This is a genomic window from Catellatospora sp. NPDC049133 (assembly GCF_040648455.1).
GTDB classification, from domain to species: domain Bacteria; phylum Actinomycetota; class Actinomycetes; order Mycobacteriales; family Micromonosporaceae; genus Catellatospora; species Catellatospora aurea.
In genome coordinates this window covers 128663-183630 of sequence record NZ_JBEZDT010000001.1, presented here as the reverse complement: position 1 = coordinate 183630, position 54968 = coordinate 128663, and the positions used below count along the sequence as shown (strand labels likewise).

Sequence of the window (54968 nt, the reverse complement as noted above, 5' to 3'; positions counted from 1 at the left end):
AGCGACAGCGCCAGCAGCAGGCCGCCCGCGGCCAGCAGCGGGAAGAGCAGGTCGTCCAGCCAGTTCACCTCGATCGACCAGGCGGCGTGCAGCAGCTTCCAGGTGGACTTCGCCGCGCCGCCCGCGCCCATGAGCACGGCGCCGATCCTGCCCAGGGCGGACGGGGCCAGCAGCAGGAACCCGGCGAACGCCAGCAGGGTGGGCGCGAAGTCCTCCACCGCGAGCGCCACGCTGAGCGCGGGCGGCTGCTCCTCCGCAGCCACCGCCAGGATCGCCAACGCATTCATGGACATGCGCGCGAGCGTAACCGTGAGCAGTGATTGCGTTCCAGTCTGCGAAACGGACAACAACTCACGGTCTACTTTGGAGGTATCCACCTTGCATGCGACACGTCCGTGCGCAGTCAGTTGATCACAGGTGGTGATCAACTGACTCGGTGTATCGAAAACCGTCGGTGTTCGACCGTTCCCGTTCATAGCCTGGCGGCGCCATCCCGCTCCCCGGGACACCGCCCGCACGGAAGGTCCACCACTGTGTTTCGACTTCCCGGTGAACTCGACCTGGTTCGTGGACGGGCGGCTGTCGCGATACACCGGTGCGAAGAACGCCTTCTGCGCCGGGCCGGTCGACCGGGCCCTCACCACGACCTGCGGCGGCGCGGGCACGACCGAGCGCACGTTCGTCAACGTGGGCTCGAACCGCTGCCTGGACGTGTCGGGCGGGCGTACCGCCGACGGCATGCAGGTGCAGCTGTGGACCTGCCTGGGCAACGGCGCGCAGCGCTGGACGGTCAACGCCAACGGCACCGTCGTCAACCCCGCGTCCGGCAGGTGCCTCGACGCCGACGGGTGGGGCACGGCCAACGGCACCCAGATGATCATCTGGACCTGCGGCAACCCGGTCCAGTCCAACCAGAACTGGCGCTGATCCGTGAAGAAGGGCCGCCCTCCCACCTGAAGGAGGGCGGCCCTTCGCCGGTGCCGGGAGCCGCGTGGAACGAACCCGGCCCGGCGGCTACAGCTCGGCGAACGGCTTCAGCACGCCGAGTGCGGCGGCGGCCAGCACGCTGCCCCAGATGCCCCACACGTACGGCAGGCAGCCGTCGATGGAGCGCTTCAAGGTGCTCTCGACCTCGGGGGTCGATCCCGTGGTCATCAGCGCGCCGAACGCCGGGCCGAACGGGCGCAGGGTCAGTCGGATGCCCAGCCCGCAGCCGATCGCCACGGTGTAGAGCAGCAGCTTCGCGCCCAGCCAGCGCGGATTCGTGTCGACGCCGAAGGGCTGGTCCGCGACCAGGGTGTACACCGCCGTGAGGCCGAGCGCCGTGATCAGGGTCAGCCGGATCGTCCAGTCGGCGCGGCGCACCCAGGGCCGCCGGCCGGGATGGTGGTGGTCGGTGATGGTCGCGGCGAGCCAGGCGGCGGCGAACAGCCATACCGTCACGACCACCGGCCAGCCGAACGGGTTGACCCCGAACACCTGCGCGCCATGCGGTTCCAGGGCCATCAGCGTGACGCCGCTGGGCAGGAACAGGACGAGGCAGATCTTCGGGCCTAGGTCGAGCCCGCCCATGATCTTCAGGGCGGTGGCGCGGGCGGCGGGGGTGAGGTCGGGCCGGAGGACGAACCGGCTCGACCAGAACACGCCCAGGTCGCCACCGAGCCAGAAGACGAAGAGGATGATGTGGAGCAGAATCCACCAGCCGTGCGTATGCGGTCCCACCGCGTAATGGAAACACTGATCCGCTGTGAGAAACAAGCCCTTGACGGGCTGGTCAACGCATGGCTAGCGTCGCTGCATGGTCGGCAATGATTCTGCGGACATCGCCGCGGGTGACGTCAAGCAGGTGACCGGATGAGGTCCTTCCTGTACGTGCCCGGCGACAGCCCGGCGAAGCTGGCCAAGGCGCTGACCGTCGGCGCGGACGCCCTCATCGTCGACCTGGAGGACGCCGTACCCCCGGCCGGCAAGGACGCCGCGCGTGCCGCCGTGACCGCGTTCGTGGGCATGATCGCTGCTTCCGGTCAGAATCTGCGGTCGGACCCCGGCTTTGGACCCGAAACAGCGATCTCCGCGGCGGTGGCGACCGTCCGTGCGGACGCGGGCGGGAGCTCGGCCGGGGATCGGCCGAGGGTGTGGGTACGGGTCAACCCGGGGGAGCCGGGACACGTCGACGCGGCGGCGGTGGTGGGGCCGGGGCTGGCCGGATTGTGTGTCGCCAAGACGGAGACGGTGGAGCAGCTGTCCGCGCTGGACGAGGTGCTGGCCGGGCTGGAACGGGCGGCAGGGCTGGCCGTCGGCTCGACGAAGGTCGTGCCGCTGCTGGAGTCGGCGGCGGCGGTGCTGGCCGCGCCGGCGATCGCCCGTGGGCCGAGGGTGGCGCGGTTGCAGCTGGGCGAGGCCGATCTGGCCGCCGACCTGGGCGTCACCCTGGGGCCGGACGAGCGCGAACTGCTCTGGGCCCGCTCGCAGGTCGTGCTGGCCTGCGCCGCGGCGGGCATCGCCCCGCCGGTCGCGCCGGTGTCGGTGAACTTCCGCGACCCCGACGCCCTGCGCACCTCGACCCTGGCCCTGAAACGCCTCGGCTTCCGCGGCCGGGCCTGCATCCACCCGGCACAGCTCCCGGTCGTCCACGAGGTCTTCACGCCGACCGAAGCGGAGCTGGCCGCGGCCCGTGACCTGGTCGCCCGGCACGAGCAAGCCCGACGGGACGGCTCCGGCGTATACCTCGACGCCCACGGCCGCCTGGTCGACGAGGCTGTCGTCCGCTCCGCCCGCCGCCTGCTCGCCCTGGACTGATCCGAGTCCCCGCGCCCGCCCGCCACCCTGCGCCGGCCGGCGCGCCGTTCCGCGCCGTTCCGCGCTCAAGATCGCTCGACTTGCCTGGCACCTGTGCGAATCACTGCTCAAGATACGCACGGGTGCCAGGCAAGTCCGACGATCAAGGCCCGCGCCGCGCGGCGCGGGCCGGCGGTCACGGGGCGACGGCCGTGGTGGCGTCGTCGTGCAGGCCCTTGAAGGTGTCGGTCTGGATGTCGTCGTCGGGGACGCCGGCGTTGTGCAGGTGCTCGACCGCGCCGGAGATGAACGCGTCCGAGCCGGCCACCAGGTACGCCGCGGGCGGTTCGACGTCGCCGACCGCGGCCAGGGTGTCGGCCAGCTCGGCCCGGCCGACCCGGTGGTACGCGATCGGCATGGCCGCGAACTCCTCGCCGTACAGGTAGTCGCCGCGCGCCGCGTGGACCAGCGCGACCGGGGTCTGCGGCTGGTGCACGCGCAGGTGCCGCAGGATCGAGCGGAACGGGGTCACCCCGATGCCGCCGCCGACGAGCACCAGCGGCCGGGCCGGGTCCTCGGGCAGCTTCAGGTGGCCCCCGATGCCGAAGACCTGCATCGCCGCGCCGGGCGCCAGCGACCGGAAGTGCTCCTGGAACGGTGACCCGGAGCTGTGGTCCAGGGTGAACCACACCTCGTCGTCGCCGGGCGCGGAGGCGAACGAGATCTCCCGCACCGGCTTGGCGAAGCGGCGCAGCAGCTGCGGGAAGAACAGGTGCCCGTACTCGCCGGGCTGGAAGGACAGCGTGCCCTGCGGGCGGAAGCGGTACGTGAACACGTCGCCGTACTCGTGGGTGCTTCCGGTCAGGTGCAGTCGTGCCATCGGTGGTCCTCCTCGTGGGGCGCTGCCGCACATCCTCGCCCGTCCGGCCGGTCCGGTCCAGCACCGCCTACGAGTATCGAAAACTGTCGACTCCATACCCGGGCGGTGGACAGCTTGCGGGCTCCATCCACTCCCGAGCAGAGCCACGCCCATGGCTCTGTCCCATCCCGGCGGTCGTGCCATGTCCATCGCCGGGGCGACCCTGCTCCTGCTGGCCGGCGTGCTGACCGGCTCGGCCACCGCCCGCCCCGCCGACCCGGCCCCGGGGTTCCGCGCGTTCGGCGCGGACGCCAAGCCGAGCCAGGTCTGGTTCTGGCGCTGAAAGTGAAAGGAAGGGCACCTTCTACAACACATAGCGATAAGAAGGTGCCCTTCCTTCGTCAGCAGGTGAGGGGGAGCAGGTGGGAGGCGGGCCGCTGGGCGCGGGTGGCGGAGGCGATCGCCGCGGCGCGGGCGGGGGTCAGGGCTGAGGCGTTGAGGCGGAACTTGAGGTCGAGGTCGGCTGAGGTCAGCGGGTGGGACTCGCTGCCGCGAGAGGCGTCGACGCGGTGTTCCAGCAGGCGGCCGTCGAGGGTGCGCACCCGGAGCACGGCGGCGAAGGCGTTCGGGAACAGGTCGGTGGCGCGCTCGTCGGGCACGCATCTGACCCGTGCGGCCAGCGCCAGCACGGCTTCGTCGAGGTCGCGGAAGTCGGCCGAACCCACGCCCAGGCCGCCGCCGCCGAGCAGCGCCGTCGCGACGGTGTACGGCCCGGAGAACTTCCCGTGGTACGCCGTCTGCGGCCGGGCCTTGTCGGCGGGCGGCTCGGCGATGGTGCGCAGCACCGGGGCGGCCACGCCCAGCTCGATCGACACGACGTCGGCGGCGCGCAGCCCGGCGGCCCGCAGCGCGAGCGCGCAGTCGATGCCGGGGTGCGTGAAGTGGTTGGTCGGGTAGGGCTTGTAGACCGTGCGCGACAGCTCCCACCGCTCGCCGAGGCCGCCGAGCAGGGCGTCGGCGTCGAAGACCCCCGAGGTGTACGCGGCGAAGAAGCCGAACCGCCCCTCCAGCACCGTCGGCGGGCCGGTGAGCCCGTCGGCGGCGAACACGGCGGCGCTGACCCCGGCGTGGGCCGCCCAGCCGCAGTGCGTCTTCTTGACCGTGCCCCCGGTGCGGTTGGCCTCCAGCAGCCCCGCACCCATCGACGCGGCGATGCCCATCGCGTGCCCGATCCCGGCCGCGTCCAGCCCGTACAGCAGTCCCGCCGCGGCGGCCCCGCCGATCGTGCCGCAGATCGAGGTGGCGTGCAGGCCCCGTTCGAAGAACACGGAGTTGCGCAGCTCGCGGTCGTACGCGGCCATGCCGAGCCGGTTGCAGATCTCGATCCCGGCCGTGACGGCGCGGACCAGCGACGGCCCGTCCGCGCCGGTGGCCTCGGCGGCCGCCAGCGCGGCGGGCACGATGCTCGCGCTCGGGTGCAGCACCGACGGCAGGTGCGTGTCGTCGAAGTCGAGCGCGTGCGCCATGACCCCGTTGACCAGCGCCGCGGCGGGCGCGGGCAGCCGGTCGCCCGCACCGACCACGGTCGCCTCGGGCGTGCCGCCCCAGCGGCGCACCGACGCGAGCACCGCCCGCACCGCGGGATCGTCCTGCGCGGCCAGCGCCAACCCGAGGATGTCGAGGATCCGGTCCGGCACCCCGGCCGGGACCGCGCCCTCCCGGCAGCCCACGGCGAACTCGGCGAGCCGCGCCACCGCGTGCTCCGGGGAGAGCTGCGGGACGGCACCGGACCCGGTGGTCCAGGGGTCGGCGGTGTCGCCGCTCGGGCGGGGTGCGGCAGCGGGCCCAGGGGCGCCGTCGATGGCCTGCTCGGTGGTCATGCCAGCACCGCCAGCGGGCGGACCGGGGCTCCGGTCGCGCCGACCAGGGGCAGCGGGTTGAGCACGAGCAGAATCTCGCGGGCGCCGGTGGCCAGCAGCGGGTCCAGGTTCATCGTCTCGATGATGTGCACGCCGTGCTCGACCAGCAGCACCCGGTGCGCGGGCAGCACGGCGTGGCCGCGCCCGGCGGGGATGTGCTCGAAGGCGATGGTCTCCGCGCCGACGGCGGCCGGGCGGTGCGCGGCCAGCCAGCTCGCGGCCGCCTCGTCCGGGCCGGGGGTGCCGCCGCGGACGCCGATGAAGGCGTCGTGTTCGGACCAGCGCCGCGACCAGCCGGTGCCGATCAGGATGACCTCGCCGGGGGCCAGGGTCAGGCCCGCCGCGGCGCGATCGAGGTCCTCGGGCGTGATCGCGTACCCGGCGGGCAGCACGTCCACGCCGTGCGCGCGGGCCACGTCGAGCACCACGGCCCGGCCCAGGTACGGCGGGAACGTGTCGATGCCCAGGTCGCTGAAGCCCAGGTGGGACTGCAGCGGTCCGGCGGGGCGGCCGCCGTGCAGCAGGCCGTCCTGCGACACGTGCGACAGCGCGTCGACGTGCGTGCCGACGTGGCCGCCGGTGACGATCAGCTCGTTGGCGGCCGAACCGCCGTCGGGCCGGGTCATGTCGCCGTGCCGCCGTTCCAGCGCCATCCGGAACGGCGGATGGTTGGGCGACTGGGGCATGCCGCGCCGCATCGGTTGTGCGAGGTCGATCACCTGCCGCCCACGGACCGCCTCCCATGGCTTGATCGCGCCGTTCAGCGCGGGTCGGCCGCTGGGGGCGGGTAGCAGTGCGTGCCGGTCCTGGTCGAGGCCCTGCATCAGATCACTCCCGTGTCGCGCAGCGCGGCCAGCTCGTCCGGGGTGAGGCCGAGCCGGTCGCGGTAGACGGTGTCGTTGTCGGCCCCGCGGGGCCGCCCGGTCCAGCCGATGCGGCCGGGGGTCTGGGACATGCGGTAGAGCACGTTCGGCATGCGCAGCGGGCCGAGCGCCGGGTCCTCGACCGTGGTGATCGAGTCGAGGGCGGCGAACTGCGGATCGGCGAAGACGTCGGTGATGTCGTAGATCGGGGCGACCGCGGCCTGCGCCTCGTCGAACGCCTGCGCCACCTCGGCCAGGTCGCGCTGCGCGATCCACGCGCCGACGTGGGCGTCCAGCTCGTCGGCGTGCGCGGCGCGGCCGGCCCCGGTCGCGAACCACGGTTCGGCGATCACCTCGGGGTGCCCGACCAGGTGCATGACCCGTTCGGCGATGGCCTGGGCGCTGGTGGACACGGCGACCCAGCGCTCGTCGCGGGTGCGGTACGTGTTGCGCGGCGCGTTGTTGACCGAGCGGTTGCCGGTGCGCTGCTGCACGAGCCCGAGCTGGTCGTACGCCATGGCCTGCATGCCCAGCACGGTGAGCATCGGCTCGACGATGGCCAGGTCGATCACCTGCCCGGTCCCGCCGCGCGCGTCGCGGTGGTAGAGCGCGGTCATGACGGCCTGCGCGCAGGTCAGCGCGGAGATGCCGTCGGCGAGCCCGAACGGCGGCAGGGTGGGCGGTCCGTCGGGCGCCCCGGTGATCGCGGCGAAGCCGCTCATCGCCTCGGCGAGCGTGCCGAACCCGGGCCGGTGCGCGTACGGGCCGTGCTGGCCGAACGCGGTGACCCGGGCGACGATCAGGCGCGGGTTGACCTCGTGCAGCACCTCGGGGGACAGGCCCCAGCGCTCCAGCGTGCCGGGCCGGAAGTTCTCGATGAGCACGTCGGCTCCGGCGAGCAGCCGTTTGGCCAGCTCGGCTCCCTCGGCACGGCCGAGGTCGAGGGTGACGGCCTGCTTGTTGCGGCCCAGCATGGTCCACCACAGCGGCACGCCGTCGCGGGACGGGCCGTGGCCGCGGGACGGGTCGCCCTTCGCCGGGTGCTCGATCTTGATCACGTCCGCGCCGTAGTCGCCGAGGATCGTGGCGGCCAGGGGGCCGGCGAAGAGGGTCGCGGCGTCGACGACGGTGACGCCGGACAGGGCGGCGGGCGGCATGGGGGAACGGTACACGCCCTACCCTCAAAAAGGAAACCTCGTTACAGTGTGCGAAACGCACCCCTGGGAGGACCGCCATGGCTCGATACGATCTGCTGGTCAAGGACGGCACGCTGGTGCTGCCGTATGTCGGCACGGTACGCGCAGATCTCGCCGTACGCGAGGGGAAGATCACGGCGATCGGCGACGACCTCGACGCGGCGCAGGCCGAGCAGATGCTGGACGCGAGCGGCCGGCTGGTCTTCCCCGGGGCCGTCGACGCCCACTACCACCTGGGCATCTACCGCGACCTGGCGCTCGACGCGGCCGAGGAGACCAGGTCCTCGCTGGTCGGCGGCGTTACCACGGTGCTGTCCTACTTCCGCACCGGCCAGCACTACCTCAACCGCACCGGCCCGTACGGCGAGATCTTCCCGCAGGTGCTCGACGCGGTCGCCGGGCACGCCTGGACCGACTACGGCTTCCACCTCGCGCCGATGGACACCGCCCAGGTCGGTGAGGTGCCGTCGCTGATCGACGAGCACGGCGTCAGCTCGTTCAAGTACTACATGTTCTACAAGGGCTTCAACCTGTCCGCCGACTCCCGCGACGCCAAGTCGTTCACCATGAGCGACGAGTACGACCTCGGCCACCTTTACCAGATCATGGAGGCGGTCGCGGCCAACCAGCGCGAGGGCCGCCGGGTGTCGCTGTCGCTGCACTGCGAGCAGGCCGAGCTGATGCGGCTGTTCATCGACCGGGTCCGGGCCGCGGGCGACCCGCAGACCCTGAAGGCGTACTCCGACGCGCGCCCGCCGCTGACCGAGCAGGTCGCCATCGGCGAGGCGACGACCCTGGCCGGCGCGACCGGCTGCCCCGTCAACCTGCTGCACCTGTCGTCGGCCGAGGCGATCGCCGCCGCGGCCGCCGCGAAGGCCACCAAGCGGCTCGACCTGCGCTGCGAGGTGACGCTGCACCACCTGTGCCTGGACCACGAGAGCCTGGACCGCCGCGGCGGCCTCGGCGCGAAGGTCAACCCGCCGATCCGGTCCGTATCGGACACCGAGGCGCTGTGGGCCGCGGTGCTCGACGGCACCGTGGACTGGGTTGCCTCCGACCACGCCTGCTGCCTGGAGGAGAACAAGGGCGACGCGCTGTGGCCCGCGCTGCCCGGCTTCGGCGGCACCGCGCTGCTGTACCCGATCCTGCTGAGCGAGGGCATGCACAAGCGCGGCCTGTCCCCGCAGCGGGTCGCCGAGCTGGCCGCGGGCAACCCGGCCCGCGCGTACGGCCTGGCCGGGCGCAAGGGCAGCCTGATGGTGGGCATGGACGCCGACCTGACCGTCGTGGACCCGGAGCTGGAGCAGGAGGTCACCACCGACCTGCTGCTCTCCGGCCAGGACCACTGCCCCTTCGAGGGCCACAAGGTCAAGGGCTGGCCCGTCGCCACCGTCGTCGGCGGCCACCTCGCCTACCGCGACGGCGCCGTCCTCGGCACCCCCACGGGCCGCTTCGTCGCCCGCTGACCCCGCCCGCCCATCCCCCGCAACTCTGAAAAAGTTGCGGTCTCCAGGGGGTCTGGAGACCGCAACTTTCTAAAGCTGCGACAGGCGGGGTGGCGGCGGGGGGTCAGGCGGGCGGGAAGGGGCCGGCGCGGCCGAGCATGGCGGGGGCGGTGACGTCGAGCTGGTTCGCGATCCAGGTCCCGGTGTCGGCCAGGCGATCCAGGCGCACGCCGGTGTCGATGTCGGAGCGCGCCAGCAGGTAGGCGAGGTCCTCGGTGGCGATGTTGCCGGTGGCGGCCGGGGCGAACGGGCAGCCGCCGATGCCGCCGGTGCTGGCGTCCAGCGCGGACACCCCGTAGTCCAGGGCGGCCAGCGCGTTGGCGTACCCCGTGTTGCGGGTGTTGTGGAAGTGCGCGCGCAGCGCGACGCCGGGCGCGACCGCGCGCACGGCCGGGACCAGCTCGGCGACCTGGCGCGGCACGCCGACGCCGATGGTGTCGGCGAGGCAGATCTCGTCGGGCCGGGTCCGCACGGCGGCGACCAGCCCGGCCACGTGCTCGGCGGACACCTCGCCGGTGAACGGGCAGCCGAACGCGGCGGCGACGGTCAGCGTGGCGCGCAGCCCGGCGGCGCGGGCCCCGGCGGCGACCTCGTCCCATTGCGCGAGTGACGCGGCGGTGCTCATGCCCTGGTTGCGCTGAGAGAACTCGTCGGTGGCGACCAGCACGTAGTTGACCTCGTCCACGCCCGCCGAGGCGAGCGCGCGGTCGAGGCCGCGCCGGTTGAGCACCAGGCCGATGTAGGACACGCCGGCGGGGCGGGGGACGGCGGCGAGCACCTCCTCGGCGTCGGCCATCTGCGGCACCCGGGCCGGGTGGGCGAACGCGACCGCCTCGATGCGGCGCACTCCCGCGGCGATCGAGCGCGTGATGTACTCGACCTTCACCTCGGTGGACAGCAGCGTCTTCTCGTTCTGCAGCCCGTCACGCGGGCCGACCTCGACGATCTCCACGACACCCTCGGTTCCTCTAGCGAAACAGCGTTTCCAAAGCATAGGATGCCGCCGTGACAGGCGCACTATCCGACATCAGGGTCATCGAGACGGGCACGCTGCTGGCGGGCCCGTTCTGCGGACAGCTCCTCGGCGATTTCGGTGCCGAGGTCATCAAACTGGAAGACCCGGGCAAGGGCGATCCGATGCGCCAGTGGGGCCGGGAGAAGCCGCACGGGCAGTCGCTGTGGTGGCCGGTGGTCGCCCGCAACAAGAAGTCCGTGACCTGCAACCTTCGCGTCAAGGAGGGCCAGGACCTGGTGCGGCGGCTGGTCGCCGACGCTGACGTGCTGCTGGAGAACTTCCGCCCCGGCACCCTCGAACGCTGGGGGCTCGGCTGGGACGAGCTGTCCGCGATCAACCCGCGGCTGATCCTGGTCCGGGTCACCGGCTACGGCCAGACCGGCCCGTACGCGCCGCGCGCCGGGTTCGGTTCGATCGGCGAGGCGATGGGCGGCATCCGGTACGTGACCGGCGAGGCCGACCGGCCGCCGTCGCGCTCGGGCATCTCGCTCGGCGACTCGCTGGCGGCCACGTACGCCGCGTACGGCACCCTCGCCGCGCTGCACGCCCGCGAGCGCACCGGCCGCGGCCAGGTCGTCGACTCGGCGATCTACGAGGCAGTGCTGGCGATGATGGAGTCGCTGCTGCCCGAGTGGGCCGTGGCCGGCTACCAGCGCGAGCGCACCGGCGCGGTGCTGCCCAACGTGGCTCCGAGCAACGCCTACCTGACGGTGGACGGCACCGAGGTGCTGGTCGCGGCCAATCAGGACACCGTGTTCGGGCGGCTGTGCGAGGTCATGGGGATGCCGGAGCTGGCCGCCGACCCGCGCTACGCCACGCACGGCGCGCGCGGCGCACACCAGACCGAGCTGGACGACCTGATCGCGGCGTGGACCCGCACCCAGCCGTCCGACAAGCTGCTCGCGGCGCTGCACGAGGCCGGGGTCCCGGCCGGTGGCGTCTACACGGCCAAGGACATCCTGGCCGACCCGCACGTCGCCGCCCGGGAGGCGGTCGTGCGCGTGCCGCATCCCGACTTCGGCGAGCTGCCCATGCAGAACGTCGCCCCGCGCCTGTCGGCCGACCCCGGCTCGGTGCGCTGGGCCGGGCCGGCGCTGGGCCAGCACAACGACGAGGTGTACGGCAACCTGCTGGGCCTGTCCGAGACCGAGCGGGCCGAGCTGCGGGAGCGGGGCGTCATCTGATGGCGCTGGACGCCGACTACGCGCAGGCCGGGTTCGCCCGGCGGCTCGGCTGGGGCGAGCGCCCCGCGGTGCTGCTGGTCGACCCGGTGGCCGCGTACACGGTGGACGGCTCGCCGCTGCGGCTCGACACCGGGCAGGCGGCCCTGGAGGCGATGGCCGCGCTGCTGGCGGCCGCGCGGGCGGCGGGGCTGCCGGTGGTGCTGACCGGCGTGCGGTACGCCGACGCCAGTTGCGCCGAGGCCCCGCTGTTCGCGGCGAAGGTGCCAGCGCTGGCGGCGTTCGCGGCGGGCAGCCCGCTGGGCGAGTTCCCGGCCGAGGTCGCCCCCGCGCCGGGGGAGCACGTCGTGCTCAAGCATTACGCGAGCGCGTTCGCCGGCACCTCGCTGCCGGCCTGGCTGACCGCCCACCGGGTGGACACGCTGGTCATCGGCGGCTTCTCGACCAGCGGCTGCGTACGCGCCTCAGCCGTGGACGCGCTGCAGCACGGCTTCCGGCCGATGGTGGTGCGCGAGGCCTGCGCCGACCGCGACCCCGGCCCGCACGAGGCCAACCTGTTCGACCTCGACGCCAAGTACGCCGACGTGGTGAGCCTGGCCGAGGCGCTGACCCGGCTCGGCTGACCACGGGTACTCCCCGGCCCGGAACGCGGGCCGGGGAGCGGTCGTTCGGTTCAGGACGGCGGCATCAGCACGGAGTCGACGATGTACACCGTGCCGTTGCTGGTCTGCACGTTGCCGCAGACCACCTTCGCGCTGTCGTTGACCTTGAAGTCCGTGCCGCCGCCGGACACGGTCAGGTCCTGCCCCTCCAGGGTCTTGTGGGTGCCCGCGAGCTGCTCGGGCGCGGTCTTCCCGGCCACCACGTGGTAGGTCAGGATCTTCGTGAGCAGTGCCTTGTCGGCCAGCACCTTGTCCAGATCGGCCTTCGGGATCTTCGCGAAGGCGTCGTTGGTCGGCGCGAAGACGGTGACCGCCTCGGCGTTGTTGAGCGTGTCCACCAGGCCGGCCTGCTTCACCGCGGTGACCAGCGTGGACAGCAGCGGGTTGCCCGAGGCCGCGGTGGCCACGGGCTGCTGGGCCATCGCCTCGAAGCTGCCCGGGTTGTTCGGGTCCTTCGGTACGGCCGCGCAGCCGGGCCCGAACTCCTCCGCGGCCATCGCGGCGGTGCCCGTGCCCGTGGCCTGGGTGGCCATCGTGTCGGTGCCGCAGGCCGTCAGGGCCAGCGGAAACGCGAACAGACCGGCTGCCGCGAGCGCGGTCAGCCTCCTCTTGCCGAGCATGTCGGTGTCCTTCCTCCGGTGTGACTTCAGGAGGGGATTCGACGCCGGGCCCGGCATGGTTTGGTCGGATGGCCGGATTTCTTAATTTTCTGATTTCTGAGCGTTATGGGAATATCTTTCGGGTGACGCGTAGAGCGCGTCGATCACCGAGGCGTACTTGCGCACGATCGCCGCGCGGCGCAGTTTCAGCGTCGGCGTCAGCTCGTCCCCGCCTGGTGCCCACACCGCGTCCAGCACCTCGTACCGCTTGATCTGCTCCACCCGGGACAGCTCGGCGTTGCCCGCCGCGACCCCCGCCGCGATCGCGTCCGGCACCGCCGCCGCACCGTGCCGCGCGGTGAACGACGCGACCGCCTCCGGATCGGCCACGATCAGGGCCACGTTGTACGGCCGCCCGTCGCCGACCACGACCAGCGCGCCGATCAGCGGGCACGCCGACTTGACCACGCCCTCGATGTTCGCCGGAGACATGTTCTTGCCCGCCGCGTTGATGATCAGTTCCTTCTTGCGATCCACGATGGACACGTAGCCGTCGGCATCGATCGTGGCCACGTCGCCGGTGCGCAGCCAGCCGTCGGCGTCGAACGCCTCGGCGGTGCGGGCCGGGTCGCGGTGGTAGCCGCGCGTCACCAGCGGCCCTCGGATCAGCAGCTCGCCGTCGTCGGCCAGGCGCACCCGCACCCCCGGCGCGGGGATGCCCACGGTGCCGGGGCGGATCGCCCCGGGCGGGTTGAGGGTGCTCGCTCCGCAGGTCTCCGACATGCCCCAGATCTCGCACACCGGCAGTCCGAGGTCGAGGAAGAACTCCAGCACGGGCACCGGCAGCGCGGCCGCCCCGCACATCGCCCAGCGCATCCGGTCCATGCCCAGCCTGGCCAGCACCTGCCCGAGCACCAGCCGGTCCGCGACCCGGGCCAGCGCCCGCGCGGCCGGGCCGCCCCGCCTGCCCCGGCCCCAGCGCAGCGCCAGCCGGAACGCCCACCGCCGCGGCGCGGGCGCGTCGAGCAGGGCGTCCTCGATCCGCGCGCGCATCTTCTCGAACACCCGCGGCACCGCCGCCCAGTACGTCGGGCGCACCTGAGCCAGGGCGGGGCCGAGCTGGGTCAGGTCGGCCAGGCAGGTGATCCGGGCGCCGTAGAGCAGTTGCAGGTAGTGGCTGGCCAGGCGGTCGGCGACGTGCGCGGCGGGCAGGTAGGACAGCCCGTGGTCGGCGCGCTTCAGCGGGAACAGCGCGGTCACCGCGTCCGCCTCGGCGAGCAGGTTGGCGTGGGTCAGTTCGACGCCCTTGGGCGGGCCGGTGGTGCCCGAGGTGTAGATGAGGGTCAGCAGGTCGTCGGGCTGCACGGCCCGCCACGCGGCGTCGAAGTCGAAGCCCGGCTCGGCCAGCGCGCACAGCTCGTCGAGGGTGACCGTGCCGTCGGGGCGGCCGTCCACGCACACCAGGTGCTCGTAGCCGGCCCCGCTGGCGACGATGCGCGCCGCGTACTGCGCCTCGCAGATCACGACCCGCGCCCGCGCGTTGTCCAGCACGTAGGCGATCTGCTGCGGCGATGAGGTGTTGTAGACCGAGAACGGCACCGCGCCCAGGTGGATCGCCGCCGTGTCGGCGAGGTGGAACTCGGGCCGGTTGGCCAGCATCAGCGCGACCGTATGCCCCCGGCGCACGCCCGCACCCGCCAGCCCGGCCGCGATGGCCTGCACCCGATCGGCGTACTCGCGCCAGGTCAGCACGGCGTCGGATCCGTACGCGCCGAGCGCGACGGTGTCGGGCGCGACAGCGGCGGTGGTCTGGAACGCCGCACACAGGGTCGCGGCACGTGCCGGCGCGTCGGGGGAGGTGGCGGGGGGCATCGGGTCCTCTCCGGAACGGGTCAGCGCAGGTGTAGCAGCTGCATGGCGCGCACGGCGGCGGTCAGCGCGCGGGCGTAGCGGGCCTGGCCGGGGCCGGCCGGCGGGGTGAGGTTCAGGCGCTGGTGGGCGATGGTCTGCGCAGCCGTGTAGGCGAGCAGCCCGGCGGTGCCGTGGCGGCGGCCGAGCCCGGACGACTTCATGCCGCCCATGGGCGCGTCGTGCGAGGCGTACGCGGCCGCGTAGCCCTCGTTGATGTTCACGGTCCCGGCCCGCAGCCGCCGGGCCAGCGCCCGCGCGGCACCCGTGTCCCGGCTGAACACGGCCGCGTTGAGGCCGTACTCGGTGTCGTTGGCCAGCTCGACGGCGGCGTCGTCGCCGGGCACCGCGAACACGGCCACCACCGGCCCGAACGTCTCCTCGCGGTACACGGCCATGTCCGGGGTGACCCCGGCCAGCACGGTCGGCTCGTGGAACAGCGGGCCCAGGTCGGGGCGGGCCGCGCCGCCGGCCAGCACCACCGCGCCGCGCACGGTCGCGTCCTCGATGTGCCGGCGCACGGTGGCCAGCACCCGGGGCAGGCTGAGCGAGCCCATCTGCGGGCCGTAGTCCAGGTCGGCGGCCAGCCGCAGCCCGCGCACCAGGGGCAGGAAGCGCTCCAGGAACGCGGCGTGCACGCTCTCGTGCACGATGATGCGCTCGGCGGACAGGCACAGCTGCCCGGCGCTGGCGAAGCAGGCCCGCACGGCGGCCTGGGCGGCCTGGTCGAGGTCGGCGTCGGCGCGTACCAGCAGCGGGTTCTTGCCGCCGAGCTCCAGCGAGCAGCCGATCAGCCGCCGCCCGGCCCCTGTCGCCACCGCCCGGCCCGCGGCCGTGGAACCGGTCAGGCACAGGTGGTCCGCGCCGTCGAGCAGCGCGTCGCCGAGGTCCGCCGGTTCGCCGGTGACCTGCTGCCACACCCCGTCCGGCAGCCCGGCCTCGGTCATCAGGTCCCGTGCCCAGGCGGCGGTCCGCGCGGTCTGGGTGTCCGGCTTGTGCACCACTGCGTTGCCGGCCAGCAGCGCGGGCACGATGTCGGTGACGGCCAACGCCAGCGGATAGTTCCACGGCGTGATCACCCCGACCACGCCGAGCGGATGGCGCACCTCGACCGCGTACGTCAGCAGCGGCAGCGCGCCACCCCGGCGGCGCGGTCGCAGCAGCCGCGGCGCGCGGCGGGCGTAATACGTGCTGACCAGCGCCGCGTCCAGCACCTCCTCGTGCGCGTGCAGCCGGGCCTTGCCCGTCTCGCGCTGCACCAGGTCGAGGATCTCGTCCTGGCGGCGCAGCAGCAGCGCGGCGAAGCGCCGCACCGGCCGGGCCCGCTCGCGCGCGGGCAGGGCGGCCCAGCCCGACTGGGCCGCGCGGGCTCTGTCGTAGGCCAGCGCGACGTCGTCGGCAGTGGACTGCCGCACGGGTGGGAGGGGCTCGCCGGTGAGCGGCGCCAGCGGGGTGGCGTCGGCTGCCCGGCGTCGAGGGGTGCCCATGCGTGCACGGTAGCCCTTCGAGCCGCAAACGCAAGAGTCTGTCGTATCAACGCTGGTCAGCGCCGTATAAATCAAGCGCGCTTGACTTTTATTGCCGACCTGATGAGGGTTGACGCCGTGCCGAACCTCGTGACCTCGACCGTGGAGCGCGGCGTCGCGACGCTGACGCTGGACTCCCCGCACAACCGCAACGCCCTGTCCGCGGCGCTCGTCGCGCAGCTCGGCGAGGCGCTGGCCGCCGCGGCGGCCGACCCCGGCGTACGCGCCGTGGTGCTGACCCACACCGGCCGCGTCTTCTGCGCCGGCGCGGACCTGGCCGAGGCCGCCGGCGGCGGGATCGCCGAGGGCACCGCGCGCTTGCTGGGACTGCTGCGGACCATCGTCGAGCTGCCGAAACCGGTGGTGGCGCGGGTGGACGGCCAGGTGCGCGCGGGTGGCCTGGGCCTGCTCGGCGCGTGTGACATCGCGCTCGCCGGGCCCGCGTCCGGCTTCGCGTTCACCGAGGCCAGGCTCGGTGTCGCCCCCGCGGTGATCTCGCTGACCACGCTCACCCGCATGCCGGAGCGCGCCGCCGCGCGCTATTTCCTGACCGGCGAGGTGTTCGACGCCGAGGCGGCCGTCGCCTGCGGGCTGGTCACCCGGGCCGGGGACGATGTGGACGCGCTGCTGGCCGAGGTGCTGGACGGGCTGCGCGCCGCCTCGCCGCAGGGCCTGGCCGCGTCGAAGCTGCTGACCACCGCCGCGGTGCGCCAGGCCCTGGACGGGCGCGGGGAGCGCCTGGCCGAGGAGTCGGCGCGGCTGTTCGCCACGGACGAGGCGGTCGAGGGCATGACGGCGTTCCTGCAGCGGCGCAAGCCGTCCTGGGCGGCGTGACCTGCATATCGATATGTTGGCATAAATCACGCTTGTCTCGTCAATGGAAACGGTGTTCCACTGTGCGAACCAGATTCCCTCGACGAGAGGAACAGTGATGATCAGACGAGCGATCCTCGTGCTGGCCATGATCACCGCCGCGGTGGCGGGCTTCGGTTCGCCCGCCGCGGCCGACAGCTCCACTCCCGGTGCGTACGCCATCGGCTATGTCGACGCCTCGGTCAGCGCCTCCGGCCGCTCCTTCAGCGCCCGGATCTACTACCCGGCGGCGACGGCGGGGCAGAACGCGGCCGTGGCCGCCGGACGCTTCCCGGCCATCGCGTTCGGGCACGGCTTCCTGCAGGGCGTCAGCAAGTACTACAGCACCATGCAGCACCTGGCCTCGTGGGGCTTCGTGGTGGCCGCGCCGACCTCGCAGGGCAGCCTGTTCCCGAGCCACAGCGCCTTCGCCGACGACCTCAACGCGCAGCTCACCTGGCTGGTCGCGCAGGACACCACGGCGGGCTCGCGCTTCAACGCGCACATCAACACCGCCAAGCTGGGCCTGTCCGGACACTCGATGGGTGGTGGCGCGAGCGTGCTGGCAGCCTCCCGCAACCCCGCGGTCACCACGGTCGCCAACCTCGCGGCCGCCGAGACCAACCCGTCGGCCGCGGCCGCCGCCGCCTCGGTGACCGTGCCGATGATGCTGGTCGCCGGGCAGAAGGACGGCACCGCGCCGATCGCGAGCCACCAGCGCCCGATCTACAACGGCAAGCCCGCGCCCAAGCAGCTGCGCACCATCGTCGGCGGCTTCCACTGCGGCTTCATCGACACCTCGTCGGCCTTCTGCGACAGCGGCACCATCACCCGGGCCGTCCAGCTGCAGATCACCCGGCGGGTGCTGACCGACTGGTTCCGCTACTACCTGGCGGGCGACACGACGGCGTACAACGCCGTGTGGGGCCCCGGCGCGACGGGCGACCCACAGGTCCTGTTCGAGGGCGTCGCCTAGGTGGGACGATGCCGGGCGCGTCCGCCGATCGCGGCACGCGCCCGGCACCATCGGGACTCAGACCCGGCCCGCCGCGTAGACGCGTGCGCCGAGGTCGGCCAGCACCGCGTTCGCCGCGCGGCGGCCGGAGACCAGGGCGCCCTGGACCGAGCTGGTGTCGCGGTGGTCGCCGCAGACGTAACGGCCGTAGCCGTGGCGCACGGGGCGGCGCATCCGGTGCGGTGCGGGCATCGCGGGCAGCGCGTGCGGGATGCGGTACGCGTCGAGGAACTGCCAGCCGGCGGTGGGCACGTCGTACAGCACGGCCAGCCGGGCGCGGACCGAGCGCTCCAGCGCGTCGATCGGCGTGCTCATGTCCAGGGTGGACGTGGCGATCAGCGCCCGCCCGTCGGTGGCGTACCCGGCCGCGGCGGTCGTGAGCACCACCGTGTTGGTCACCAGGCCGCCGCCCCCGGGGTCCACGGTCAGCATCGGGTGCACGGACGGCGCCCCGAAACAGGCGTGGTAGAACGTGGTCACCCCGTGCCAGGCGGGCGTCCGCAGGCCGGGTAGCAGCGTCGCGGCGGTGGCGCCGTCGGTGGCCACCACGACGGCCCGCGCGGTGATCTCGTCGTCGCCCGCCACCGCCACACCGTGCGCGGTGAGCCGCTCGACCCGCGCGTGGCAGCGCACCGTTCCCACGGGCAGCCGTGCCGCGAGCAGCCGGGGCAGCGCCTGCATGCCCTGGGCGGGCACGGCCGCTCCACCGCGCAGGAACATGCGCCACATGAGATGGAAGAAGCGGCCCGAGGTGTCGAGCCGGTCCTCCAGGAACACCCCGGCCAGGAACGGGCGCAGCACCCGGTCCACCGTCGCGGGGGCGAGGTCGGCCAGCCTCAGCTCGTCGAGGGTGCTCACGTCCGGCCGGCGCAGCACCGCGGCGGTCGAGCCGAGCGTGTCCCGGGCGGCCAGCTCGACCAGCGTCAGCGCGTCGGCGGCCGGCACCAGCCCGGAGGCCAGCGCGAACGCGGCCGTCGGGCCGGGTCGCAGGTGGTGGGTGCGCCCGGCCCAGTGCACCGCCACGCCGCGCGCGAACGGCCGCAGGTGCAGGTCGGTGAGGTCGCACTCCTCCTGGAGGGCGGGGTAGGCCGGGCACAGCGTCTGGAAGCCCCGGTCCAGCAGGAAACCGTCGACGGTGTCGGTGCGCACCCGCCCGCCGATGTCGTCGGACGCCTCCAGCACGGTCACCCGCAGCCCCGCCTCGGTGATCCGCCGGGCGGCGACCAGGCCGGCCAGGCCCGCGCCGACGACGGCCACGTCGCAGTGTTCCGCCATGTTTTCAGGCTAGGCCGCCGCACCTGCGGCGCAGCGCTTTTCGCGGGAGTGCGTCGGTTGATCGCAACCTGGTTCCTCTAGCGAAACGCCGTTTCCCATACATAGGATGCACGGCACCGGGCCGGACCGCCCGGTCCCAGCCCTGGAGGTAGGCGCATGGCCGTCCCCGCCGTCGACGAGCAGGTCCGCGAGATCGCCGCGTATCCGGGGCGGCCGCCGGTGCGGGTCAGGCGCGGGCGCGCCGCCCCGTTCGGCTGGTGGCCCGCGATCTGCGTGGCGCTGGTCGCGCTGATCGACCGGATCGAGTACAACCTGCTGGCCGGGGCGCTGCCGGCGATCCAGCGCGAGTTCGGGTTCGACGACGGCGCGGCCGGGGCCATCGCCACCGCCGGGGCGATCGCCGCGGTGCTCCTGCTGCTGCCCGCCGGGCGGCTGGCCGACACCGGGCGGCGCACCTGGACCGTGGCCGCCGTGGTCGCCGTGTGGGCGCTGCTCACCCTCGGCACCGGCCTGGCCGGCTCCTACGCGATGCTGTTCGGGGTGCGGGTGCTGCTCGGCGCGGCCGGTCAGCTCTACAACCCGCCCGCGTCCAGCCTGCTCGGCGACCTCTACCCGGGCCCCAGCCGGGCCCGCGCCTACGGGCTCGAACGCGCCGCCTACTTCGCGGGCCTGCCGATCGGCGTGATCGCCGGCGGGGCGCTGGCCAAGGCGTACGACTGGCGCACCGGCTTCTTCCTCGTCGCCATCCCCGGCGCGGTCATCGCGCTGCTCATGCTCACGGTCCGCGAGCCGGTCCGCGGCATCGGCGACCGCCTCAGCTCCTGGTACGCCGACCCGGCCACGGACACGCCCGCCGCGCCGCGACCCGCGGCGGCCGACCCCGCCGACACGCCGCCCCCGGCCGCCGCGGCGCGGGCCGGTGCGGGCATGTCGGGGCTGGTGGCGCAGGTGCGCGAGCTGTGGCGGATCCGCACGCTGCGCTCCGTGGTCAGCGGGCTCAGCATCCTGTTCTTCGGGCTGGGCGGGCTGTTCTTCTGGATGCCGTCGTTCTACCAGCGCGAGTTCGGGCTCGACGAGGCCGCCTCGGCGGCGGTCGGCGGCGGCGCGGGCCTGGTCGGCATCCTCGCCGGCATCGGCCTGGGTAGCTGGCTCGGCGACCGCGGCCACGGCCGCCGTCCGGGCTGGCGGGTGCGGCTCGGTGGCTGGTCGCTGCTGTTCGGCACGGTCGCGCTGGCCGGGGCCGTGGCGGTGGGGCCGATCGTGGCGCAGGTGCTCTGCTTCGGACTCGCCAACGTGGGCTTCGCCGGGGCCATCGCGAACCTGACCGCGGCCAACGCCGACGTGGTCGAAGCGTCCCGGCGCGGCCTGGGCTTCGCGGTGCTCCAGTCGGTGATCACCCTGGGCGGCGCGCTCGGCCCGTGGCTGATCGGCGAGGCCTCCGACGCCACCGGCTCGCTGCGCCTGGCGTACGCCGTGGTCATCGCACCACTGGTGGTGGGCAGCCTGATCGTGCTGCGGGCCTGGCGCGGCTACGACGCCGACGCCGCCGCGGCTCTGTCGCCGCCCACCGCATGATCGTCCGACTTGCCAGGCAACCGGGCGTATCGGCGTCCAAGATACGCACACCTGCCGGGCAAGTCGGACGATCAAGGACAGGGGACCTGGTGAGATCCCTAGGTCCGGTGGCCGGGGAGTGTCAGTGACCTTGCAGAACGCCGGGTCGACGGCCCGGCGGCTGACAGCATCCGGGCCATGACACCCCCAACCCACCCCCTCGCCCGCAGGCTGCTCGGCGTGGCGGGCGCGCTGACGCTCGCCGCCGCCGGTCTGTCCGCGCCCGCCGCCGCGGCGGAGGAGAAGGAACCACCGCGCCGCCCCTACAAGCAGGTGAAGATCTGCGATCTGAGCATGTGCTATATCGCCTGGCGGGTGATCGACTCCGACGGCGACGGCTGGTGCGACGCCGACGAGCTGGCCGCCCGCACGGACCCGTTCGACCCGGCCAGCTTCCCGTCCCCGGCGCTGGTCGCCGAGCTGGCGATCGGCCGGCAGCTGCCGTCGTTCGAGTACGGCCAGGGCGTCTTCGTGCTGCTCCCGCTGGAGACGGTCAAGCTGCGCGAGCAGGTCGACCGGGGCTGGCTGGAGTCGTTCCCGCTGCCGACCCGCAAGGACTCGCTGGCGCGCATGGGCGTCGACGCCAAACTGCTCGACGCGTTCGGCCTCGACCCGAGCAGCGACGGCATGACCCTCGGCCTCGACCTGCCCGGCGGCGGCGGCGACGGGCTGCCCGCGGGCATCAAGCTGGGTGGCCTCGACATCTCGCTGATCAGTGCGGGCGGCGGCGCCTCGTACGCCGCGGACCGGGGCGGGGTGAAGAACAACACCCGCGACGAGGACGGGTTCGGCGACGTCACCGAGTACTACGACGGCTCCTCGGCGCACACCAGGGTGGACCGGGACACCGGCCGCACCGAGATCGCCTACACCGATGAGAACGGCGACAACAGCGCGATGGTGACCATCGACCGCGATTTCGGCTACGACGGCGAGACGCGGGTCGAGACGGAGACCACCACCGTCACGGACGCGGGCGGCAGGGTGCAGTCGGAATCGACCACCACCACCCGCACCGGCAAGGACGGCAGCACGGAGAGCCAGACCGACAAGACCACGTACAAGCGGGACAAGGACGGCAACGTCACCGGCACCACGGTCACCCACAGCGAGTCGTCGAAGCCGGCGAACGGCTCCACCACCAGCGGTTCGGTCACCTACCGCTGCGACGCGAACGGCGAGAACTGCACGCAGGTGTCCTCGACCGGCGGCTACTACGACGAGAGCCAGCAGCCGGTCGTCATCACGGAGGAGGTCGTCCAGGGCGTGCTGCGGGTACGCGGCGCGGCGATCAACGTGGTCCAGGGCTGGACGCCGCCGGGTGACGGCGAGCCGGAGACCCCGGACCCGAGCGTGATCGTCAACATCGACCCGGACTACGTCGGCGAGTTCGTCCTGGTCGAGCCGAAACTGACCACGCATGCCCAGCCGAGGTACGCCAACGACCTGCCCCACCCGATGGACGGCGCGGTGCCGCCGTCCGGCGGTGGATGCGGCGGCCTCTGCTGACCTGACGCCGCCGGGCTCGGCCCCGACCTTCCCCGGTCGGGCCCGGCGGCGTCAGCCGCGTTCGAGGACCAGCAGCTTCTGCGCCGTGACCACGGCGACCGCCAGGGTCTTGTAGCCGACCGAGTCGAACAGCACCGTCATCCGGTCCTTCTCGTAGCCGAGCACCATACCCGTGCCCCAGTCGGCGTGGCGCACCGTGCTGTGCAGCGGGTACGGCACGTCGTCGTCGATCACTTCCGAGGTGCCCTCGTGGCAGCTGTCGCAGTGCCCGCAGACGTCGTTGAGCTGCTCGCCGAAGTAGCCCAGCAGCGCCTGCACCCGGCAGCCGCGCATCTCGGCGAAGCGGCGCATCATGTCGGTGCGTGAGCGCTGGCCCGCCTGGTATCGCCCGTGCTCGGCGAGCGCGTCGCGCGCCGCTTGGTCGGGCAGCGGCGCGAACCGCGGCACGCTCAGCTCGCCCTTGGTCCCGGTCGCCACCGCGCCGACCTGCTCCAGCAGGCTCAGGTGCGCGGCGAGCTTGCGGGCGTTGTAGCCGGTGGTCTTGGCCAGCGCGGTCTTGGTGACCGGGCCGCTGTGCAGGGCCGCCGCCACGGTGCGCAGCTCGGCCAGGTCGGGCGCGCCGCCGTTGAAGAAACGTTGCAGGGTCACGTCCTCGGCGCGGTGCAGCAGCAGCGCGTGCGCGGGCTCGCCGTCGCGGCCGGCCCGGCCGATCTCCTGCAGGTAGCTGTCGGGGGAGTCCGGCAGCGCCATGTGCACGACGAAGCGGATGTTCGGCTTGTCGATGCCCATGCCGAACGCCGACGTGGCGACCATGATCGGCACCCGGTCGGCGAGGAACGCCTCGTGCGCGCGGGCGCGCACGCCCGCCGCCATGCCCCCGTGGTATGCCGTGGCCTCGTAACCGGCCTCGTTGAGCCGCTGGGCCAGGTCTTCGGCAGCGCGCCGGGTCGCCACGTACACGATGCCCGGCGGGGTGGCCTCCTCCAGCAGCTTGAGCAGCCGCCGCCAGCGGTAGTCCTCGCTGGGGCAGTGCGTGGCCTCCAGGAACAGGTTGGGCCGGTCCAGCCCGGTCTGCACCACCTTGGGCTTGCGCAGCCCGAGCCGGGCGATGATGTCCTCGCGCATCGGCGGCGACGCGGTGGCGGTCAGCGCCACCACCGGCGGGCGGCCCAGGCCCCGGATCAGGTGCCCGATGGTGAGGTAGTCGGGCCGGAAGTCGTGGCCCCAGGACGAGATGCAGTGCGCCTCGTCGACCGCGACCAGCCTCGGGCGCAGCGCCTTCACCTCGGCCATCCGCTCCGGCGAGCTGAGCTGCTCCGGGGTGATGAACAGGAACCGGGCGGTGCCCTCACGCAGCTCCTTGAGTGCCGCGGCCTGCTTGGCCGGGGTCTCCGCGGAGCTGATGCGCACCGCCCGCAGGGCCGGGTTTCCCCGGTCGTTGAGGTTGGCGATCTGGTCGTGCTGCAGGGCCAGCAGCGGTGAGATCACCACCGTCGGTCCCTTCAGGAGGGACGCGGTGACCTGGTAGACGGCCGACTTTCCGCCACCGGTGGGCAGCACCACCATCGCGTCGCGCCCGCGCAGCAGGGCGCGCATGGCGTCCAGCTGCGCGGGCCGCAACCGGTTCCAGCCGAAGTGGTCACGGGCGGCGCGGCGCAGGCGCAGGGAGCGGAATAAGAACATCATCGCCGCGACTCTAACCAGTTCCGCCGACACACAAACGTCACCGGGATGCCATCCGTCGACGCGTATGGATGAAGATCAGATGCGAGTAGCGTTGCCGACCAGGGCTGTTATCGCGGCGGCGGTCTCTGGCAGATTTTCGTCACCCGGGCAGTCGGTGTACATGACGGTGACCGTGCCGGCGCCGCCCATCCGATGGACGGTGACGGTGTACTGGAAGGCGTCGGCGCACTTGGTCGGGGCGGTGGGGCGGGCGGCCTCGGTGTCCAGCCGCGGATCGGCGGCCAGCGCCTGGAGTTCCTCGCGCTCCGAAGTGGTCAGTTTGCCCGATTTAGTGTTTCTGGCACGGTCCGTGATGGTCCAGGCTCCGGCCGGGTCGACCGTGATCCGGTCGTCCACACCGGCGAAGCCGCCGGTCCGGTACACGGCTACCGAAGCGGGGGCGGATGAGGCCGTGCCGACCGGGCTGGGCGAGGCCGTGCGGACCGGGCTGGGCGAGGCTCCGGGATCGACCGGGCCCGGCACGCAGGCCGTGGTGAGCGACAGCAGTGCCACGAGGGCGGCGATACGCGGTCCGGTCATGCCCCTGGGGACGGCCCGGGCCGCGGACCGGTTGCCTGCCGGCAGTGTCTGTTCCATGTGCTTTAGTCTATGCTTCCTGCCGCGCGATCCACTCAACCGGGCAGGCCCGCGCGCGCCCGTAACGCGGCAAGATCCAGCACCGTCACCGACATGCGGCTGGTGCGGATCCAGCCCGCGCTCCGCAGCACGCCCAGCGCCTTGCTGACCGCCTCCCGGGACGCGCCCACCCACCCCGCCAGCTCGTCCTGCGACAGCGGCAGCGCGATCGCGATCGCTTCGCCGTCCGGGCGGCCGAACCGTTCGGCCAGCTCGACCAGGCGCGCGGCGACCCGGCCGGTGCTGTCCTGCGCGCCGAACTCGACGCGCTTGCGGTCGGCGTCGCGCAGCCGCTCGGTCAGCAGCCGCATCAGCAGGAACGCCACCCGCCCGTGGGCCTGCAGGTACGCCTCGAACTCCGACAGCGGCATGACCAGCGCCGTCACCGGCTCCAGCGCGGTGAGCGTGGCCGAGCGCGGCGCGCGGTCCACCGCGGACAGCTCGCCGAGCAGCGCGCCGGGTCCGCGTACGGCGAGCACGACCTCGCCGCCCGCGGCGGTGTGCGAGGACGCCTTGACCCGCCCGGCGCGCAGCATGGCGACCCAGTCCGACCGGTCGGCCTCCCGGCACAGCACCTCGCCGCGGCTCCACCGGCGCAGGGCGCTGCGCCGGGTGAACTGCTCCTGCTCGGCGGGGGTGAGCAGGCTCCAGAAGTCACCGCTCACGCCTTCTCCCCGCTGCGCTCCACGGCTGCCTGAGCCGGGATGTTCATCGACCGCATCCCGGTGACGGCGTACGCGCGTACGGTGGCGATCCGGCCCTTGACCGGCAGGTCGCCCAGCGGCGTGGCGGTGATCGCGTCCCCGGCGGCCAGGCGGGTCGCCTCGCCGATGACGACCTGGCCGGGTTCGGCCAGCGTCTGCAGGCGGGCGGCGACGTTCACGGCGTCGCCCATGGCGTTGAAGCCGCGCAGCTGCTCGCTGCCGATGTTGCCGACCAGCGCCGGGCCGGTGTTCGCGCCGACCCGGAACCGGGGCCAGTCGGGGTGCCCGGCGGCGATCCGGTCGACGCCCTGCTGCATCGCCAGCGCGGCGCGCACCGCCCGAAGCGCGTGGTCGGGCTGCCGGGCCGGGGCGTTGAACAGCGCCAGCAGGGCGTCGCCGACGAACTGCACCACGGTGCCGCCGTTGTCGAGAATGGCCGGCACGGCGACGCCGTGGTAGCGGTTGAGCATCCGCACGATCTCGGCCGGCTCGACGCCTTCCGAGAACGTGGTGAAGCCGCGCAGGTCGGCGAAGAGCGCGGTCACCTCGACCACCTCGCCGCCGAGCGCGGCCTGGTCGGGATCGGCGAGCAGCGCGGCGGCCACGTCCGGCGACAGGTAGTGCCGGAACAGGGTGCCCAGCGTGCGCGACAGCTCCCGCTCGGCGGACAGGGCCGCGGCGGCCCGGTCGAGCACCGCGGTCTGGCCTTCGGTGAGCCCGAAGCGCTCGGCCAGCCGGGCGGCGACCGGCCCGGTGGCGGCCCCGGTGCGCTCGCGTTCCTGCAGCGCGGTGACCAGTTCCTCCAGCGCGGCGCCGTACTCGGCGCGGATCGCGCGGGCGGTCTGGTCCAGGGTGATCGCGTCGAACAGGCCGGCGCTGCCGCCCTCGCGGCCGTACTGCACGTAGGCGCTGTACGCGACGAAGCCGAACGCGAACGCCAGCAGCAGGTGCCACTCCCACCAGGACAGCTGCCACTTGTACGCCAGCAGCACCGCCACGCTCGACTCGGCCAGCAGCGTGAACGCGGTGACGATGCTGATCAGCATGGCGGCGGGCTTGCGGCGGTGCATGGCGAAGTAGCGCAGCGCGGCGACCAGGTAGAGCACGACGGTGGCGGCGGTGACCCAGGCCATCGCGCCCTGCACGTCGCGCGGGCCGGGCCGGGCGCTCAGCGGCGGCAGGTCCAGCAGCTCGACCACGCCCCAGGCCAGGATCAGGGCCCACAGCCCGCCCTGGAGCCAGGGCCGGGCCCGCAGCACCGCGGCACCCCGCGCGCCCTCCAGCGGCAGTGACGAGACCAGCGCGAACACCGCCGCGACCGCCAGGCCCACCGGCTGGGACAGGTCGAACCCGACGGACGGGTGGTGCACCAGCACCCCGGGTGTGGCCAGCGCGTGCAGCAGCAGGAATCCGGCGCTGGCCAGGAACGCCAGCGACACCAGCAGCAGGCGCGCGTCGGCCCGTTTGCGCGCCACGGCCGAGATCCGGATGCCCAGCACCACGTTCACCGCGGCGACCACCAGCACCAGCCAGAAGTGGCTGTGCGAGTCGTGCCAGGCGATGTCCGTGCTCGGGACGGCCAGCAGCAGCCACAACCCCGCCATCGGCAGCGCCAGGTGCAGCAGCCAGACCAGGGCGCGCACCGGCTGGACGGCAGGCGGGAGGAAGGGGCGCGACACGCCGACACCCTACGCCCCGGCGCCCCACCGCAGCACTGTCGCGAATCCGCTCTGTGGACTTGTACGCAGACGCACCGCCCGCATCGGGGGTTGGCTGGACCCGTCGCCGGTGCTGTGTCCGGCGGCGTTAGGAGCTGACGATGAAGCGCAACGGGCCCCTCATCACGTTGCTGGCCGGCCTCGCGCTCGCGGCCGTGCTGATCACGGTGAACCTGTCGCTCACCAAGGGCGGCGGCGAGCCGGACCCGGCCGGGCTGGGCGCGGCGGTGGCCTCGGCCGCGCCCGCGGCATCCACGCCGCCGTCGCCGACCGTGGCCGCCTCCGCCGCCGCGCCCGACGCGCCCGCCGAGAAGGTGAACGCCACCTGGGCGGGCACCGTGGACGGCGGCGGGGCGACGATCGCGATCGCGGTCACCGACGGCGTCGCGGTCGCGTACCTGTGCGACGGCAAGAAGGCCGAGGTGTGGCTGCAGGGCACCGCCGCGGACGGCAAGCTGGCGCTGACCGGCAAGAAGGGCGCGACCCTCACCGGGACCTTCGGCGGCGGCAAGGCCACCGGCACGGTCACCGCGAACGGCCGCAAGTGGACCTTCACCGTGAAGGCGGTCGCCAAGCCGTCCGGCCTCTACCGCGCCACCGCGACCGTACGCAACGCGAAGGTCGTCGGCGGCTGGATCGTGCTGCCCGACGGCAGCCAGGTCGGTGTCGTCACCGTCGACGACGTGCCGCAGCCCGCGCCCGCGATCGACCCGGCCACCGGCGCGGTCACCGTCGACGGCGCGGCGCTGACCGCCGCACCCGTCACCGGCGTGCTCGCCGAGAACTGACCGGGGCCACGACATGAATCGACCATTCGCCGCAGGAAGGAAGAAGGCATGAGCGACGAGACCACCAGGCGTGCCAGGGTCTCGGCGGCCGGACTGTACGTGCCGCTGCTGCTCGGTGCGATCGTGACCGTGACGCTGGGCGTGTACGGCAGCGTGCACACGCCGACCGGGATCTCGGTGAACGTGGCCGGGTTCTCCGGCCCGCAGACCGTGAAGGTGTGGCTGGCCAGCGGGGCGGCGCTGCTCGCGCTGGTGCAGCTGGTCAGCGCGTTCGCGATGTGGGGCAAGTTCGGGGCGAACACGCCGTCCTGGATCGGGCCGCTGCACCGCTGGTCGGGCCGGATCGCGTTCCTGCTGACCGTGCCCGTGGCCGTGCACTGCCTGTACGCCCTGGGTTTCGCCACCTATGACACCCGCACCCTGGCCCATTCGCTGCTGGGCTGCTTCTTCTTCGGCGCGTTCACGGTCAAGATGCTGAGCCTGCCCAAACGCGGCCTGCCCGGCTGGACCCTGCCGCTGCTGGGCGGCGCGGTCTTCACCCTCCTCATCGGCCTGTGGCTCACGTCGTCCTTCTGGTACTTCACCACGATCGGGGTGCGTTTCTGATGACCCGGAAGAACGCGATGCACGACCACACGAGCACCGGCGGCTGCGCGGCCGGCTGCGCCACCCGGCGGGCCGTGCTGGCGGGCGTGGCCGGGGCGGCCGCACTGCTGACGGGCTGCCAGGCGTACGGCCAGAGCACCCAGCCGGAACCGCAACCCGCCGACGCGGGTCCCGCCGCGACCGGTCCCGCCGAGCCGGCCCCGGGCACGACCGGCCCCGGCGACCCGGCCGCATCAGCCCCCGCCGGCCCGACTCCCGCCAAGCCGGCGGGCAAACCACTGGTCGAGACCGCCAAGGTGCCGGTCGGCGGCGGCGTGATCCTCGAAGGCGAGCGCCTCGTCGTCACCCAGCCGCAGGCGGGCGTGTTCAAGGCGTTCTCCGCCGTCTGCACCCACCAGGGCTGCACCGTCACCGGCGTCGACAACGGCATCATCGAGTGCGGCTGCCACGGCAGCCGCTTCCGGGCCACCGACGGCTCCGTCGCCGGCGGCCCCGCCAACGCCCCCCTCCGCGAAACCCGCGTCACCTCCGACGCCACCACCGTCTACCGCACCTAGGCGAAGGAAGGGCACCTTCTTATCGTTATCCGTAGAGGAAGGTGCCCTTCTTAACGCCGACATGCGGGGGACGTGCTGCGATGAGCGGGTTCAGTTACGCGGAGATCGGCGCGACGCGTGCCGAGGTCCTGCCACGCGGCTACCACCATCTGCGCTACCGCACCCGCATCGGTGACGCATCGGTGCTGGCGGCCGCGGCGGAGGCGGTGCTGACGTTCGCGCCGCAGCGCGCGATCGGGGTGCGGATCACCGCCGACGGTGCGCGCGCGGTCGAAGGGCTCGCGGTGACCTCGGGCCTGGGCGTCGGCTCGCTGCGCATCGCCGCACCCTGCGAGGTGGTATGGGTCGAGGACGGCCCGCGGCGCGCCGGGTTCGCCTACGGCACGCTCGCCGGCCACCCCGAGTCCGGCGAAGAGGCCTTCCTCGTCGAGGTGGCCGACGGGTCGGTGTGGTTCTCGGTGATCGCGTTCAGCCGCCCCGCCCGCTGGTACACCAAGGCGGCCGGCCCGGTGGTGGTCGGCTTCCAGCACACGTATGCCCGCCTCCTGGGCCGCGCCCTGCGCCGCCTGACCGCCCGGGAAGGCCACGCCCGGTAGGGAGCCGGGCGTGGCCGTGTGCGCCCGCTAGAGGCGCGAGCTGGCGCTGACGGTGAAGCCGGTGTTCACGGCCGCGCCCGCGTTGGTGTAGCAGCTGACGTCACGGACGTACAGGTCGACGCCCGAGATCGTCCACGGGAAGTTCAGGCCGCAGAAGTTCGAGTTCGACCCGGCCGCGGTGACCTGCACGGTGAGCGGCGCGAAGCCGATCTGCCGGAAGGTGACCAGGGACAGGCCGGGGCCTGCCGAGATCAGCGTGTTGGCGCCGTACCCGAGCACCGAGTTGAAGTTGGTGAACGCCGGGCCGACCGGCGGCGCGTTCCACAGGTAGCCGAAGTACTGCGGCGGGAAGCCCGCGCCGTACAGCGAAGCCTTCTGCTGGTACGACACCGTGAAGCGGCTGTTGACCAGCGCTCCTGCCGAGTTGAAGCAGAACACGATGACCTCTTGCTGGGCCGGGATCGAGGTCCAGTTGCGGATCTTGCAACGGGTGCCCACGGATGCCACGGCCGTCACCTGCGCGCTGCCGTCGATCGGCCCGCCGGAGCCGATGTTCGGGAACTTGACGCTCCACTGGCCCACGCCCAGCGGGGTGACCAGGTTGGCCGCGCCGGCCGCGTTGTACTGGCTGATGATCACGCCGGTGGGCTGGGTGTCCACGTAGCCGTAGGGCCCGGACGCGCCGACGCCGGAGGCCATGGTGAAGAACGCGCTGAAGCCGCTGTTGTCGGGCACCCCGCCGACCCGGTAGCAGCGGATGATGGCGATCTCGTTGACGCCGGACGGGAACCAGGTCTCGGCCTGGCACCAGCGCGGCCCGTTGGTGATCGCGGTGACGTGCACGACGCCGCCGGGGGCTGCCTGGCCGGGGAACGTGACCTGGTAGAGCCCGACGCCCAGCGGTGCGACGGTGGTCGCGGCAGGGGTGGTTCCTCCAGCCACCACGGCCGCGCCGTTCCAGAGCACGAACCCGAACCGGTTCGGCACGGCAGCCTGCGCGGGCGTGCCGGCGACCAGCAGTGTGCCGAGCATGGCGACGATCCCCACCAGGGTGGAGAGCACGCGAGTCGGTCTTGGCATGTTCGATACCTTTCCGTGACGGGACGGTAACTCGATACATGCAAACATGTGGATCTAACGATCTCAATGAATGTGTCGGAACCTGACTGAGAGTGAATGCCGCCGGTTACAGGTCGTCGGCGCGGTTCTGTTCGACGACCTGGTAACCGAGCGAGTCGTAGAGGCGCCGGGCGACCGTGTTGTGGCCGAACACGTTCAGCCCGAGCTGGGCGTCACCGGCCGCCGCCGTCGCGTGCTCGCCGGCCAGCATCGCCGCGCGGCCGTAGCCGCGGCCCCGGTGCGCCGGGTCCACGTCGACGCCGAACACGAAGCTCAGACCGGGCAGGAAGCCGTGGCGCAGCCAGATCGTGCCGACGACCTCGTCGCCGGCGGTCACGCACCAGAAGGCGTGCCCGGGGCTGCGCAGGCCCTCCGGGAGCAGCTCGGAGTGCTCGGCGACGGACGCGGCCAGCGCGTCGGCGGGGGAGCGGCTGCCGGAGGCGGTCATCTCCTCGGCGTACATCCGGATCGCCTGCTCCAGCCACTGATCGAAGTCGACGGGCGTCATCTCCCGGCCCGCGACGCCGTCCGGCAGGGACACCCTGGCGGGCACCGTCTTGACCATCTGCTGCGCCCGCAGGGGGTACGCGCCGAAAAGCGCGTCCGTCACCGGGTCACCGGGCACGACGGTGACGCCCAGGCGGGTGCCGCCGTCCGCTGCGGCCCGCTCGCGGGCCCACGCCACCAGCTCTCGGCCCAGGCCGTGGCCGCGGTGCTCCGGCGCGAGCCACAGGTCGTGCAGGCTGCGCTGCTCGGGGCGGCGCGGCCGTGATCCGCCGAGGGCGAGCAACCCGGTCGCCGTGCCGCCGACCTCGACCGCGTACACCCGCCCGCCCGGGTCGTCGCGCTGGTTGGCGAGGTTGCGCTCGACCTCCCGCTCGACCGCCGCCGGGTCGGTGTAGCAGCGGGCGTACCGCTCCCGCAGCCGCGTCACCCATCCGGCCCGCCACCGCTCGGTCTCCGGCCCGGTCGCCTCGCGCACGCTGGTCATGCCGTGACCCTACGAGCGCGGGCGCGGCACGGTCCACCCGATTCGCCCCGGAACCGTCGGCGCCGGTGCGCCGTTGACCACCGTGGTGCCGGCGATCATGCCGGGCGACGGGGAAGGCAGTGGACGATGACGACGATCGGGTGCATCGGCAGCGGATACATCGGCGGGACCGTGGCCCGGTTGGCCGTGGCCGCCGGGTACGACGTGGTGCTGAGCAATTCGCGGGGCCCGGAGACGCTGGCCGACCTCGCCGCCGAGCTGGGTCCGCGGGCCCGCGCGGGCACCGTCGCCCAGGCCGCCGCGGCGGGTGACCTGGTGCTGGTCAGCGTGCCGCTGCACGCCTACGACAGCGTGCCGCCGGAGCCGCTCACCGGCAAGGTCGTGATGGACACCAACAACTACTACCCCGAGCGCGACGGGCAGATCGAGGTCCTCGACGACGGCAGCGCCACCAGCAGTGAGCTGCTGCAACGCCACCTGGCCGGCGCGCACGTGGTGAAGGTGTTCAACAACATCTTCTACAAGCACCTGGGCTCCCTGGCTCGACCGGCCGGCGCGCCCGACCGCTCCGCCCTGCCCATCGCCGCCGACGACCCGGCTGCCAAGGCCGCCGTCGCGGCGTTCCTCGACGCGATCGGCTACGACACCGTCGACGCCGGCCCCCTGTCCGCCGGCCGCAAATACCAGCCTGGCGCCGCCGCCTACGGAACCCCCTACGGCTCCTTCGACGACGAGCGGGGCACCCCCGCCTCCGCCGCCGATGTCCGCGCCGCCGTCGAAGCCGCCTGACAAAACGACAGGAAGGGCACCTTCTACAACGCATAGCGTGGTGAAGGTGCCCTTCCTTCGCTCCTATCGCGTGGGGCTGCGGAAATGCGGGTGCGGGCGGGGTGGGGCGGTGGCACGATCGGGCGCGTGCCCGCGCCCCATGGATTCGACTTCGCCGTACGCGCCGACGGGACCGTCGCCGTGTCCCACCACCGTGCCGTCGTGACCCTGCTGCGCGGCGAGCGCGCCAAGCGTTTCCTGGACGAGGTGAAGGCCGGTGACCCGCAGGAGGTCATGGCCCGCTGGACCGGCAACTACCGGCGTGGCAACGAGCGCACCGCGCGCAACCACCCCCGCAACGCGGGCCGCTGACGGCCCGAGCCGCCGGGTGACGTCGCTCAGCCCTCGACGTCGTGCCGGCCGGGTCAGCCCTGCACGCCCACGCTCTGCTCCTCGGTGCTCGCGCCGCCGCCCGCGCGCTGCTCGCCGGGGAGGGCGGCGGAGACCCTGCTCCGCCGGACCAGCAGCACGGACAGTGCCGCGACGCCCAGCACGATCAGTGGCAGCGTCATGGTCGACTTCATCGCCGCCGTGAAGCCCTCGTGGAACGTGGTCAGCGCGAGCTGCGCGATCTCCGGCGGGGCGCCCGCGGGCAGGTGCGCTCCGCTCTGGCCCGCGCCGACCTCCATACCACGCGATCCCGCCTCGTCGAACGCGGCGACGAAGCGCTCCCGGAACGGCTCGGGAAGCGTGGCGGCACTGGTCCGGGCCTGCGCGGCCAGGTCGACCGCGAGCCGGGCCTGCAGCAGCGCGCCGACCGCCGCCGCGCCGATGACCGCGCCGAGCTGGCGGGTGGTGTTGAAGACGCCGGATGCCGCGCCGGCCAGGCGCGGTTCGATGTCGCGCATCGCGATGGTCTGCAGCGGGGCGAAGACGCCGCCGAGGCCGAGGCCCGCGACGAGCAGGCCGGGCAACAGGTCGCCGCGGTCCGAGCCGGCCTGTGCGGCGATCACGACCCAGGTGAGGCCCGCCGTCCACAGGGTCATGCCGGCCAGCAGGACGTATTTGCCCTGGCGGTCGGCGAGGCGGCCCGCGACGGGCGCGACGAACATGGAGATCAGGGACATGGGCGCGGTGGTGAGCCCGGCCTGCAGGGCGGTGAGCCCGAGCACGGACTGCAGGTAGATGGTCAGCGGCAGGAACAGCCCGAGCATGCCGAAGGAGACCGCGGCGACCACGGCGTTCATCACGGAGAAGTTGCGGTCGGCGAACAGGCGCAGCGGGATCAGCGGCTCCCGGTCGCGCTGGGCGTGCGACTGCCAGACGAACCCGGCCAGGACGAGCAGCCCGGCCACGATGACCATCGGCACGGTGATCGGGCCCCACACCCGTCCCCAGTCGTGCGACTGACCCTCGATGAGGCCGTAGCAGATCAGGAACAGGCCCGCGGTGCCCAGTGCGGTGCCGGGCAGGTCGAGCCGGTGGCGGCGGTTGAAGCGCAGGTCGGGCATGATGACCGCGGCCATGGCGAGGGCGATCACGCCGACCGGCACGTTGACGAAGAAGATCCAGCGCCAGCCCCACTCGGAGACCAGCCAGCCGCCCAGCGTCGGCCCGGCGACCGTGGCCAGCCCGGCCACGCCGCCCCAGACGCCGAACGCCGCCCCGCGCCGTTCGGCGGGGAAGATGGTGGTGATCACGGCGAGCGTCTGCGGGGTGAGCAGCGCCCCGCCGAGTCCCTGCAGAATGCGGAACACGACCAGCTGAGCCGGGTCCTGAGCGAAGCCGCACGCGATCGAGGCGACGGTGAAGATCGCGAGGCCGATCATGAACAGGCGCTTGGGTCCGTGGATGTCGCCGAGCCGGCCAGCGGTGATCAGCAGCACGGCGTACACCAGGATGTAGGCGTTGAGGATCCACAGGATCTGGTTCAGGGTCGCGCCGAGGTCGTCGATGAGGTCCGGGATCGCGATGTTCACGATCGTCGTGTCCAGAAGGATCATGAAGAAGCCCAGGCACAGTACGGACAGGATGAGCCAGGGGCGGCGTTGCGGGGCCTGCTCCGCGGGCGCGCCGTCGGCCGTACGCTGAGTGATCATGGCGGTTCTCCTGTCTGCGTCCGAGCGGGTGGAGCATAGTCCTCGGGCGATGAATTCCGCTGAACCGCCACGCTGCCGGGGCGGCGGCCCGATGGTCACCGGGTGGCGGCGCGACCCGCACGCAGAGTGATAAATTGACATATTCAAGGTAGTGCGTAAGGTCTGATTCGACCGCTACGGGAGCCACGTAGCAGCGCGGAAGTGGGGCAGCCTTCCGCGGCTGAAGTCGAAGTCCGACCATGCGTGCGTTCGCGGGCGAAACGACGGCCCCGGGCTCCCTCGTTCCCGCCGCCGCGTGCATGGCACTCCGTACGAAGGAGCTCCCATGTCCACCACACTCGCCGCTCGGCGGCGGGCCGCACTCTACGCGCTGATCGTGGCCGTCGCCTCGGTCCTGCTGCTCACCACGGCGCTGGCGAAGATCGCCGACGCGCACGGCAGCATCGTCAGCCCGGCCTCGCGCAACTACGGGTGCTGGCAGCGCTGGGGCAGCGATTTCCAGAACCCGGCGATGGCCACCCAGGACCCCATGTGCTGGCAGGCCTGGCAGGCCGACCCGCAGGCCATGTGGAACTGGAACGGCCTGTTCCGTGAGGGCGTCGCCGGCAACCACCAGGGCGCCATCCCGGACGGCCAGCTGTGCAGCGCCGGCCGCACCCAGGGCGGCCGCTACAACGCGATGGACACCGTCGGCGACTGGAAGGCCCAGACGATCGGCACCAACTTCAGCGTCAAGCTGTACGACCAGGCCAGCCACGGCGCGGACTACATCCGGGTGTACGTGACCAAGCAGGGGTACAACCCGATCACGCAACCGCTGGGCTGGGGCAACCTGGAACTGGTCGGCCAGATCGGCAACACCCCCGCCTCGCAGTGGACCCCGGAGAGCGCGGGCGGCGTGTCGATCCAGGTCGGCGGCAGCGCCAACGGCCGCTCGGGCAGGCACATCGTGTACACCATCTGGCAGGCCAGCCACCTGGACCAGTCGTACTACTTCTGCAGCGACGTGAACTTCGGCGGCGTCACGCCGAGCCAGTCGGCCTCCCCGTCGGCTCCGCCCTCGCCGTCGGCGTCCCCGTCGCCGAGCCGCCCGCCGTCGCCGAGCCCGTCGGTCTCGCCCAGCCCGTCGTCGCCCCCGCCGCCGCCCGGCGGCTGCTCGGCGACGTACTCGCTGACGGGCCAGTGGCCCGGCGGCTTCCAAGGTGAGGTCAAGGTGACCGCGGGCTCCTCCGCGATCACCAAGTGGACGGTCACGGTGACCTGGACCAACGGCCAGCAGATCACCAACGCCTGGAACGCGACGGTCACCACCAGCGGATCCACCGCCACGGCCAAGAGCGTCGCGCACAACAGCGCGCTGTCCGCGGGAGCCAGCACCACCTTCGGCTTCCTCGGCAGCTGGACCGGCTCCGCCAACGGAGCCCCCACCCTCACCTGCTCACCCACCTGATGAAAGGAAGGGCACCTGCTACAACGCTCCGCGTTGTAGCAGGTGCCCTTCCTGACAGTGAACAGCACGTAAGCAGGGACGCCGGCGTAGAAGGTGACCACCATGAGCGAGGCGAACAGCGCGAAGACGGCGGTGGCCGGGGCCTAGCGCGCGTCGGCGGCACCCGCGCCGCGCCCACCCAGCCGCATCCAGACCGCGCAGCGCACTAGGTTCGCCGTCTCCCGCAGGCCGGGGAAGCGCTGCTGCGGCTTCGACCCGGCCATGAGCACGCCGATCATCTCGTCCTCGTACTCCTGCCGGTGCCCGGCCGGGAACAGGGCGAGCAGTTGCTCGTAGCGGCGTTCCAGCTTCGCGTCGCTCACGCCGCCCCCGTTCCCGGGCGTAGGGGGAAGCCGGCCAGCCGGGCGGCCGCCGCGTCGGCGTTGCGGCGCAGCCGCGCCGACTCGGCTGCCAGGCGCTCCTGCCCGACTCCGGTGAGCCGGTAGTGGCGCCGTGGATGCGACGACCTCCTCCCGGTCGACCTCGATCAGGCCGCCCTCGCGCAGGCGGTCCAGTACGGAGTAGAGGGTGCCGGTGTGTAGGCGGACCTGCCCGCCAAAATGTTGAGCACGTCCTCGATCACGGCATAACCGTGTTGGGCTCAGCCGCCAGCGCCGTGAGGTTGAGGATCAGGAAGGCGGGCTCCGTTGCTGATTCCATAGTCGGATATCGGCAATCCCGGCCTTTCGGTCGGGAAGGTTCCTACCTCGCCGGAGCGTGACCGCTTCGGTTCGGCGAGGATCCCCGTTTCTGTCCGCTGGTGCGGGGTTGCGCCACCTGCCCGCCCACGCGGCCGCTTGCGCGGTCGGGCGGTGGCGCGGGTCTGACGGTCGGCTCCACGGGGTTTCGACGCTTGCGCGTCCTGGTCTCCGGCCACTCCGGTACCAGTCTTGACTGCCGCCTCCGCCAGGGCGGCGAGGTTACGGGCCGCGTTGGCGTCACGGTCCATGACCAGGGGGCATTGTTCGCAGTTGAACACCCGGACGTGCAGCGGCAGCTTGGTTTTCACCGCACCGCAGTCCGAGCAGGTCTTCGACGAGGGGAACCAGCGGTCGGCCTTCACCGTGGTGCCGCCGGCCCACTGGCCCTTGTATTCGATCTGCCGGCGGATCTGCCCGAACCCAGCGTCGGCGACCTTGCGGGCCAGGCGCCGGTTGGCCAGCATCCCGGCGACGTTCAGGTCCTCGACCACCACCGTGGCATGGTCAGCCCGGATCTTGGTGGTGAGCTGGTGCAGGGCGTCAGTGCGCAGGTTCGCGACCCGGTGGTGGACGCGGTTGCGTTCGGCGTCGGCCTTACCCCACCGCCGTGACGGGGTGCGGCCGGTGCGCCGGTCGGGTCCCTGGCGGCGCGAGACCCGCCGCGACAGCCTGCGCAGCCTGGCCAGGGCATTGTCGTAGTAACCGGGGTTGGGCACGTAGGTGATCTTGCCGGTGTTGTCGGCCAGCACGGCCAGGTGCTTGACGCCGAGGTCGACCCCGACGACCGTGTCCTGCCGGGCCGCCGGGCGGGCGTCGCGGATGACCTCGACCTGGAACGACACGAACCAGCGCCCGCGTGTGCGGGTGACGGTCGCGGACAGGATCCGGGCGGTGCCTGCGGCGAGGCGGCGCTGGAGTTTGCGGGTGTTCTCGTGGGTGCGGATCGTGCCCAACCTCGGCAGTGTGACATGCCTGCGGTCGAGCTCGACCCGGATTGTGCCGGTCGTGAACCGGCACGACAACCTGGCCCCACGCTTGGACTTACGCCTCGGCCTGCCCATCCGACGGCCGGCACGCACACCCTGCTTGGACTTGGTGTAGTTGTCGAACGCCGTCGCCGCGTTGGCCAGGCCGGTGCTGTATGACTCCTTGCTGTTGTCGGCCCACCAGCCGGCGAACCGCGGGTCGGTGTGCTTGACCTCGTTGAACGCCTTACGCAGCGCAGGCAGCGACGTCGGCCGCCACGGCGTGAGCTGCTCGTCGGGGATCCCGTAGGACTGCTCGGCCCTGCGCTGCCACCAGGCGGCGGTCACCCAGGACACGGCCCAGTTGTAGGCGGCACGAGCAGCGCCGCAATGCGAACGCAGCGCCTGCTCCTGGCCGACGTTCGGGTCGAGGGCGAACCGGTACGCCTGCACCACGAAACCAGCCTGCGGCTCGAACCGTTTCACGCCCACCGGCCCCTGCACCCGACGACCGGCCCACCGTGCGAAGATCGCCCAAGGCGGGCTGGCAACAGGCGAAGCACCACATACCGACAATACATGTCGCTACATCACCGCATTCGCCGACCGGCCCCGCAGCGCTCACCAACCCCAGTTCGACCTCGGACGGTCACCACGCATGATGACAATTGTCTACGTCCGTCTTTTCCGAACCAAGCGATTCGCGTGAGTGCGCGTCCCGAATGTCACGTTAGACATCAGTCGGTCGGCCGTGGACCATCGTGATTGGAGGCCGCGAACCGCTCAGCCCCATCAGCTCCAGGCACCGCGCCACACCCTCGACGGTTACTTCGAGGCGCGCCCGCTCCAGCCATACCTGCCTGGTCAGCCTCAGGCGGCGGATCACCCGCAGGCGGCCGCGGTCCTCGTGCCGCTCGATGCCGTCGTCGGTGTATCCGAGCTTCGCCGACACCCCCAGCGATGCGGCGTTGTCGGTGAACGCCGACGAGACCAGCTCCGTCGCGCCCAGGTGGGTGAACGCCAGGTGCGCGACGGCGGCCCGCATCTCGGCGCCGATGCCCTGCCGGTGATACCTCCGGCCCAGCCAGCTCCCCGTCGAGCACTCGGTGGTGATCGCGAGGTCGACCGCCTTGAGCAGCTGCACGCCGACCGGCGCGCCGTCGCGGAAGACCGTGAGCGGGAGCCGCCACTCCCGCGGCGTCCACTGGCCGAGCACGCTCCAGTGGTGCAGCACCACGGACCGGGCCCGCTCGGCCGGCGGCAGCTCGGACCACCGGATCCGGAACGGCATGTACGCCGGGTCGTGCACGCCGTCGGCGGCGACGTCGGCCAGTGCGGCCAGTTCCTCCGGGTCGGGCAGCCGCAACTCCAGGCGAGGGGTGCGCAACCGCAGCTCAGTGAGCGGAAAGTGATCGACCAACATGATTCCATGGTCGGGCTGGGCGCGAGCGGGGGTCAACGCGATTTCTGCGGCGGCCGACCACGTCGACGGCTTGGTGTCCGTACCGTATGGGCTGTTTGATCATTATTCGGGCTCTCTGATCCTTTGCTCCCGGCCGGTGGCGATCAACCGCGACGACCGGCCATCTCATTCCGCGCCCGCCAGGTGATCTACCCGATAACCCGGATCCTGGGGATCCGGGTCGCACCGCAGGTAGCGTTCCGACCATGTTGATCCAGGACCAGGCTGTCGCGTCCGCACCTTGGACCGGCCTTTCCATCGGCCAGTCGCCCGGGATCGTCCCGCTGCGCCGTCCCCAGGCCCCCGCGGTGCCCGGCACCCGCGCGGTCGTCGAGGAGTACCTGGCCAGGCTGGTGGAGGGCGACGCGGACCGCATCGCGGAGCTGTTCGCCGAAGAGGTCGAGTGCTTCGTCGCGGTGGCCGAGGCGGCGCCGTGGATGGCCAGCCGAGGGCTCGCCGCCGACTTCCTGCGCCTGACCATGCCGCGGTTCGAGCTCGGCCGGAGCTCGGTCGAGGCGGACAAGGTGCTGGTCGACGGTGCCGACGCGGTGGTGCTCGGGCACTTCATCCACGTGATCAAGCCGACCGGCCGCCGGCTGTCCTCGCCGGTCGCCATCCACCTGAGCGTGTCGGCCGGGCGCATCCACTCGATGCACCTCTACGAGGACAACGTCGCGCTGGTCTCGCGTATCCGCGGCAAGCGCCCCATCACCTCCTCCGCCTGCGCCGCGGCCAAGAACGCCCTGACCTTGACCGCCGCCGCGTCGGATTCCTCGCCGACGGGAGCCTGAACCAGGCCCTGGGCGGGTCCCGGAGCAGGCCGGGTGCGGCGGGACGTGACGGCGAGACGCGAGCGCGCGAGGATGACGGTATGAGCAACGAGACGACCGTGAAGCTCGGCCACGGCGCGGAGATGCCGCGCATCGGGCTGGGCACCTGGCCGATGGACGACGCCCAGGCCGCTCGATGCGTGGTGCAGGCCATCGAGGCGGGTTACCGGCTCTTCGACACGGCGGAGAACTACGGCAACGAGCGAGGTGTCGGCCAGGGCATGCGCGACGCGGGCCTGCCCCGCGAGGAGCTGTTCGTCACCACCAAGTTCAACGCCCGCTGGCATGGCCGCGACCTGGTGCGCCGGGCGTTCGACGCGTCCGCCGAGCGGCTCGGCGTCGACTACGTCGACCTGCTGCTGATCCACTGGCCGAACCCCGAGCAGGACCGGTACGTCGACGCCTGGAAGGGCATGGTCGCGCTGCTGGAGGAGGGTCGGCTGCGCGCCGTGGGCGTGTCCAACTTCAAGCCCGCCCACCTGGAGCGGCTGCGCGCCGAGACCGGGGTGCTGCCCGACGTGAACCAGGTGCAGCTCAGCCCGCGTATCGCCCGCAAGCTGCCGCGCGCCTACCACGCCGAGCACGGCATCGTCACCCAGTCGTGGAGCCCGCTCGGCCAGGGCCGGGAGCTGCTGGCCGATCCGGTGATCGCCGAGGTCGCGGCCGCGCACGGGCGCAGCCCGGCCCAGGTCGTGCTGCGCTGGCACCTCCAGCTCGGCCTGACCGCGGTGCCGAAGTCGGCCGATCCGCAGCGGATGCGCGACAACCTGGCCGTCTTCGACTTCGCGCTGAGCGAGTCGGAGCTGGACCGGATCTCGGGGCTCGACCAGGGGGAGCGGGCGGCGGTCGACTCCGACCTCGTCGGTCACTGAACGGCACCCCGTGCGGGAGCTGCTGATCGGCATCGGGGTCGGGTTGCTGGCCTCGTGGCTCGCGCTGGTCGTGGGCCTGCTGCTGGTGCGGCCCCAGGGCCCGCTGCTGGGCGAGGCGGTGCGGCTGCTGCCGGACCTGCTGCGGTTGCTGCGGCGGCTGGCCGCCGACCGCACCCTGCCCCGGGGCGTACGCATCAGGCTGGCGCTGCTGATGGCCTACCTGGCGCTCCCGTTCGACCTGATCCCGGACTTCCTGCCGATCATCGGGTACGCCGACGACGCGATCATCGTGGCGCTGGTGCTGCGCTCGACGGTGCGCCGCGCGGGGCTGGCCGCGGTCCGCCGGCACTGGCCGGGCACCGACGACGGCTTCGCCGCGCTGACCCGGCTGGCCGGGCTGGGCGACCGCACACCCGATTGAATCCCTCCCTTATCTCGTCCTATTACGACATCGGGGACACGCGATGGCAGTCGCACTCGCCGAGCCGGTTCCGCATCGACCTGGCCGGGGTGGACGCCGGGCCGGACTACCGGATCGTCGCGGCGCGCACCGGCACCATCCGGTTCATCGTGGACACCAACGTGGAGCCGACCGACGACAACATCGTCACCGTCAGCGCGTGGTCTCGCTGCCGTATGTGACTTGATCACGAAGCGGCGGTGGGCTAGACAGTGCGTATGACCGTGAAGATTCACAACGTGACCGTCGACGCCCGCGACGCCTATGCCCAGTCGCTCTGGTGGACGCAGGTCACCGGCTGGCAGGAAGCCCCTGACGACCCCAACGAGCCCGAGCACACCCACTGCTGGATCGGCCCCGGCGACGGGTCCCCCGGGCTGCTCTTCATCAATGTTCCGGAAGCCAAGGCGGTCAAGAACCGCATGCACCTGGACGTTCAGCCGACCGACCGCAACCGCGACCAGGAGGTCGAATGGCTGGTCGGGATCGGGGCGTCCATCGTGGCCGATCACCGCCAGCCCGATGGCCGCGGCTTCGTCCTCATGGCCGATCCCGAGGGCAACGAGTTCTGCGTGGAACGCAGCCAGGCCGAACGCGCCGTCTCCGCCTGAGCCCCGTGAACCACGTCCGACGCGTCGTCGACCCGCCGCCCGCGACCGTGTTCACCGTGCTGCGGGACCGGCGCTGGGGCTGGTCGGCCGCGGAGGTGCCGGCCCTCGCCGAGCGGCTGGGCTGGCGCATCGTCGGCCGGTACGACGGCGGGACGGCGTTCGCGTCGCCGCCGGCCGAGCCGACGGTGAAGCACCGCGTCGCCGCCGCCCGGGACCAGGTCCACTACGTGGACATCATGCTCACCGTACGGGTCCCCGAGCGCACCGAGCGGACCGAGGCGCAGCTGGACGCGGCGTTCGCCGACCTGGTCGCCGAGGCGGTCGGCGTCCTCGGGCCCGTCGGCGGGTCCACCGGCGGCCCGGTGCCGTCGCGCCGGTGGCGGCTGCCGTACGGCACGGTGGTCGTCACCCGTACCTCCTGGACGGTCTCGGCGACCTGGAGCCCGCCGGACCGCAGGTGGGCCGCGGCCGCCGAGGCGGGTGGCTACCCGCCGGGCGGCTGGGCCGACTTCGCCGCGCGCCTGCGGGACGACCTGCGCGGCCTGGACGGCGTCGTGCTGCTGCGCCACGGCTCCCGCATCGTGCAGCTCGCGTCCTCGTACGGCGTGCTGCACGCCGAGGTGGTCGCCGACCACGCCGCCGGGCCCGAGGCCGAACGCCTGTCCACCGCCCAGCAGGACGCGCTGCTCGGCCTGGGCTGGCGCGCCCCGCAGCCGCCCACCGATCCGAACTGGACCTGCCCGCCGCTGCGCCACCCGACCCCGGCGGACGTCGACGCGATGACCGCCCGCCTGACGGCGACGCTGCGCGACGTCCTGGCCGTCGAACGCCCCGGTCACCTGCTGGTGGAGTCCTGGGGCGAGGAACCGGACGAACCCCTGGACCTGGCGGTCTGCCGGTGACGGTCATCGGGCGCACCGGGCCAGCGCCCACTCGCCCTCGGTGACGAGCCGTCGCCAGTCCAGGGCGGTCGGATCGTCGCCGGTGGCGGCATCCAGGCGGGTCACCAGGTCCGCGAAGCTGATACCCCGTTCCACCGCCGAGCAGCGGGCGACCAGGCACAGGTAGGCCGCCTCCAGGGCGACCGAGAGGCCGTACGCGTCGGTCATCGGCTCGCCGCGGTGCGCGAACGCGTGCCGGGCCCGCACCGCGCGCGCCATGTCCCAGCGCGCCGTGCGCCGGGTCCGGGCGACCGTCGGCCCGGGCGCGGCGAGCAGGTCCAGCAGCTCGTCCCGGCGCTGCGCGAGCAGCCCGTTCCACCGGTACGCGGCCGCGACCTCGTCCCACCCCGGCCCGGTGAGCAGCGCGAGGTCGGCGCTGTCGCCGCCCGTGGTCCACGGCCCGCGGGTGGCCTTGGGGTTGGTCGGGACCGGTCGGCGCAGGTACCGCCGCAGGTGGCCGAAGTGGGCCCGGGGCGTGTGCGCGGCGACGAGTATGGCGGCGATCTCGATGGTGCGCGCGAACGTCGTGCGCTGCGCCCAGGGGCCCTCGTCGCACGCGAAGCCGACGTCGAGCAGCGGCAGCAGCGCCTGGAAGGCGTCACGCACCGAGCCCTTCGCGAGCTCGCGCAGCGCCAGCAGATACTGCAGCAGCAGTGTGTGCAGGACCGGGTCGCGCTCGGCGGCGGCCATCACGCGCTGGGCCGTCTTGCCGTCGACGGGCTCGGGCTGCTCGTACGCGAACCGCGGCGGCATCGGGAAGCGCACGGTCCGCCCCTTCGGGGCCGGGTACTCGTCGTGCACGATGACGAGCTGGTGCCCGATGGCGAACGGCTTGTTCGGCGGGCGCAGCTGGAGCTGGTAGCGGTCGAAGTGCTCCAGGAACGTCATCGCGGCGGCGGTCGGGTCGTGCGCGGTCACCTCGACGAGCAGGTAGCGGGCGCTGCGCGGGGCGTGTCCGGCGGTCTCGGCGGCGACGACGAGTTCCCGGAACGCCGGTTCCAGCGTCTCGAAGTACGGCTGCTCCCAGCCGAAACTCTTGATCATCGTGCCGCTCCGGGCGACCGGCACCGCCAGCCGGAAGGTGCGGGCGGCGGTCCGCTTGGCGTGCCACTTCTGCATCTCGTCGAGCTGGTCCTGGAACCGCTGCCCGTTGAGCAGGACCCGGTGCGCGCCGTGCAGGGTCTGCGGGCTGTAGCCGGCGAGCATCAGGCCGTGCGCCATGCGCTCGGCGCGGCGTACCGGATCGGCGGCCACCTCCGCGGCGGTCAGCCGCTGGAACATGGCCTTGGGTGTCTCCCGCCACTCCTCGTCGAGCAGCGCCGCGTACAGGGTGCTGCCGTTCAGCCGTCGCTTGTCGGTCCCGGTGGTCTCCACGGCGGCCAGTTCCCTGCGCAGCAGGCCGTCCGAGACGGGCCGCAGCCGCCAGCGGAAGTTCACCTCGGGGGAGAGCATCTCGATCCACCGCTGCAGGAACAGCCGCTGTTCCGCGGGCATCTTGACGTACTGCGAGTGCTGGAAACCGGCCTGCGGGGTCCACATGGGTCGTCTCGATTCAGGCGAGAGGCTGCGCCTCATGGCGGGCAGTGGGCGTCCGGGGCGGAAAAGGCGGGCGGACCGGGACCGGCCCGCCCGCGACCGGGCACCATGGCGATCACGCCTGAGCCCGGGGACGCAGCACCCGATCGACGAGTGCGGCGAGCAGTGTGGCCCGCTCGGCCATCGCGGGCAGGTCGACCCATTCGCCCTCGGCATGGGCGTTGCCGCCGACGGGTCCGAGCCCGTCGAGGGTCGGGATGCCGAAGCCGGCCGTCAGGTTGCCGTCGGAGGCCCCGCCGACGGCGACACCGGCGGGCGCGGCCAGGCCCAGTTCGGCCGCGACCACCCGGGCGAGTCGGTACAGCTGCGCCGAGGCGGTGGGCGGCAGCGCGGGCCGGCTGACGCCGCCGTGCACGGTCAGCCCGCTGCCCGCCAGGACGGGATGCAGGCCGCGCATCGCCCGGTCCACCCGCTCGAACTCGGCCTGGTGGAAGGCGCGCACGTCGACGGCGAGCCCGGCCGCCGCCGGGACGGTGTTCTCGGTGGTGCCCGCGGTGAGCACGGTCGGCGTCACGGAGGTGTCGCCGTCGCCGAGCCCGGCCACGGCGAGGACCTGGTGCGCCAACTCCACCCCGGCGTTGATCCCGCGCGCCGGGTCCAGCCCGGCGTGGGCGGCCCGGCCGGTCACCTCCAGCCGGTAGCGGGCGATGCCCTTGCGGGCGGTCTTCAGCGCGCCGTCGGCGCTGGGCTCGCAGATGAGTGCGGCCCGCGCGCCGTGCCCGGCCTGCTCGATGAGCGCCCGGGAGACGGGCGAGCCGATCTCCTCGTCGGCGTTGACCAGCACGGTGACCCCGTCCAGCGAGGGCAGCGTGGACAGCGCGTGGAACAGCTGGACCAGGCCCGCCTTCATGTCGAAGCAGCCCGGCCCGGTGGCCCGGTCGCCGTCGACCCGGAACGGCCAGCGGGCCAGGGTGCCCACCGGCCAGACCGTGTCGTGGTGCCCGACCAGGAGCACCCGGGTGTCGCCGTGCCGCCAGACCAGGTGGGCGCCGTGGCGTTCGGGGGAGCTGCCGAGCAGGCGGCTGCCGAGGGCGGTGACCGCGTCGGCGCTGTGCGCGGTGGCCCGCGGGTCCTCCGACGGCGACTCGACGGCGACCAGTGCGGCGAGGTCCTCGACCAGCCGGGGCAGCCGTGTCCGCAGGTCGCGCAGGGTGGGGGCGAAGTCTGACATGGGTTCCTCCGGCAGCTCGTTTACGTCGTCTAGATTGACTAGACAATGTAGATGTTGCGTATGATGGTGCAGTGGGCTTGGATCGGTTGTCAAGACATCGATCGCGGACGCGTCACAGCGTCAGGGAGGCGGAGCACGTGGAGACGGCCCGGAGTGCGGCGATGCCCGCGTACCAGCGGATCGCGGCGGCGTACCGCGGGCTGATCATCTCGGGGGAGCTGCGCCCCGACGACCGGCTGCCGACCGAGCACGAGATCGCCGACCGGTTCGGCGTGGTACGCCAGACCGTGCGCACCGGCCTCGGCATCCTGGTCACCGAAGGGCTGATCGTCGCCCGCCGGCCGCACGGCTACTTCGTGCGCCGCCGCGAGCACATGGTCTACCGGCCGCAGGAGAAGTCCCGCCCGCGCCCGGCCACCCCGGAGATGGACCGGTTCTCGCAGCAGATCGTCGCCGAGGGCCGCACCCCGCACCAGGCCATCGAGGTGTCACTGGTGCAGGCCGCGCCCGATCTCGCGCAGCGGCTGGGCATCATGGCCGGGCAGACCGTCGTGGCGCGCCGCCGGGTGCGGTTCATCAACGGCGAGCCGACCAACATCAACGACTCGCACTTCCCGATCGACCTGGTCAAGGACTCGGAGATCATGTCTCCCGCCTACCTGCCCCGGGGCACCGACCAGGTGCTGGCCGACCTCGGCTACCGGCAGGACCGGGCCATCGACGAGATCTTCATCCGGATGCCGACGCCCGAGGAGATCCACCGACTCAGCCTGGGCCCCGGCACGCCGGTCGCGGCCCACTACGACACCGGGTACACCGCGGCCGGGCAGCCCGTGCAGTGCACCCTCAACGTGCTGCCCGGCGACCGGCACAAGATCGTGTTCGAACGGCACTGGCAGGGAGAACCCGCCGGCTGACCGCTACTCCGGCCGGGTCTGCCGGCTCATCAGGGTGGCCAGGGCGGTCTTCGGGTCGACGCCCTCGTGGCAGATCCGCTCCACCTGCTCGGTGATCGGCATCTCCACGCCGTGCTTGTGGGCCAGGTCCCGGATGGCCAGGCAGCTCTTGACACCCTCGGCGGTGTACCGGGTGGCCGCCTGGGCCTGCTCCAGGTTCAGGCCGCGGCCCAGGTGCTCACCGAAGGTGCGGTTGCGGGTCAGCGGCGAGCAGCAGGTGGCGACCAGGTCGCCCAGCCCCGACAGGCCGGCGAAGGTGAGCGGGTCCGCGCCCAGCGCGACGCCGAGCCGGGTGGTCTCGGCGAGCCCGCGCGTGATCAGGGTGGCCTTGATGTTCTCGCCCAGCTCCATCGACGTGGCGATGCCGTACGCCAGGGCGATCACGTTCTTGACCGCCCCGCCCAGCTCGGCCCCGATGACGTCGTCGTTGGTGTACGGCCGGAAGTAGGGCGTGGTGATCGCCTCCTGCACGGCGGCCGCCCGGTCCAGGTCCGCGCAGGCGACCACGGCCGCGGCGGGCTGGCGCACGGCCAGCTCGGGGGCGATGTTCGGCCCGGTGACCACGGCGACCCGGCTCGGGTCGACACCGGCGGTCTCGACGATGACCTCGCTCATCCGCTTGGTCGTGCCCAGCTCGATCCCCTTCATCAGGGAGACCAGCGTCGCGCCGGCCGGGATCAGCCCGGCCCACGCGCTCAGGTTCGCGCGCAGCGTCTGCGAGGTCACCGCGAGCACGACCAGATCGGCCCCGGCCAGGGCGGCTGCGGGGTCGGCGGTCGCCGTCACGTTGCGCGGCAGTGCGACCTCGGGGAAGTAGTCGGGGTTGCGGCCGGTGGTGCGGATCGCGTCCGCGATGGACTCCCGGCGGGCCCACATGGTGACCTCGCCGCCCGCCTCGCCCAGGATCTTGGCGAAGACACTGCCCCAGGAACCGGCTCCCATGACCGCGGTCCGCACGCTGTGCCACCTTTCCGCCGCGGCCACGGCCGGGCACGATCACCGGCGTCCGGGCAGGCCGCCGTCGTCGCAGCGAATCATGCCATGCGGCCGTCAGGCGGGCCGGGGTCCGCCGGATGGATCGCGGCTCGCGCGCAGGGCCTGCTGCACCCGCAGCTCCATGTCGTGCAGCGCCTCGATGGCCCGCAGCTGCCCCGCGATCTCCGGGTCGGCGGTGGCGGGGCCCAGGCCGATGAGCCCGCAGCGCTCGCACTCGACCCGCGCGGCCGAGGCCGGGCAGGGCGTCTGCGTCGCGCAGTCGACGCAGGTGTGCACGGCGTCGACGGCGAGCACCTGGTCCGCGGTGATCGCGTCGAGGTAGCCGCATTCGGCGCACTGCCAGGTCACCTGCTGTGCCCAGTCCACGTCCCCGGTGTCGCCGAGTTCGTAGTCGAGGCGCTCGGCCGGGCCGACGAGGTCGCAGCCCGGGCAGCGCACGTAGGGACGTGGTCTCATGGCGCGCTCTCCCCGTGATCGCCCGACAGTGCGATGTGGACGTTAAACACGTAAGTGTTTCAGTGCGCCCACCGATCGGACGATCGTTGCGAGGCGAACAACCGAGGAGTCCCGTCGACGGCTGTGCCGCCATGGCCGTGCGGCGGGTGCCGGGCCGGGGGCGCGCGCCGGCCAGGTGAACAGCAGGCGAACAGTGGAAGGCTGATGCACGACATCGATTGAGCAGGGCGGTGTACCGGCATACCGTCAGCCTCGTGCCGCTGGTCATCGATCATCTCGTGCCCGCCCGGGCCATGTGCCTGGCCGACGAGCTGCTGGTCGATCTGCCGCAGCGGTGGTCACACTCCGCCGGGGTGGCGGGCCGCGCGGCCGATCTGGTCACCGCGGTCGACCCGGCCGATCGCGATCTACTGCTGTGCGCGGCCTGGCTGCACGACATCGGGTACGCCGCCGCGGCCCGCGACACCGGGTTCCACTCGCTGGACGGGGCACGCCTGCTGCGGCGGCTCGGCTGGCCGGTGCGGCTGTGCGCGCTGGTGGCGCACCACTCCGGGGCTTCTTACCTGGCCGCGGCGCAGGGCGTCGTCGGCATGGCCGAGTTCGAGGACGAGCGGTCGGCGGTGACCGACGCGCTGGCCTGCGCCGACCAGACCACGGGGGTACGCGGCGAGCCCGTGTTCCTGGAGGACCGACTGGCCGAGGTGCTGCGGCGGCACGGGGCCTCCTCGCCGCACGCGGCCGCCCACGAGGGCCGGGCACCGCACCTGCGGTCCGCCGCGAGCCGCGTGCAGGCCCGCCTGCTCGCCGAAGAGCACCTCCCGCGCGCGAAGCGTTAAGAAGGTGCCCTTCCTCTACGGAAAACGATAAGAAGGTGCCCTTCCTTCAGGCAGTCGGGGGGAGCGGGGCGACGGTCACGGCGCTGGTGAGGGTGGCGACCAGGGCCGTGGTGGCGGGCAGCAGGCTGCGTCCGTCCGGTGCGGACAGGCTCGTGGTCGACTCCAGGCGGGCCAGGATCGCACCCGGCAGCAGCGTCACGCCGAGCGCGGGCAGGCCGGTGACCTGGATTCCGGCGTACGAGTCGGGCCGTGGCACCGCCCGCACCACCCCGCTCGGCCCGGTCCAGCGGACCAGCAGGTGGCTGCCCGCGGTGGCGAGCACCGGCCGGGCCGCGTCGGCCGGGTCGAGCGGTTCGCCGAGCAGCGCCCGCAGGTGCTGGTGCAGGCAGGGGTCGAGCCCGTGCCGTTCCTGCAGCCGGCTCAGCAGCCACGACGAGCCCTGGATGCGCGGGTTGACCTCCAGGAACGCCACGTCGCCGCCGGACACCGCGATGTCGGCCCCGAACAACCCTCGGTGCCCCTGCGCGGCCAGCCACGCTCCGATGCGCTCGGTGTGCAGGTAGGCCTGGGCCAGCGCGCCGGGGTCGATGCGCGGCGTGGCGAAGTCGCTGCCGCAGTAGCCGCCGAACGCGTACCCGAGCTGCGGGATTCCGCTGATCTGCAACGACGCGGGCAGCAGGCGTACCCCGTCGGCGTGCACCACCCCGGCCACGTTGATCGTCACGTCTCCGGCGTAGCGCGACAGCAGCCACCGGGTCACGTGCGGGTGCGCCTGCCGTGCCGCGGCCAGCTCGGCGGCGTCGCGGACCAGGTAGGTGCCCTGCCCGCCGGCGCCGTTCGGGGTCTGCGCGATGAAAGGCGCGTCGAGCCGCCGGGCAACGGCGGTGAAGTCGAGTTCGTCCCGGTCGAGCGCCAGCGCCTCGGGCACCGGCACGCCGAGTCCCTGCAGCGCGGCGCGGATGTAGACCTTGTCCTCGGCCAGCCGCTCCACGACCTCCAGCGGCCCGGCGGCCAGCCGTACCCGGCCCGGCCAGGCCGCCGCGGCGGACTCCCACGCGGTGCTGGCACGCGGCGGCACCAGCAGTATCGGCCGGTCGTCGGCCGGGGCCTCGGCGAGCACCTTGGGGACGAAGTCGGCCAGCCGCGCCACGTCGCCGAAGCGCCAGCGGCGGCGTACGCCGTCGAGCCGTTCCAGCGACAGGGCCCGGGTGCCGGGCAGGTCGGCGTCGGCGTCGCCGGACAGCACGCAGACACACGAGGGGTGCTCGGTCAGCGGCGCCATCATGCCGGGGTACGCGCTGGCGGTCACCAGGCGGTAGTCGTGCAGGTCCCATGCCATGGCGGCAACTGTGGCCGATCCGGGGCGGCCGCGCCGCACGTCGCGAACGTACTTCCGGCTAACGCCGCAAGAACTCTTCGGCACGCCCCGGTGCGCCCCAAGGTCATCCGACTTGCCTGGCAGGTGTGCGTATCTTGGACGCGCTTTCGCCCAGGTGCCGGGCAAGTCGAGCGATCATGGGGTGTGGCTCGCGTCGGAGAGCACGCGCTGGGTGGGGGAGTAGGCGAGCAGCGCGACGCCGGCCGCGATGGCGGCTGCGGCCAGGGCCAGCGCCCACAGCGCGGCGAAGCCGGCCGGTGGGGCCTCGTCGAACAGGAGCGCGCCCCACAGCCAGCTCAGCACCGGGTCGGCGACGGTCATGGCGGTCAGCGCGGCGGGCAGCGAGCCGCTGCCGAACGCCTCCTGCGCCAGCACCGCCGCGACCAGGCCGGACAACGCCAGCGCGTACAGCGGCCAGTCCAGCGCGGCCGTCAGCGGTCCGCGGGTGGCGAGCTGGTCGGCGACGACGACGGTGAGCACGGCGGTGGTGCTGAACCCGGTGCCCGCGGCGACGCCGGTCAGCGCGGTGCGGGCGGTGCGCCCCGGGCGGCTGCGCGCGACGGTGAGCAGCACGGCGACGAGCACGATCGCGGCCAGCAGCACGGCGGGCAGCGGCTCGCGGCGTACCGTCTGCGCGACACCGCCCCGGGCCAGCACCAGCACCGCCAGGCCCGCGCAGACCGCGGCGGTGCCCAGCCAGTCCCGGGCCGCGGGCGGGCGGCCGGTGCGCGTGTACGCCATCGGCAGCGCGAACATCAGCTGCACCGCCAGCAGCGCCTGCACGATGGCGATGGAACCGGTGTGCAGCGCGGAGGCGTGCGCGGCGAAGCCCAGCACGTTGCAGCCGAGCCCGGCCAGCCAGACCGGGCTGCGCAGCAGCCGCGCGACGGTGCCGAGCACGGGCAGCCAGTGCCCGTCCGTGTCGCCGCGGGCCTGCGCCACGGCCCGGGTGACCCGGTGCTGCAGCGCGGCGGCCGCCGCGAACAACGCCGCCGCGAGCAGTCCCAGGATGGTGCTGAGGATGGTCATGGTTCCCCTTGCGCGCCGTCACGGCCGGACGGCGTGCGCGCATCATGACCGCGCGGCGAGTACGGTGATCGACTCTTGCGCCGCCGCCCGGTGAACGGTGGGCGTCGCCGCGCGCAGCGGCAGGAAGACGAGCAGACCGAGCGTGATCCAGACGTACGCGCTACCCCCGACGAAGCCGTCCGGGTCGCCGGACCTGTTCGCCCACAGCCACACCACGCTGCTGCACAGCACCACGTAGGCGGTCCCCGCCGACCACAGCAGCCTGCGGCGGCGGCGCGGCTCGGGCTCGCGCAGCCCCGCCCCGGCCAGCAGGATCAGCGCGGGTGCCACCCACACCAGGTGGTGCACCCAGGTGACCGGGCTGACCAGGCACGCGGCCAGGCCGGTGAGCGCGAACCCGCCCCAGACGTCGCCCTGGCGGGCCGCCCGGCGCACCCGCCAGGCCCACAGCGCCAGCACACATCCGACCGCGAGCAGCCAGAACACGGGATGCGAGGTTTCCGGGTCGAGCCGGGCGATCACGCCGCGCAGCGACTGGTTGGAGATGTAGAACAGATCCCCGATCCGGGCGGTGTCACCGAACGCCGAGGTCCAGAACGTCCACGACGGACCCGGCGCGACCAGCGCCGCCAGCAGCGTCGCGGCGATGGCCGTGGCGCTCGCGACGGCGGCGGCCCGCCGCCGTCCGGACAGCAGCAGGTAGACGATGAAGATCGCCGGCGTGAGTTTGATCGCGGCGGCCAGCCCGGTCCCGATGCCCGCCCAGCGGCTCCGGCCGCTCGTCAGCAGCCGGGCGTCGGCGAGCACCAGCGCGACGAGGACCAGGTTGACCTGGCCGAAGCTGACCGTGTCCCGGGCCGGCTGCAACGCGGCCAGCAGGCACGCGGCGACCCCGAAGGCGAACAGCCGCGGCCACCCGCGCTCCCGGGCGATCGGGTCGACCAGCCAGTACAGCACCAATGCGCAGGCCGCGGCGGTCAGCGCCACGTTCACCGCGATGACGGTGTGCCAGCCCAGCATGCTCATCGGCAGCATCACCACGGCCGCGAACGGCGGATACGTGAAGCCGTAGTGGGTGCCCGGCACGAGGTAGTCGTAGACGCCACCGCCCTCGTGCACCCAGTCGTTGACCGTGCCGTAGTAGACCAGCACGTCGAACCAGCCGCGATGCCCCGGGATCAGCGCGATGAACAGGCCCACGGCGGTGGCCAGCGCGAGCACGCACAGCAGGCGGGCGCGGGGCGTCTTCACCATGCGGCGGGCTCCGTTCCTCGGAAGGCGATGTCGCCGGTGGACAGGAACACGATCGGCACCGCCAGCAGCGCGCCGGTCAGCGCCGCGGCCAGTTCGTCCGCCGACGGAGTGAAGCCGTTCGGGAACACGGTCACGGTCAGCGCCAGGCAGGCCAGCGCGGTCCAGCGGCGGACCCGGCCGTCGGGCGGCGCGGCGGCGGCGATCGGCACCAGGCCCCACAGCAGATACCAGGGGCGCAGCGCGGGGCCGAGCAGCGCGAGCGCGGTCAGACTCAGGCCGAGGGCGTACACCAGGCCGAGCCGTCGGCGATGGTGCCAGGCCAGCAGCGTCGCGACCGCCGCGGCCGCCAGCCCGATCCAGCGCCAGGCCGGGATCGCCGACGCGGCCAGGTCGCTGCCCGCCGACTCCAGCAGGTTCCGGGTGATCCGGCCGACGGTGCTGCTCAGCGACCAGTTGTGGGCCGAGATCGGCGTCGCCAGCGAGCGCACCCACCCGTAGCCGGTCCCCGTCACAGCGGTCACCAGCGCGGTCGTCGCCGCCGCGAGGCCCACCGTCAGCGCGAGCGCCCGCAGTGTGGCCACCGGCCGGCTGAGCGCCGGACGCAGCGAGCGCTGCCACAGCCAGACCACCACGACCAGGCCGAGTGCCGCCGGGGCCTTCACCAGGCAGGCGAGCGTGATCGCGACGGCGGCCAGGGTGAACCGGCCCGCCGCGGCGGCGGTCAGCCCGGCGATGAGCAGGCCCAGCATCACCGCGTCGTTGTGCGCGCCGCTGACCAGGTGCAGCAGCACCAGCGGGTTCAGCGCGCCCAGCCACAGCGCCGCCGTCGGGTCCACGCCGCAGGTCCGGGCCAGCCGCGGCAGGCACACGATGAGCAGCACCACCCCGGCCAGCGCCACCGCCCGCATGCCGAACACCCCCAGCGGCACGTCCGTCGTGGTGAACCCGGACACCCCGGCGGCCAGGGACAGGAACGCCGGCCCGTACGGCGTCGGCGTGTGCTGCCAGATCGCGGGCACCTCGGCGAGCAGCGGCCCGCCCAGCGCCGACGGCCCCGCCTGGTAGACGTCGAGCCCCGCCGTGACCATCGCGCCCTGCGCCAGGTAGCTGTACACGTCCCGGCTGAACAGCGGCGGCATCGCCACCAGTGGCAGCGCCCACGCGGCCAGCACCAGCAGCAGCCCGCGAGGCGACGGCGGTTCACCGCCGCGCACCGCCCGGCCCAGCCGCCACCACGCCGCCGCCAGCAACGCGAGCCCGAAGTACGCGCAGACCAGCCCCAGACTTTGATACTGCCGCAGCTCACCCAGCCCCAGCGCGGGCGCGAGCGTGTCCCGCACCGGCAGCGCCCCCGCCGCCAGCCCACCCCCGGCCAGCGCCACCGACCCGACCAGCCCCAACACCAGACACCGCCCCGCCTCCCCACCCAGCCCGCGCGAAAGGAAGGGCACCTTCACATCGCTACGCGATGTAGAAGGCGCCCTTACCAACTTCGAAAGGTCGTGGAGGAGGGCAAACGGCACCCAGGCAGGGTGCCAGCAGGCGGTGTACGGCAGGCGACCTGGCACCCAACCGGCCGTGGCCGCCGGGTTGCCGCTCGCGACCGTCAGTCCCCGTCGATGGTGATGTCCAGCGCCGCGGCCAGCGTGTGCGCCAGCCCGGCCAGGTCGTGCGCGCTGACGCTCGCCCCGCGCAGGCTCGTCACGCTCCCGATGCCGCCCAGCTCGCACCGGCTGAACCGGGCCCCGGCGCAGTCGGCCTGGGCGAACTGCGCGCCCGACAGGTCGCAGCCGGTGAACGACGCTCCGCGCAGGTCGGCGTTGGTGAAATCGGCCCGGGTCAGGTTGCAGTCGACGAAGGCCACGTCCTTGAACGAGGTGAACCGGAACGTCGCCAGGTCCATCCGGCACTCCCGGAACGTCACGTCCCGCAGCGTGCCGTCGACCCACTGCAAACCGGTCAACCGGGCCAGCGACACCTCGACCCGCAGCAGGCCCGACTTGGTCGCCTTCAGGTTCGCCCAGTCCGAGGTCTCGACCAGGCAGTCGGTGAACATCGCCCGGTCCAGCACCGTACGGGCCAGGCCGGTCCGGGTGAACCGGCACTGCTCGAACTCGGCGGAGTCGGCGGCCTGCCCGGTCAGGTCCAGGTCGAGGAACGCCAGCCGCCGGAACGTGGCCTCGTCCTCCAGGTCGTGGTCCGGTGACACGGCGGTGTCCATGGCCGCCGGTGGGCGTGGCCGGGCGGGCACGCGGGATGAACGGATGGAGTCCCTGCTGATGGCTGACCGAGATGGCACGGATCGACCCTAACCGAGCGGAGCAGGCTTGCGTCGGGAGTGCATGTTCCGTACGTTTTCCCCGCGTTGTGCTGATCTTGTGG

General features: G+C 72.9%; 55 protein-coding genes and 1 pseudogene (1 of these 56 cut by a window edge). 25 read left to right on the top strand and 31 right to left on the bottom strand.

Annotated elements, in window-relative coordinates; genetic code table 11:
* A protein-coding gene (locus AB0B35_RS00870) for a hypothetical protein (protein ID WP_361039074.1) crosses the window boundary here: on the bottom strand, positions 1-293 show its 5' end (the start). Its footprint begins 499 nt before the window's first position; the window shows 293 of its 792 coding nt (coding positions 1-293); it begins with the start codon at positions 291-293; its stop codon lies off the left edge, out of view.
* A gap of 256 nt (positions 294-549) precedes the next feature.
* On the opposite strand from AB0B35_RS00870, the gene AB0B35_RS00865 reads away from it, so the two are divergent.
* Positions 550-927 carry an RICIN domain-containing protein gene (locus tag AB0B35_RS00865; protein ID WP_361039071.1) on the top strand — a complete coding sequence of 126 codons (378 nt, stop codon included), beginning with the start codon at positions 550-552 and terminating at the stop codon, positions 925-927.
* Between the two features lie 87 nt (positions 928-1014).
* Here AB0B35_RS00865 and AB0B35_RS00860 read toward each other — a convergent pair whose 3' ends face one another.
* On the bottom strand, positions 1015-1722 hold the full coding sequence (locus AB0B35_RS00860; protein WP_361039068.1) for a hypothetical protein: 708 nt from the start codon (positions 1720-1722) through the stop codon (positions 1015-1017).
* Between the two features lie 132 nt (positions 1723-1854).
* Here AB0B35_RS00860 and AB0B35_RS00855 point away from each other — a divergent pair, with 132 nt between their 5' ends.
* The gene (locus tag AB0B35_RS00855; RefSeq protein WP_361039065.1) at positions 1855-2799 is read left to right on the top strand and encodes a CoA ester lyase; all 945 of its coding nucleotides are present in this window, start codon (positions 1855-1857) and stop codon (positions 2797-2799) included.
* A 175-nt stretch (positions 2800-2974) separates the two neighbouring features.
* Here the strand turns inward: AB0B35_RS00855 and AB0B35_RS00850 are convergent, their stop codons facing one another.
* On the bottom strand, positions 2975-3658 hold the full coding sequence (locus tag AB0B35_RS00850) for an FAD-dependent oxidoreductase (RefSeq protein ID WP_361039062.1): 684 nt from the start codon (positions 3656-3658) through the stop codon (positions 2975-2977).
* A 151-nt stretch (positions 3659-3809) separates the two neighbouring features.
* On the opposite strand from AB0B35_RS00850, the gene AB0B35_RS00845 reads away from it, so the two are divergent.
* Positions 3810-3980, top strand: a complete 171-nt coding sequence (locus AB0B35_RS00845; RefSeq protein WP_361039059.1) for a hypothetical protein — start codon at positions 3810-3812, stop codon at positions 3978-3980.
* A gap of 58 nt (positions 3981-4038) precedes the next feature.
* Here AB0B35_RS00845 and AB0B35_RS00840 read toward each other — a convergent pair whose 3' ends face one another.
* Genes AB0B35_RS00840 through AB0B35_RS00830 form a run of 3 tightly spaced genes read right to left on the bottom strand, consistent with a single transcriptional unit; the run spans position 4039 to position 7576 of the window.
* Complete coding sequence (locus AB0B35_RS00840; protein WP_361039056.1) at positions 4039-5517, bottom strand: MmgE/PrpD family protein; 1479 nt, start codon at positions 5515-5517, stop codon at positions 4039-4041.
* Positions 5514-6380 carry a cyclase family protein gene (locus tag AB0B35_RS00835; RefSeq protein ID WP_361039054.1) on the bottom strand — a complete coding sequence of 289 codons (867 nt, stop codon included), beginning with the start codon at positions 6378-6380 and terminating at the stop codon, positions 5514-5516. The genes AB0B35_RS00840 and AB0B35_RS00835 overlap by 4 nt, the downstream gene beginning before the upstream one ends.
* Positions 6380-7576, bottom strand: a complete 1197-nt coding sequence (locus AB0B35_RS00830; RefSeq protein ID WP_361039051.1) for a CoA transferase — start codon at positions 7574-7576, stop codon at positions 6380-6382. Before AB0B35_RS00830 ends, AB0B35_RS00835 begins: the two co-directional genes overlap by 1 nt.
* 77 nt (positions 7577-7653) lie before the next feature.
* On the opposite strand from AB0B35_RS00830, the gene AB0B35_RS00825 reads away from it, so the two are divergent.
* Positions 7654-9081, top strand: coding sequence for a dihydroorotase family protein (locus AB0B35_RS00825; protein ID WP_361039048.1), 1428 nt, complete (start codon positions 7654-7656; stop codon positions 9079-9081).
* A 103-nt stretch (positions 9082-9184) separates the two neighbouring features.
* On the opposite strand, the gene AB0B35_RS00820 is transcribed toward AB0B35_RS00825, so the two are convergent.
* Positions 9185-10072, bottom strand: coding sequence for a hydroxymethylglutaryl-CoA lyase (locus AB0B35_RS00820; RefSeq protein ID WP_361039045.1), 888 nt, complete (start codon positions 10070-10072; stop codon positions 9185-9187).
* A gap of 53 nt (positions 10073-10125) precedes the next feature.
* Here AB0B35_RS00820 and AB0B35_RS00815 point away from each other — a divergent pair, with 53 nt between their 5' ends.
* Complete coding sequence (locus AB0B35_RS00815; RefSeq protein WP_361039042.1) at positions 10126-11319, top strand: CoA transferase; 1194 nt, start codon at positions 10126-10128, stop codon at positions 11317-11319.
* Entirely contained in the window at positions 11319-11939 is a 621-nt protein-coding gene (locus AB0B35_RS00810) for an isochorismatase family protein (protein ID WP_361039040.1), read from the top strand. The genes AB0B35_RS00815 and AB0B35_RS00810 overlap by 1 nt, the downstream gene beginning before the upstream one ends.
* 50 nt (positions 11940-11989) lie before the next feature.
* Here the strand turns inward: AB0B35_RS00810 and AB0B35_RS00805 are convergent, their stop codons facing one another.
* From AB0B35_RS00805 to AB0B35_RS00795, 3 genes are all read right to left on the bottom strand, one after another.
* Complete coding sequence (locus AB0B35_RS00805; RefSeq protein ID WP_361039038.1) at positions 11990-12598, bottom strand: fasciclin domain-containing protein; 609 nt, start codon at positions 12596-12598, stop codon at positions 11990-11992.
* Positions 12599-12679: 81 nt separating this feature from the next.
* On the bottom strand, positions 12680-14449 hold the full coding sequence (locus tag AB0B35_RS00800) for an AMP-binding protein (protein ID WP_361039035.1): 1770 nt from the start codon (positions 14447-14449) through the stop codon (positions 12680-12682).
* Between the two features lie 20 nt (positions 14450-14469).
* Positions 14470-15972, bottom strand: coding sequence for a succinic semialdehyde dehydrogenase (locus tag AB0B35_RS00795; RefSeq protein ID WP_361039033.1), 1503 nt, complete (start codon positions 15970-15972; stop codon positions 14470-14472).
* Positions 15973-16089: 117 nt separating this feature from the next.
* Between AB0B35_RS00795 and AB0B35_RS00790 the strand changes: the two genes are divergently transcribed.
* On the top strand, positions 16090-16845 hold the full coding sequence (locus tag AB0B35_RS00790; protein WP_361039031.1) for an enoyl-CoA hydratase family protein: 756 nt from the start codon (positions 16090-16092) through the stop codon (positions 16843-16845).
* Positions 16846-16942: 97 nt separating this feature from the next.
* Positions 16943-17839, top strand: coding sequence for a dienelactone hydrolase family protein (locus AB0B35_RS00785; RefSeq protein WP_361039028.1), 897 nt, complete (start codon positions 16943-16945; stop codon positions 17837-17839).
* Positions 17840-17896: 57 nt separating this feature from the next.
* Here AB0B35_RS00785 and AB0B35_RS00780 read toward each other — a convergent pair whose 3' ends face one another.
* Positions 17897-19153 (bottom strand): NAD(P)/FAD-dependent oxidoreductase, encoded by a 1257-nt coding sequence (locus AB0B35_RS00780; protein WP_361039026.1) that lies wholly within the window; start codon positions 19151-19153, stop codon positions 17897-17899.
* A 156-nt stretch (positions 19154-19309) separates the two neighbouring features.
* On the opposite strand from AB0B35_RS00780, the gene AB0B35_RS00775 reads away from it, so the two are divergent.
* Together AB0B35_RS00775 and AB0B35_RS00770 are read left to right on the top strand one after the other, a co-directional pair.
* Positions 19310-20728 (top strand): MFS transporter, encoded by a 1419-nt coding sequence (locus AB0B35_RS00775; RefSeq protein WP_361039023.1) that lies wholly within the window; start codon positions 19310-19312, stop codon positions 20726-20728.
* A gap of 177 nt (positions 20729-20905) precedes the next feature.
* Entirely contained in the window at positions 20906-22276 is a 1371-nt protein-coding gene (locus AB0B35_RS00770) for a thrombospondin type 3 repeat-containing protein (protein ID WP_361039021.1), read from the top strand.
* Between the two features lie 51 nt (positions 22277-22327).
* Here AB0B35_RS00770 and AB0B35_RS00765 read toward each other — a convergent pair whose 3' ends face one another.
* The 4 genes from AB0B35_RS00765 to AB0B35_RS00750 form a co-directional block, all read right to left on the bottom strand.
* Positions 22328-23962: a RecQ family ATP-dependent DNA helicase gene (locus tag AB0B35_RS00765; protein ID WP_361039019.1), complete on the bottom strand. Its 1635-nt coding sequence runs from the start codon at positions 23960-23962 to the stop codon at positions 22328-22330.
* A gap of 75 nt (positions 23963-24037) precedes the next feature.
* Positions 24038-24598 (bottom strand): protealysin inhibitor emfourin, encoded by a 561-nt coding sequence (locus AB0B35_RS00760; protein ID WP_361039016.1) that lies wholly within the window; start codon positions 24596-24598, stop codon positions 24038-24040.
* Between the two features lie 35 nt (positions 24599-24633).
* Positions 24634-25302 carry a Crp/Fnr family transcriptional regulator gene (locus AB0B35_RS00755; protein WP_361039014.1) on the bottom strand — a complete coding sequence of 223 codons (669 nt, stop codon included), beginning with the start codon at positions 25300-25302 and terminating at the stop codon, positions 24634-24636.
* Positions 25299-26945 carry an adenylate/guanylate cyclase domain-containing protein gene (locus tag AB0B35_RS00750; protein ID WP_361039654.1) on the bottom strand — a complete coding sequence of 549 codons (1647 nt, stop codon included), beginning with the start codon at positions 26943-26945 and terminating at the stop codon, positions 25299-25301. The genes AB0B35_RS00755 and AB0B35_RS00750 overlap by 4 nt, the downstream gene beginning before the upstream one ends.
* Positions 26946-27160: 215 nt before the next feature.
* Here AB0B35_RS00750 and AB0B35_RS00745 point away from each other — a divergent pair, with 215 nt between their 5' ends.
* From AB0B35_RS00745 to AB0B35_RS00730, 4 genes are all read left to right on the top strand, one after another.
* On the top strand, positions 27161-27847 hold the full coding sequence (locus AB0B35_RS00745) for a hypothetical protein (RefSeq protein ID WP_361039011.1): 687 nt from the start codon (positions 27161-27163) through the stop codon (positions 27845-27847).
* 48 nt (positions 27848-27895) lie between these two features.
* Positions 27896-28453 carry a DUF6529 family protein gene (locus tag AB0B35_RS00740; protein WP_361039008.1) on the top strand — a complete coding sequence of 186 codons (558 nt, stop codon included), beginning with the start codon at positions 27896-27898 and terminating at the stop codon, positions 28451-28453.
* Positions 28453-29010 carry a Rieske 2Fe-2S domain-containing protein gene (locus AB0B35_RS00735; RefSeq protein ID WP_361039006.1) on the top strand — a complete coding sequence of 186 codons (558 nt, stop codon included), beginning with the start codon at positions 28453-28455 and terminating at the stop codon, positions 29008-29010. The genes AB0B35_RS00740 and AB0B35_RS00735 overlap by 1 nt, the downstream gene beginning before the upstream one ends.
* An 80-nt stretch (positions 29011-29090) precedes the next feature.
* Positions 29091-29606: a DUF1990 domain-containing protein gene (locus tag AB0B35_RS00730; RefSeq protein WP_361039004.1), complete on the top strand. Its 516-nt coding sequence runs from the start codon at positions 29091-29093 to the stop codon at positions 29604-29606.
* A 27-nt stretch (positions 29607-29633) separates the two neighbouring features.
* Here the strand turns inward: AB0B35_RS00730 and AB0B35_RS00725 are convergent, their stop codons facing one another.
* Together AB0B35_RS00725 and AB0B35_RS00720 are read right to left on the bottom strand one after the other, a co-directional pair.
* Positions 29634-30686, bottom strand: a complete 1053-nt coding sequence (locus AB0B35_RS00725; RefSeq protein WP_360530434.1) for a hypothetical protein — start codon at positions 30684-30686, stop codon at positions 29634-29636.
* 106 nt (positions 30687-30792) lie between these two features.
* Positions 30793-31716, bottom strand: a complete 924-nt coding sequence (locus AB0B35_RS00720) for a GNAT family N-acetyltransferase (RefSeq protein ID WP_361039002.1) — start codon at positions 31714-31716, stop codon at positions 30793-30795.
* Between the two features lie 126 nt (positions 31717-31842).
* Here AB0B35_RS00720 and AB0B35_RS00715 point away from each other — a divergent pair, with 126 nt between their 5' ends.
* Together AB0B35_RS00715 and AB0B35_RS00710 are read left to right on the top strand one after the other, a co-directional pair.
* The gene (locus AB0B35_RS00715) at positions 31843-32505 is read left to right on the top strand and encodes an NAD(P)-binding domain-containing protein (RefSeq protein WP_361038999.1); all 663 of its coding nucleotides are present in this window, start codon (positions 31843-31845) and stop codon (positions 32503-32505) included.
* Positions 32506-32631: 126 nt separating this feature from the next.
* Positions 32632-32856, top strand: coding sequence for a hypothetical protein (locus AB0B35_RS00710; RefSeq protein ID WP_361038996.1), 225 nt, complete (start codon positions 32632-32634; stop codon positions 32854-32856).
* Positions 32857-32909: 53 nt separating this feature from the next.
* Here the strand turns inward: AB0B35_RS00710 and AB0B35_RS00705 are convergent, their stop codons facing one another.
* Entirely contained in the window at positions 32910-34583 is a 1674-nt protein-coding gene (locus tag AB0B35_RS00705; protein WP_361038993.1) for a DHA2 family efflux MFS transporter permease subunit, read from the bottom strand.
* 325 nt (positions 34584-34908) lie between these two features.
* On the opposite strand from AB0B35_RS00705, the gene AB0B35_RS00700 reads away from it, so the two are divergent.
* The gene (locus AB0B35_RS00700) at positions 34909-36033 is read left to right on the top strand and encodes a lytic polysaccharide monooxygenase (RefSeq protein ID WP_361038990.1); all 1125 of its coding nucleotides are present in this window, start codon (positions 34909-34911) and stop codon (positions 36031-36033) included.
* 143 nt (positions 36034-36176) lie between these two features.
* Here the strand turns inward: AB0B35_RS00700 and AB0B35_RS00695 are convergent, their stop codons facing one another.
* The 4 genes and pseudogenes from AB0B35_RS00695 to AB0B35_RS00680 all read right to left on the bottom strand — a co-directional run bounded on the left by AB0B35_RS00695 (position 36177) and on the right by AB0B35_RS00680 (position 39161).
* Positions 36177-36395 (bottom strand): hypothetical protein, encoded by a 219-nt coding sequence (locus AB0B35_RS00695; RefSeq protein ID WP_361038987.1) that lies wholly within the window; start codon positions 36393-36395, stop codon positions 36177-36179.
* Positions 36392-36732, bottom strand: a pseudogene (locus AB0B35_RS00690) (helix-turn-helix transcriptional regulator). Before AB0B35_RS00690 ends, AB0B35_RS00695 begins: the two are co-directional and overlap by 4 nt.
* Positions 36674-38224, bottom strand: a complete 1551-nt coding sequence (tnpB, locus tag AB0B35_RS00685; protein ID WP_361038985.1) for an IS607 family element RNA-guided endonuclease TnpB — start codon at positions 38222-38224, stop codon at positions 36674-36676. The pseudogene AB0B35_RS00690 and the gene tnpB overlap by 59 nt, the downstream one beginning before the upstream one ends.
* Before the next feature lie 244 nt (positions 38225-38468).
* Complete coding sequence (locus tag AB0B35_RS00680) at positions 38469-39161, bottom strand: GNAT family N-acetyltransferase (protein ID WP_361038983.1); 693 nt, start codon at positions 39159-39161, stop codon at positions 38469-38471.
* Between the two features lie 245 nt (positions 39162-39406).
* Between AB0B35_RS00680 and AB0B35_RS00675 the strand changes: the two genes are divergently transcribed.
* The 6 genes from AB0B35_RS00675 (at position 39407) to AB0B35_RS00650 (ending at position 42875) form a co-directional block, all read left to right on the top strand.
* The gene (locus AB0B35_RS00675) at positions 39407-39991 is read left to right on the top strand and encodes a nuclear transport factor 2 family protein (RefSeq protein ID WP_361038980.1); all 585 of its coding nucleotides are present in this window, start codon (positions 39407-39409) and stop codon (positions 39989-39991) included.
* An 80-nt stretch (positions 39992-40071) separates the two neighbouring features.
* Positions 40072-40902 (top strand): aldo/keto reductase, encoded by an 831-nt coding sequence (locus tag AB0B35_RS00670; protein ID WP_361038978.1) that lies wholly within the window; start codon positions 40072-40074, stop codon positions 40900-40902.
* Positions 40903-40912: 10 nt separating this feature from the next.
* Entirely contained in the window at positions 40913-41323 is a 411-nt protein-coding gene (locus tag AB0B35_RS00665) for a YkvA family protein (protein ID WP_361038975.1), read from the top strand.
* Positions 41320-41544 carry a hypothetical protein gene (locus AB0B35_RS00660; protein WP_361038973.1) on the top strand — a complete coding sequence of 75 codons (225 nt, stop codon included), beginning with the start codon at positions 41320-41322 and terminating at the stop codon, positions 41542-41544. Before AB0B35_RS00665 ends, AB0B35_RS00660 begins: the two co-directional genes overlap by 4 nt.
* 36 nt (positions 41545-41580) lie before the next feature.
* Positions 41581-41973 carry a VOC family protein gene (locus AB0B35_RS00655; RefSeq protein ID WP_361038971.1) on the top strand — a complete coding sequence of 131 codons (393 nt, stop codon included), beginning with the start codon at positions 41581-41583 and terminating at the stop codon, positions 41971-41973.
* Between the two features lie 5 nt (positions 41974-41978).
* Positions 41979-42875 carry a DUF6301 family protein gene (locus tag AB0B35_RS00650; RefSeq protein WP_361038968.1) on the top strand — a complete coding sequence of 299 codons (897 nt, stop codon included), beginning with the start codon at positions 41979-41981 and terminating at the stop codon, positions 42873-42875.
* A gap of 3 nt (positions 42876-42878) precedes the next feature.
* Here the strand turns inward: AB0B35_RS00650 and AB0B35_RS00645 are convergent, their stop codons facing one another.
* Positions 42879-44453 carry a hypothetical protein gene (locus AB0B35_RS00645; protein ID WP_361038965.1) on the bottom strand — a complete coding sequence of 525 codons (1575 nt, stop codon included), beginning with the start codon at positions 44451-44453 and terminating at the stop codon, positions 42879-42881.
* Between the two features lie 112 nt (positions 44454-44565).
* Positions 44566-45681, bottom strand: coding sequence for a M20 family metallopeptidase (locus tag AB0B35_RS00640; RefSeq protein ID WP_361038962.1), 1116 nt, complete (start codon positions 45679-45681; stop codon positions 44566-44568).
* Positions 45682-45818: 137 nt separating this feature from the next.
* On the opposite strand from AB0B35_RS00640, the gene AB0B35_RS00635 reads away from it, so the two are divergent.
* Positions 45819-46598, top strand: coding sequence for a GntR family transcriptional regulator (locus AB0B35_RS00635; RefSeq protein WP_361038960.1), 780 nt, complete (start codon positions 45819-45821; stop codon positions 46596-46598).
* A gap of 3 nt (positions 46599-46601) precedes the next feature.
* On the opposite strand, the gene AB0B35_RS00630 is transcribed toward AB0B35_RS00635, so the two are convergent.
* Together AB0B35_RS00630 and AB0B35_RS00625 are read right to left on the bottom strand one after the other, a co-directional pair.
* The gene (locus tag AB0B35_RS00630; RefSeq protein WP_361039651.1) at positions 46602-47579 is read right to left on the bottom strand and encodes an NAD(P)H-dependent glycerol-3-phosphate dehydrogenase; all 978 of its coding nucleotides are present in this window, start codon (positions 47577-47579) and stop codon (positions 46602-46604) included.
* Between the two features lie 108 nt (positions 47580-47687).
* Positions 47688-48089 carry a hypothetical protein gene (locus AB0B35_RS00625; protein WP_361038957.1) on the bottom strand — a complete coding sequence of 134 codons (402 nt, stop codon included), beginning with the start codon at positions 48087-48089 and terminating at the stop codon, positions 47688-47690.
* A gap of 254 nt (positions 48090-48343) precedes the next feature.
* Between AB0B35_RS00625 and AB0B35_RS00620 the strand changes: the two genes are divergently transcribed.
* Positions 48344-48925 (top strand): HD domain-containing protein, encoded by a 582-nt coding sequence (locus AB0B35_RS00620; RefSeq protein WP_361038955.1) that lies wholly within the window; start codon positions 48344-48346, stop codon positions 48923-48925.
* A 46-nt stretch (positions 48926-48971) separates the two neighbouring features.
* On the opposite strand, the gene AB0B35_RS00615 is transcribed toward AB0B35_RS00620, so the two are convergent.
* From AB0B35_RS00615 to AB0B35_RS00595, 5 genes are all read right to left on the bottom strand, one after another.
* A complete protein-coding gene (locus tag AB0B35_RS00615; protein ID WP_361038953.1) occupies positions 48972-50264 on the bottom strand; it encodes an ATP-grasp domain-containing protein in 1293 nt (430 codons plus the stop codon).
* Positions 50265-50438: 174 nt separating this feature from the next.
* Positions 50439-51332, bottom strand: coding sequence for a DMT family transporter (locus tag AB0B35_RS00610; RefSeq protein ID WP_361038950.1), 894 nt, complete (start codon positions 51330-51332; stop codon positions 50439-50441).
* A 42-nt stretch (positions 51333-51374) separates the two neighbouring features.
* A complete protein-coding gene (locus AB0B35_RS00605) occupies positions 51375-52586 on the bottom strand; it encodes a glycosyltransferase 87 family protein (protein ID WP_361038947.1) in 1212 nt (403 codons plus the stop codon).
* The gene (gene mptB / locus AB0B35_RS00600; protein ID WP_361038944.1) at positions 52580-53989 is read right to left on the bottom strand and encodes a polyprenol phosphomannose-dependent alpha 1,6 mannosyltransferase MptB; all 1410 of its coding nucleotides are present in this window, start codon (positions 53987-53989) and stop codon (positions 52580-52582) included. The genes AB0B35_RS00605 and mptB overlap by 7 nt, the downstream gene beginning before the upstream one ends.
* A 203-nt stretch (positions 53990-54192) precedes the next feature.
* A complete protein-coding gene (locus AB0B35_RS00595) occupies positions 54193-54795 on the bottom strand; it encodes a pentapeptide repeat-containing protein (protein ID WP_361038941.1) in 603 nt (200 codons plus the stop codon).
* Positions 54796-54968 lie beyond the last annotated feature (173 nt).

Coding starts and splice junctions, on each gene's coding strand:
- AB0B35_RS00655 (WP_361038971.1), top strand. CDS start 41,581: ATGACCGTGAAGATTCACAACGTGACCGTCGACGCCCGCGACGCCTAT.
- AB0B35_RS00725 (WP_360530434.1), bottom strand. CDS start 30,686: ATGCCAAGACCGACTCGCGTGCTCTCCACCCTGGTGGGGATCGTCGCC.
- AB0B35_RS00715 (WP_361038999.1), top strand. CDS start 31,843: ATGACGACGATCGGGTGCATCGGCAGCGGATACATCGGCGGGACCGTG.
- AB0B35_RS00700 (WP_361038990.1), top strand. CDS start 34,909: ATGTCCACCACACTCGCCGCTCGGCGGCGGGCCGCACTCTACGCGCTG.
- AB0B35_RS00675 (WP_361038980.1), top strand. CDS start 39,407: ATGTTGATCCAGGACCAGGCTGTCGCGTCCGCACCTTGGACCGGCCTT.
- AB0B35_RS00770 (WP_361039021.1), top strand. CDS start 20,906: ATGACACCCCCAACCCACCCCCTCGCCCGCAGGCTGCTCGGCGTGGCG.
- AB0B35_RS00745 (WP_361039011.1), top strand. CDS start 27,161: ATGAAGCGCAACGGGCCCCTCATCACGTTGCTGGCCGGCCTCGCGCTC.
- AB0B35_RS00855 (WP_361039065.1), top strand. CDS start 1,855: ATGAGGTCCTTCCTGTACGTGCCCGGCGACAGCCCGGCGAAGCTGGCC.
- AB0B35_RS00800 (WP_361039035.1), bottom strand. CDS start 14,449: ATGCCCCCCGCCACCTCCCCCGACGCGCCGGCACGTGCCGCGACCCTG.
- AB0B35_RS00845 (WP_361039059.1), top strand. CDS start 3,810: ATGGCTCTGTCCCATCCCGGCGGTCGTGCCATGTCCATCGCCGGGGCG.
- AB0B35_RS00765 (WP_361039019.1), bottom strand. CDS start 23,962: ATGATGTTCTTATTCCGCTCCCTGCGCCTGCGCCGCGCCGCCCGTGAC.
- AB0B35_RS00825 (WP_361039048.1), top strand. CDS start 7,654: ATGGCTCGATACGATCTGCTGGTCAAGGACGGCACGCTGGTGCTGCCG.
- AB0B35_RS00795 (WP_361039033.1), bottom strand. CDS start 15,972: ATGGGCACCCCTCGACGCCGGGCAGCCGACGCCACCCCGCTGGCGCCG.
- AB0B35_RS00605 (WP_361038947.1), bottom strand. CDS start 52,586: ATGGTGAAGACGCCCCGCGCCCGCCTGCTGTGCGTGCTCGCGCTGGCC.
- AB0B35_RS00840 (WP_361039056.1), bottom strand. CDS start 5,517: ATGACCACCGAGCAGGCCATCGACGGCGCCCCTGGGCCCGCTGCCGCA.
- AB0B35_RS00810 (WP_361039040.1), top strand. CDS start 11,319: ATGGCGCTGGACGCCGACTACGCGCAGGCCGGGTTCGCCCGGCGGCTC.
- AB0B35_RS00850 (WP_361039062.1), bottom strand. CDS start 3,658: ATGGCACGACTGCACCTGACCGGAAGCACCCACGAGTACGGCGACGTG.
- AB0B35_RS00625 (WP_361038957.1), bottom strand. CDS start 48,089: ATGAGACCACGTCCCTACGTGCGCTGCCCGGGCTGCGACCTCGTCGGC.
- AB0B35_RS00735 (WP_361039006.1), top strand. CDS start 28,453: ATGACCCGGAAGAACGCGATGCACGACCACACGAGCACCGGCGGCTGC.
- AB0B35_RS00720 (WP_361039002.1), bottom strand. CDS start 31,716: ATGACCAGCGTGCGCGAGGCGACCGGGCCGGAGACCGAGCGGTGGCGG.
- AB0B35_RS00750 (WP_361039654.1), bottom strand. CDS start 26,945: ATGGCGGGGTTGTGGCTGCTGCTGGCCGTCCCGAGCACGGACATCGCC.
- AB0B35_RS00630 (WP_361039651.1), bottom strand. CDS start 47,579: ATGGGAGCCGGTTCCTGGGGCAGTGTCTTCGCCAAGATCCTGGGCGAG.
- AB0B35_RS00740 (WP_361039008.1), top strand. CDS start 27,896: ATGAGCGACGAGACCACCAGGCGTGCCAGGGTCTCGGCGGCCGGACTG.
- AB0B35_RS00730 (WP_361039004.1), top strand. CDS start 29,091: ATGAGCGGGTTCAGTTACGCGGAGATCGGCGCGACGCGTGCCGAGGTC.
- AB0B35_RS00670 (WP_361038978.1), top strand. CDS start 40,072: ATGAGCAACGAGACGACCGTGAAGCTCGGCCACGGCGCGGAGATGCCG.
- AB0B35_RS00780 (WP_361039026.1), bottom strand. CDS start 19,153: ATGGCGGAACACTGCGACGTGGCCGTCGTCGGCGCGGGCCTGGCCGGC.
- AB0B35_RS00775 (WP_361039023.1), top strand. CDS start 19,310: ATGGCCGTCCCCGCCGTCGACGAGCAGGTCCGCGAGATCGCCGCGTAT.
- AB0B35_RS00705 (WP_361038993.1), bottom strand. CDS start 34,583: ATGATCACTCAGCGTACGGCCGACGGCGCGCCCGCGGAGCAGGCCCCG.
- AB0B35_RS00805 (WP_361039038.1), bottom strand. CDS start 12,598: ATGCTCGGCAAGAGGAGGCTGACCGCGCTCGCGGCAGCCGGTCTGTTC.
- AB0B35_RS00645 (WP_361038965.1), bottom strand. CDS start 44,453: ATGTGGACCCCGCAGGCCGGTTTCCAGCACTCGCAGTACGTCAAGATG.
- AB0B35_RS00760 (WP_361039016.1), bottom strand. CDS start 24,598: ATGGAACAGACACTGCCGGCAGGCAACCGGTCCGCGGCCCGGGCCGTC.
- AB0B35_RS00615 (WP_361038953.1), bottom strand. CDS start 50,264: ATGGCATGGGACCTGCACGACTACCGCCTGGTGACCGCCAGCGCGTAC.
- AB0B35_RS00680 (WP_361038983.1), bottom strand. CDS start 39,161: ATGTTGGTCGATCACTTTCCGCTCACTGAGCTGCGGTTGCGCACCCCT.
- AB0B35_RS00640 (WP_361038962.1), bottom strand. CDS start 45,681: ATGTCAGACTTCGCCCCCACCCTGCGCGACCTGCGGACACGGCTGCCC.
- AB0B35_RS00785 (WP_361039028.1), top strand. CDS start 16,943: ATGATCAGACGAGCGATCCTCGTGCTGGCCATGATCACCGCCGCGGTG.
- AB0B35_RS00830 (WP_361039051.1), bottom strand. CDS start 7,576: ATGCCGCCCGCCGCCCTGTCCGGCGTCACCGTCGTCGACGCCGCGACC.
- AB0B35_RS00610 (WP_361038950.1), bottom strand. CDS start 51,332: ATGACCATCCTCAGCACCATCCTGGGACTGCTCGCGGCGGCGTTGTTC.
- AB0B35_RS00835 (WP_361039054.1), bottom strand. CDS start 6,380: ATGCAGGGCCTCGACCAGGACCGGCACGCACTGCTACCCGCCCCCAGC.